General features: G+C 70.2%; 54 protein-coding genes (2 of these 54 only partly in view). 30 read left to right on the plus strand and 24 right to left on the minus strand.

All coding sequences use genetic code 11. The features are described 5' to 3' along the window. The 6 genes from H7965_RS12840 to H7965_RS12865 all read left to right on the plus strand — a co-directional run. A protein-coding gene (locus tag H7965_RS12840) for an acyl--CoA ligase (RefSeq protein ID WP_186770978.1) crosses the window boundary here: on the plus strand, positions 1-79 show its 3' portion. 1,439 nt of this gene lie to the left of the window's left edge; 79 of the gene's 1,518 nt are visible here — the last part of the coding sequence; its start codon lies off the left edge, out of view; its stop codon occupies positions 77-79. Between the two features lie 10 nt (positions 80-89). Next, complete coding sequence (locus tag H7965_RS12845; RefSeq protein ID WP_186770979.1) at positions 90-1,067, plus strand: 2-dehydropantoate 2-reductase; 978 nt, start codon at positions 90-92, stop codon at positions 1,065-1,067. Continuing rightward, positions 1,058-1,594, plus strand: a complete 537-nt coding sequence (locus H7965_RS12850; protein ID WP_186770980.1) for a hypothetical protein — start codon at positions 1,058-1,060, stop codon at positions 1,592-1,594. The genes H7965_RS12845 and H7965_RS12850 overlap by 10 nt, the downstream gene beginning before the upstream one ends. 85 nt (positions 1,595-1,679) lie before the next feature. Further along, a complete protein-coding gene (locus H7965_RS12855) occupies positions 1,680-2,255 on the plus strand; it encodes a hypothetical protein (RefSeq protein ID WP_186770981.1) in 576 nt (191 codons plus the stop codon). Positions 2,256-2,582: 327 nt separating this feature from the next. Then, on the plus strand, positions 2,583-3,149 hold the full coding sequence (locus tag H7965_RS12860; protein WP_186770982.1) for a hypothetical protein: 567 nt from the start codon (positions 2,583-2,585) through the stop codon (positions 3,147-3,149). After that, on the plus strand, positions 3,146-3,778 hold the full coding sequence (locus tag H7965_RS12865) for a hypothetical protein (protein ID WP_186770983.1): 633 nt from the start codon (positions 3,146-3,148) through the stop codon (positions 3,776-3,778). The genes H7965_RS12860 and H7965_RS12865 overlap by 4 nt, the downstream gene beginning before the upstream one ends. Before the next feature lie 10 nt (positions 3,779-3,788). On the opposite strand, the gene H7965_RS12870 is transcribed toward H7965_RS12865, so the two are convergent. Both H7965_RS12870 and H7965_RS12875 read right to left on the minus strand, forming a co-directional pair. Next, positions 3,789-4,775 carry a Bug family tripartite tricarboxylate transporter substrate binding protein gene (locus H7965_RS12870; RefSeq protein WP_186770984.1) on the minus strand — a complete coding sequence of 329 codons (987 nt, stop codon included), beginning with the start codon at positions 4,773-4,775 and terminating at the stop codon, positions 3,789-3,791. A 168-nt stretch (positions 4,776-4,943) separates the two neighbouring features. Beyond that, positions 4,944-5,909, minus strand: coding sequence for a Bug family tripartite tricarboxylate transporter substrate binding protein (locus H7965_RS12875; RefSeq protein ID WP_186770985.1), 966 nt, complete (start codon positions 5,907-5,909; stop codon positions 4,944-4,946). Between the two features lie 207 nt (positions 5,910-6,116). Here H7965_RS12875 and H7965_RS12880 point away from each other — a divergent pair, with 207 nt between their 5' ends. The 10 genes from H7965_RS12880 (at position 6,117) to H7965_RS12925 (ending at position 17,231) form a co-directional block, all read left to right on the plus strand. Then, positions 6,117-6,701, plus strand: coding sequence for a chromate transporter (locus tag H7965_RS12880; RefSeq protein WP_186770986.1), 585 nt, complete (start codon positions 6,117-6,119; stop codon positions 6,699-6,701). Next, positions 6,694-7,233 (plus strand): chromate transporter, encoded by a 540-nt coding sequence (locus H7965_RS12885; RefSeq protein ID WP_186770987.1) that lies wholly within the window; start codon positions 6,694-6,696, stop codon positions 7,231-7,233. Before H7965_RS12880 ends, H7965_RS12885 begins: the two co-directional genes overlap by 8 nt. A 162-nt stretch (positions 7,234-7,395) precedes the next feature. Next, positions 7,396-9,501 (plus strand): 3-hydroxyacyl-CoA dehydrogenase NAD-binding domain-containing protein, encoded by a 2,106-nt coding sequence (locus tag H7965_RS12890; protein ID WP_229682607.1) that lies wholly within the window; start codon positions 7,396-7,398, stop codon positions 9,499-9,501. 22 nt (positions 9,502-9,523) lie between these two features. After that, a complete protein-coding gene (locus tag H7965_RS12895; RefSeq protein ID WP_186770988.1) occupies positions 9,524-10,726 on the plus strand; it encodes an acyl-CoA dehydrogenase family protein in 1,203 nt (400 codons plus the stop codon). 6 nt (positions 10,727-10,732) lie between these two features. Continuing rightward, positions 10,733-11,878: an acyl-CoA dehydrogenase family protein gene (locus H7965_RS12900; protein ID WP_186770989.1), complete on the plus strand. Its 1,146-nt coding sequence runs from the start codon at positions 10,733-10,735 to the stop codon at positions 11,876-11,878. A 94-nt stretch (positions 11,879-11,972) separates the two neighbouring features. Further along, on the plus strand, positions 11,973-12,599 hold the full coding sequence (locus H7965_RS12905; RefSeq protein WP_186770990.1) for a peroxiredoxin: 627 nt from the start codon (positions 11,973-11,975) through the stop codon (positions 12,597-12,599). Between the two features lie 107 nt (positions 12,600-12,706). After that, complete coding sequence (locus tag H7965_RS12910) at positions 12,707-13,918, plus strand: ABC transporter substrate-binding protein (RefSeq protein ID WP_456308159.1); 1,212 nt, start codon at positions 12,707-12,709, stop codon at positions 13,916-13,918. 10 nt (positions 13,919-13,928) lie between these two features. Beyond that, positions 13,929-15,773 (plus strand): ABC transporter permease, encoded by a 1,845-nt coding sequence (locus H7965_RS12915; RefSeq protein ID WP_186770992.1) that lies wholly within the window; start codon positions 13,929-13,931, stop codon positions 15,771-15,773. Beyond that, entirely contained in the window at positions 15,760-16,530 is a 771-nt protein-coding gene (locus H7965_RS12920) for an ABC transporter ATP-binding protein (RefSeq protein ID WP_186770993.1), read from the plus strand. The genes H7965_RS12915 and H7965_RS12920 overlap by 14 nt, the downstream gene beginning before the upstream one ends. Continuing rightward, entirely contained in the window at positions 16,530-17,231 is a 702-nt protein-coding gene (locus tag H7965_RS12925) for an ABC transporter ATP-binding protein (protein WP_186770994.1), read from the plus strand. Before H7965_RS12920 ends, H7965_RS12925 begins: the two co-directional genes overlap by 1 nt. Here the strand turns inward: H7965_RS12925 and H7965_RS12930 are convergent. From H7965_RS12930 to H7965_RS30360, 6 genes are all read right to left on the minus strand, one after another. Continuing rightward, positions 17,206-18,060 carry a UPF0280 family protein gene (locus H7965_RS12930; RefSeq protein WP_186770995.1) on the minus strand — a complete coding sequence of 285 codons (855 nt, stop codon included), beginning with the start codon at positions 18,058-18,060 and terminating at the stop codon, positions 17,206-17,208. The two genes, H7965_RS12925 and H7965_RS12930, sit on opposite strands and share 26 nt — an antisense overlap. Next, a complete protein-coding gene (locus H7965_RS12935; RefSeq protein ID WP_186770996.1) occupies positions 18,045-19,523 on the minus strand; it encodes a 6-hydroxynicotinate reductase in 1,479 nt (492 codons plus the stop codon). Before H7965_RS12935 ends, H7965_RS12930 begins: the two co-directional genes overlap by 16 nt. After that, positions 19,520-22,210 carry a molybdopterin-dependent oxidoreductase gene (locus H7965_RS12940; RefSeq protein ID WP_186770997.1) on the minus strand — a complete coding sequence of 897 codons (2,691 nt, stop codon included), beginning with the start codon at positions 22,208-22,210 and terminating at the stop codon, positions 19,520-19,522. Before H7965_RS12940 ends, H7965_RS12935 begins: the two co-directional genes overlap by 4 nt. Continuing rightward, positions 22,207-23,085 carry an FAD binding domain-containing protein gene (locus H7965_RS12945; RefSeq protein WP_186770998.1) on the minus strand — a complete coding sequence of 293 codons (879 nt, stop codon included), beginning with the start codon at positions 23,083-23,085 and terminating at the stop codon, positions 22,207-22,209. The genes H7965_RS12940 and H7965_RS12945 overlap by 4 nt, the downstream gene beginning before the upstream one ends. Before the next feature lie 64 nt (positions 23,086-23,149). After that, positions 23,150-23,458, minus strand: coding sequence for a MarR family winged helix-turn-helix transcriptional regulator (locus H7965_RS12950; RefSeq protein WP_222440590.1), 309 nt, complete (start codon positions 23,456-23,458; stop codon positions 23,150-23,152). Next, positions 23,437-23,580 carry a hypothetical protein gene (locus H7965_RS30360; protein ID WP_222440591.1) on the minus strand — a complete coding sequence of 48 codons (144 nt, stop codon included), beginning with the start codon at positions 23,578-23,580 and terminating at the stop codon, positions 23,437-23,439. The genes H7965_RS12950 and H7965_RS30360 overlap by 22 nt, the downstream gene beginning before the upstream one ends. Positions 23,581-23,647: 67 nt before the next feature. On the opposite strand from H7965_RS30360, the gene H7965_RS12955 reads away from it, so the two are divergent. The 12 genes from H7965_RS12955 to H7965_RS13010 all read left to right on the plus strand — a co-directional run bounded on the left by H7965_RS12955 (position 23,648) and on the right by H7965_RS13010 (position 36,324). Then, positions 23,648-24,847, plus strand: a complete 1,200-nt coding sequence (locus H7965_RS12955; RefSeq protein WP_186770999.1) for an amidohydrolase family protein — start codon at positions 23,648-23,650, stop codon at positions 24,845-24,847. Between the two features lie 47 nt (positions 24,848-24,894). Further along, complete coding sequence (locus H7965_RS12960; protein ID WP_186771000.1) at positions 24,895-25,872, plus strand: lysylphosphatidylglycerol synthase domain-containing protein; 978 nt, start codon at positions 24,895-24,897, stop codon at positions 25,870-25,872. Next, entirely contained in the window at positions 25,873-26,979 is a 1,107-nt protein-coding gene (locus H7965_RS12965) for a radical SAM protein (protein ID WP_186771001.1), read from the plus strand. A 4-nt stretch (positions 26,980-26,983) separates the two neighbouring features. Next, positions 26,984-27,568: an amino acid synthesis family protein gene (locus H7965_RS12970; protein WP_186771002.1), complete on the plus strand. Its 585-nt coding sequence runs from the start codon at positions 26,984-26,986 to the stop codon at positions 27,566-27,568. A 194-nt stretch (positions 27,569-27,762) separates the two neighbouring features. Next, positions 27,763-28,545 (plus strand): ABC transporter ATP-binding protein, encoded by a 783-nt coding sequence (locus H7965_RS12975; RefSeq protein WP_229682608.1) that lies wholly within the window; start codon positions 27,763-27,765, stop codon positions 28,543-28,545. Between the two features lie 7 nt (positions 28,546-28,552). After that, positions 28,553-29,278, plus strand: coding sequence for an ABC transporter ATP-binding protein (locus H7965_RS12980; protein WP_222440592.1), 726 nt, complete (start codon positions 28,553-28,555; stop codon positions 29,276-29,278). Positions 29,279-29,320: 42 nt separating this feature from the next. Beyond that, positions 29,321-30,559, plus strand: coding sequence for an ABC transporter substrate-binding protein (locus H7965_RS12985; protein WP_186771005.1), 1,239 nt, complete (start codon positions 29,321-29,323; stop codon positions 30,557-30,559). A gap of 81 nt (positions 30,560-30,640) precedes the next feature. Continuing rightward, on the plus strand, positions 30,641-31,864 hold the full coding sequence (locus H7965_RS12990; protein WP_315898692.1) for an ABC transporter substrate-binding protein: 1,224 nt from the start codon (positions 30,641-30,643) through the stop codon (positions 31,862-31,864). Between the two features lie 58 nt (positions 31,865-31,922). After that, complete coding sequence (locus H7965_RS12995) at positions 31,923-33,152, plus strand: ABC transporter substrate-binding protein (RefSeq protein WP_186771007.1); 1,230 nt, start codon at positions 31,923-31,925, stop codon at positions 33,150-33,152. A gap of 26 nt (positions 33,153-33,178) precedes the next feature. Next, positions 33,179-34,402 carry an ABC transporter substrate-binding protein gene (locus H7965_RS13000; protein WP_186771008.1) on the plus strand — a complete coding sequence of 408 codons (1,224 nt, stop codon included), beginning with the start codon at positions 33,179-33,181 and terminating at the stop codon, positions 34,400-34,402. A gap of 36 nt (positions 34,403-34,438) precedes the next feature. Next, positions 34,439-35,323 carry a branched-chain amino acid ABC transporter permease gene (locus tag H7965_RS13005; protein WP_186771009.1) on the plus strand — a complete coding sequence of 295 codons (885 nt, stop codon included), beginning with the start codon at positions 34,439-34,441 and terminating at the stop codon, positions 35,321-35,323. Positions 35,324-35,325: 2 nt separating this feature from the next. Continuing rightward, positions 35,326-36,324, plus strand: coding sequence for a branched-chain amino acid ABC transporter permease (locus tag H7965_RS13010; protein ID WP_186771010.1), 999 nt, complete (start codon positions 35,326-35,328; stop codon positions 36,322-36,324). 142 nt (positions 36,325-36,466) lie between these two features. Here H7965_RS13010 and H7965_RS13015 read toward each other — a convergent pair whose 3' ends face one another. From H7965_RS13015 to gltX, 4 genes are all read right to left on the minus strand, one after another. Continuing rightward, the gene (locus tag H7965_RS13015; protein ID WP_186771011.1) at positions 36,467-38,050 is read right to left on the minus strand and encodes an ABC transporter substrate-binding protein; all 1,584 of its coding nucleotides are present in this window, start codon (positions 38,048-38,050) and stop codon (positions 36,467-36,469) included. 452 nt (positions 38,051-38,502) lie between these two features. Further along, positions 38,503-39,285, minus strand: coding sequence for a class II aldolase/adducin family protein (locus tag H7965_RS13020; RefSeq protein WP_186771012.1), 783 nt, complete (start codon positions 39,283-39,285; stop codon positions 38,503-38,505). 154 nt (positions 39,286-39,439) lie between these two features. Then, entirely contained in the window at positions 39,440-41,095 is a 1,656-nt protein-coding gene (locus tag H7965_RS13025; RefSeq protein ID WP_186771013.1) for a hypothetical protein, read from the minus strand. Positions 41,096-41,311: 216 nt separating this feature from the next. After that, the gene (gene gltX / locus H7965_RS13030; RefSeq protein ID WP_186771014.1) at positions 41,312-42,721 is read right to left on the minus strand and encodes a glutamate--tRNA ligase; all 1,410 of its coding nucleotides are present in this window, start codon (positions 42,719-42,721) and stop codon (positions 41,312-41,314) included. A gap of 875 nt (positions 42,722-43,596) precedes the next feature. On the opposite strand from gltX, the gene H7965_RS13035 reads away from it, so the two are divergent. Then, complete coding sequence (locus H7965_RS13035; RefSeq protein ID WP_186771015.1) at positions 43,597-45,231, plus strand: ComEC/Rec2 family competence protein; 1,635 nt, start codon at positions 43,597-43,599, stop codon at positions 45,229-45,231. A 9-nt stretch (positions 45,232-45,240) separates the two neighbouring features. After that, a complete protein-coding gene (locus H7965_RS13040) occupies positions 45,241-45,987 on the plus strand; it encodes an NUDIX hydrolase (RefSeq protein ID WP_186771016.1) in 747 nt (248 codons plus the stop codon). 16 nt (positions 45,988-46,003) lie between these two features. Here the strand turns inward: H7965_RS13040 and lexA are convergent, their stop codons facing one another. The 12 genes from lexA to H7965_RS13100 all read right to left on the minus strand — a co-directional run. After that, entirely contained in the window at positions 46,004-46,726 is a 723-nt protein-coding gene (lexA, locus tag H7965_RS13045) for a transcriptional repressor LexA (protein WP_186771017.1), read from the minus strand. A gap of 148 nt (positions 46,727-46,874) precedes the next feature. Further along, entirely contained in the window at positions 46,875-48,080 is a 1,206-nt protein-coding gene (locus H7965_RS13050) for a molybdopterin molybdotransferase MoeA (protein WP_186771018.1), read from the minus strand. Between the two features lie 43 nt (positions 48,081-48,123). Further along, entirely contained in the window at positions 48,124-48,618 is a 495-nt protein-coding gene (gene moaC, locus H7965_RS13055) for a cyclic pyranopterin monophosphate synthase MoaC (RefSeq protein ID WP_315898693.1), read from the minus strand. A gap of 7 nt (positions 48,619-48,625) precedes the next feature. After that, positions 48,626-49,456: an indole-3-glycerol phosphate synthase TrpC gene (trpC, locus tag H7965_RS13060; protein WP_186771020.1), complete on the minus strand. Its 831-nt coding sequence runs from the start codon at positions 49,454-49,456 to the stop codon at positions 48,626-48,628. Continuing rightward, positions 49,453-50,463: an anthranilate phosphoribosyltransferase gene (gene trpD / locus H7965_RS13065; RefSeq protein WP_186771021.1), complete on the minus strand. Its 1,011-nt coding sequence runs from the start codon at positions 50,461-50,463 to the stop codon at positions 49,453-49,455. The genes trpC and trpD overlap by 4 nt, the downstream gene beginning before the upstream one ends. Next, positions 50,460-51,059, minus strand: a complete 600-nt coding sequence (locus H7965_RS13070; RefSeq protein WP_186771022.1) for an anthranilate synthase component II — start codon at positions 51,057-51,059, stop codon at positions 50,460-50,462. The genes trpD and H7965_RS13070 overlap by 4 nt, the downstream gene beginning before the upstream one ends. Then, positions 51,056-51,199 carry a hypothetical protein gene (locus H7965_RS13075; RefSeq protein WP_186771023.1) on the minus strand — a complete coding sequence of 48 codons (144 nt, stop codon included), beginning with the start codon at positions 51,197-51,199 and terminating at the stop codon, positions 51,056-51,058. Before H7965_RS13075 ends, H7965_RS13070 begins: the two co-directional genes overlap by 4 nt. A gap of 232 nt (positions 51,200-51,431) precedes the next feature. Further along, a complete protein-coding gene (locus tag H7965_RS13080; RefSeq protein ID WP_186771024.1) occupies positions 51,432-51,917 on the minus strand; it encodes a VOC family protein in 486 nt (161 codons plus the stop codon). Between the two features lie 10 nt (positions 51,918-51,927). Then, positions 51,928-52,359, minus strand: coding sequence for a VOC family protein (locus tag H7965_RS13085; RefSeq protein ID WP_186771025.1), 432 nt, complete (start codon positions 52,357-52,359; stop codon positions 51,928-51,930). A gap of 118 nt (positions 52,360-52,477) precedes the next feature. Beyond that, on the minus strand, positions 52,478-53,275 hold the full coding sequence (locus H7965_RS13090; RefSeq protein ID WP_222440595.1) for an amidohydrolase family protein: 798 nt from the start codon (positions 53,273-53,275) through the stop codon (positions 52,478-52,480). Between the two features lie 372 nt (positions 53,276-53,647). Then, a complete protein-coding gene (trpE, locus tag H7965_RS13095) occupies positions 53,648-55,162 on the minus strand; it encodes an anthranilate synthase component I (protein ID WP_186771027.1) in 1,515 nt (504 codons plus the stop codon). A 158-nt stretch (positions 55,163-55,320) separates the two neighbouring features. Continuing rightward, positions 55,321-56,503 carry the 3' portion of a peptidyl-prolyl cis-trans isomerase gene (locus H7965_RS13100; protein ID WP_186771028.1) on the minus strand. The gene runs 710 nt beyond the window's last position, so only the last 1,183 of its 1,893 coding nucleotides appear in the window; its start codon lies off the right edge, out of view — the gene reads right to left on this strand; the stop codon is at positions 55,321-55,323.

Raw genomic sequence — 56,503 nt, forward strand, 5'->3', positions numbered from 1 at the left:
CCTGCCGGAGATCCCGAAGGGCGCGACCGGCAAGCTGATGCGGATCGGCCTTGCCGAGAAGCTCGGCATCACGGCCTGAGGGCAGTCGCATGAAACTCTGCATCTTCGGCGCCGGCGCCATCGGTGGCCTCATGGCGGCGAAGCTCGCCGCCAAAGGCGATGCCGAGGTCACCGTCATCGCCCGCGGCCCGCACCTCGCCGCCATGCAGGCAAAGGGGCTGAAGCTGATCAGCGAGGGCGCGGAGACTGTCGTTCATCCGCGCTGCGTCGCCTCGGCCGAGGAGGCCGGGCCGCAGGACTATGTGGTGATCACGCTGAAGGCGCCGGCGCTGCCCGGCATCGCGCCGCAACTGGCACCGCTGCTGCATGAGCAGACCACCATCGTCTCCGCCGTCAACGGCATCCCTTGGTGGTACTTCTACAAGCTTCCGGGTCCCCATGAGGACCACCGGGTCGAGAGCGTCGATCCGGGCGGGAAGCTGTGGGACCAGCTCCACCCCTCCCGCGTCCTCGGCTGCATCATCTACCCGGCGGCCGAGGTGACCGAGCCCGGCGTCATCACCCATACCTATGGCGACCGCTTCACCCTGGGCGAGCCCGATGGCAGCCGCAGCGAGCGGGCCAATGCGCTCTCCGCCGCGCTGGTCGCCGCTGGCTTCAAGGCCCCGGTCCGCCCGCGCATCCGCGACGAGATGTGGGTGAAGCTCTGGGGCAACCTTGCTTTCAACCCGCTGAGCGCGCTGACCGGCGCGACGCTCGACGTCATCACCGGGGAGCCGGAGCTGCGCGCCGTCTGCCGGGAGATGATGCTGGAGGCGCAGGCGATCGCCGAGGCGCTCGGCGTCAAATTCGCCATCGACGTCGATAAGCGCATCGCCGGCGGCGCCGAGGTCGGCGCGCACAAGACCTCCATGCTGCAGGATCTGGAACGTGGCCGGCCGATGGAGATCGACGCGCTGCTCGGCGTCATCGTCGAGCTGGCCGATCTGGTCGGGCGCCCGGCGCCGACCTGCCGCACCGTGCTGGCGCTGCTGCGCACCCGTGGGCGGCTGGCTGGGTGCTACTGACGCGGCGGCTGCTGGCCCGGCTGGCTGCGCTTCTGCCGCTCACCGGCTGCGACGATGGCTGGCAGCCGGAGCCGCCGGTGCGCCTGCCGCCCGGCCTGCCCGAAGGCGCCACCGAGCCGCGCCGCTGGGCGCTGGCCGGGGCGGCTGGCCATTTCCTCGACCGCCCCGCCACCCTGCGCGGCCAGCCGGCCGAGGCGGCCTGGGCCGCGGCGTTGGTCGAATACCTGGCCACCGCCTTCCAGGATGGCCGGGAGGTCGATGGCCGCCACCTGACCCGGCTGCTGCGGGAAGGCCGCACCACCCTCCGCGCTGCCCTGCGCATCCCGCCGGAGGCCCCGCCCCAGGCCGTGGCGGAGGCGCTGTTCGCCGCAGCCGCCGCTGGCCGCCGGGACGATGCCGCCGCCGCGCTGGCGCCGTTCGGCGCGACCTTGGCCGGATTCGACCCGGAGAGCGCTGCGTTGGCACCGCTGCGCCGGGCCTTGCGGGCGGCGCGGGATGCGCTGGAGGCGCAGATCTTCCCGCGCTGACAAGGCGAATGACTCGTTCCTCATGCAGCAAACAATTGTGCAGTCAGCAATGAATGCCCATTCTGCCTCTGCAAGGAGGACCGTTATGCGCCGTATTGCCACGCTGGTTGCGCTGCTGCCTCTCGCCGGCTGCGCCGTCGCTCCGGCATCCCATGCCGTGTTGCCGAACGACGCCGTGGTCGGCGCCGGGGACCCGACCCGCGCGGCCATCATCGGCAGCGCCTATGCCTTCGCCTCGCCCGGCACCATGGCCGGCCGGCCGGATGCGGCGGCCCGCGCTGCGGCGCAGGTGGAGTTTCTCGCCACCGAGATCCCCGCCGGCCCACGCTGGACCGGCTACGACCGGCTGGTCGGGCAGGAATTGGTGGCGGCGCGCGACGAATTGCGCCTGGCCCTGGGGGTCGCCCCGGACGCGCCGCCGCAGGTGGTGGTCGATGCGCTCTACAACGCCTCCCGCGCGCTGCGCAGCGGCGACCAGGCGGCTGCGGCACTGGCCCTGCCGGGCCCAGTGTTCCGTGACGGCCCGGCCACCCTGGCGCGGCTCGGCGACCTGCCGCCGCTGCCCCGGACCCGCCTCGCCACCGCCCTGACCAATCAGGAATTCCTGCGCGTCGAGCAGGACGGCCGCATCAATGGCGGCGGCGACGGCGGCAAGGACTAGACCGGATCGCAGTCCGGATGGGACCGCGATCCGGTCCATGGCGGATGTTCCCAGCGCCAACCCGCCGTAGCCGGTCGTTTGTCGGGTGGATACACGTTCCGGAGCGCCCCTCTGCGATCTCCCTGGCTTGTTGCTTCCAGCGCAGCTTCGCGCCTTCAGGCCCCGGCCTTCCGGCTGTTTGTTCTACAGCGGATTGCGTTCATGTCTGAAGGCTGCTCCGCTGTAGCCTGTTGTTTGCAGAGCGGATTCACCCGCCGCGGCTTCACGCCCCGGCGCGATCCGCTCCAGGCGGATGTCACTCTGCGCCTGCCGAACTGGAGTATGCTGATGAACCGACGCTTCCTGCCGACCGCTGCCACGCTGTTGCTGCTCGGCGCTTGCGCGATGCCGCCACCCGCGCCCAATGCTCAGCTGCCATTTGACGCGCTGGTTGGCGCCGGGGACCCGGTACGCAGCGCGGTCGCGAGCACCTCCTTCGCCTTCTCCCATCAGGGCCAGCTCGCCGGCCAGCCAGCCGATGCGGCGCGAGCGCTGGCGCAGATGGAGTATCTGGCGGTCGAGTTGCCGAACAACCCGCGCTTCGTCGGCGGCCCGGCGAATCTGCAGACGCAGATGCTGCAGGCACGGGAGGAATGGCGCGAGGCGCTCGGCATCCCGCCCGGCCTGCCGCCGCAGCCGGTGATCGATTCACTCTACGCCGCGGCGCGGGCGCTCCGCGCCGGTCAGCCGGAAGCGGCGGCGGCAGCGCTGCCCGCGACAATCTTCCCGCAGGGCGGCCAGGTCACGCTCACCCGGCTGGCGGCGCTGCCCGACCTGCCGCGGACCAATACGGCGGCGGTCGGCGCCACCGAGGTCCTGCGGCGGGCGGAAGGCGACCGGCGCGGCAGGCTTTGAAGCCCGGCCGGCTCCTGGCGGGACTGCTGCTGCTCGGCGCCTGCGCCGAGCTGCGGCAGGCGCCGCCCCGGCCACCGCCGGCCGGTCTTGCGACCGCCACGGCGGATCCCACGCGGGCCGCGGTGGGCGCCGCGGCCGCGGCCTTCGCCGATCGTGGTGCAGGGCTCGCCGGCCGGCCTGCCGAGGCGGCCCAGGCGCTGGCACAGCTTGAATTCCTCACGGTCGAGCTGTCCCGCAACCCGCGTTTCGCCCCGCTGCCGGAAAGCCTGCGGCGGGAGTTCCTGCTGGCGCGGACCGAGGCGCGGGACGCGCTGGGGGTGGATGAGCAGGCGTCGCCGGATGCGGTGGTGGCCGCGCTTCTGACGGCGGCGCGGGCGTTGCGCGCCGGTGACCGGGCGGCGGCGGCGCGGGCCTTGCCGGCGCCGACCTTCCGCCCGGGCGGGGCGCGCTCCGTCGTCCGGCTGGGCGAGCTCGGACCGCTGCCGCAGACGGCGCTCGCCACCGGGCTGGCGGTCGAGGGTGTCGCCCGGCTCGACGCCGAGGCCGGCTGGCTCGGCCGCGGCTCCACCGAGGCGGTGACAGGCGGTGTGACCTATGGGCCGGCCGGGGGGCTGACGGCCGGGTACTGAGCCCTGGCGCTCAATCCGCCTTGGCACCGGAGATGCGGATGATCTCGGCGAAACGACGTTCCTCGGCGGCGCGGAAGCTGGCGAATTCCTCCGGCGTGGTGGACCAGGGCACCGCGCCATTCTCCTTGTAGCTGTGCATCAGGGCCGGGTCGGCCAGCGCCTGCGCGGTCAGTGCCATCAGCCGCGCCAGCACCGCGGGCGGCAGCCCGGCCGGCCCGACCACGCCATTCCAGGAGGTGATGTCGAAGCCCGGCAGGGTCTCCGCCAGGGTCGGCACCTCCGGCGCCACCGGGCTGCGCTCCAGCCCGGTCACTGCCAGCGGCCGCGCACTGCCGTCGCGCACCTGGGCGATGGCGCTCGGGATGTTGCCGAACACCATGTGGATGCGCCCGGCGAGCAGGTCGACCATTGCCGCCGCCTCGCCGCGGAAGGGCACATGCACCATCTCGACGCCGGCCTGCTGCTTGAACATCTCACCGGCCAGGTGGACCGTGGTGCCGGAACCGCCGGAGCCGAAGGCGTAGCGTCCCGGTTCGCGCTTCAGCAGGGCGATCAGCTCCGGCACGCTGCGGGCCGGCAGCGCGTTGTTGATGATCAGCAGATTGGGCAGCCGCCACAGCCCGGAGATCATGGTGAAGTCGCGGGCCGGATCATAGCCGAGGACCGGGTAGAGCGAGGGCCCGATCGCCAGGGTGGCGATGCTGCCGAGGCCGATGGTGTAGCCATCCGGCGCCGCCCTGGCGATCGCCGCCTGGCCGACCGTGCCGCCGGCGCCGGTGCGCGCCTCGATGACGAATTGCTGGCCGGTGAGCGCGCTCATCCGATGGCACCAGATGCGCGACAGGATGTCGGTGGAGCCGCCCGGGGCATAGAGGTTGATGTAGCGCACCGGCTGGGTCGGCCATTCGGCGCTGGGCTGTGCGCGGGCCGGCCTCGCGCTGGCCGCCGCCGCGGCCAGCAGGGCCGCGCGGCGCGGCCATCGGGTGGCAGTGGGCATCCGTCTTTCCTCCCTGCAGCGCCCGGTGTTCCGGGTCGCCGCAGGGAGGATAGAGCGAATCCCAGAGGGCGTGAATTCGTTCCGCAAACACCAGGCTACAGCGGAGCAGCGACCAGACCTGAACGCAATCCGCTGCCATGCGATCCTTGGCCGCCGTCGCGCCTTGGATCAATCCGCGCGGATGTTGGCCGCCTGGGCGACGCGCCGCCAGACCTCCGATTCGCTGATCAGCCGGGCGGTGAAATCGGCCGGGGTCGTCCAGGTCGCCTGGGCGCCCTGGCTGGCAAGGCCGTCCCGCACCTCCGGCGTCTGGCTGGCGATCTTCACCGCTTCCGACAGCTTCGCCAGGATCGGCGCCGGCAGCTTGGCCGGGCCGAGCATGCTGTACCAATTATCCGCCAGCACCTGCGGGAAGCCGTGCTCGGCGGTGATCGGCAGATCGGGCAGGGAGGGGCTGCGCTGCCGGCTGGCCAGCACCACCGGCACCAGCGCATTGCTGCGGATATGCGGCAAGATCACCGGCAGGTCGGCGAACAGCAGCTGGATCGAGTTGCCGAGCAGATCCACCACCGCCGGCGCCGCGCCGCGATACGGCACCACGGTGATGTCGATGCCGGTCTGCGCCTTGAACAGCTCCGCCGCCAGCTGGGAGATGCCGGCCGAGCCGGCGGTGCCGATATTGATCCGCCCCGGCTGACGCTTTGCCAGGGCGATCAGCTCGGGCAGGGTCTTCACCCCAAGCGAGGGATGCGCCACCAGGGCCTCCGGCACCAGGGTGACGACGCTGATGGGCGTGAAGTCGTCCGGTATCTTGTAGGGCACGTTCATGACATGCGGGTTGATGACCAGGGAGCCGCTGCTGCTGATGACCAGCGAGTAGCCGTCGGGCGCGGACTTCGCCACCGCATCCACGCCGATGCCGCCACCGGCGCCGCCGCGGTTCTCGATGACGATCGGCTGCTTCAGCACGGCGGTCAGGGCGGGCGCGTAGAGCCGGGCGATGATGTCGTTCGGCCCGCCGGGCGGGAAGGGGACGACGATGCGGATGGGACGGTTCGGCCAGTCGTTCCCCTGAGCGAAGGCCCGGGTGGCGGGCAGTAATGCTGCGGTGGCGAGCAGAGTGCGGCGGCGCATGGTGTTCCCCGACGTTTCCTTGCAGGGATGATGCGCTTCTCCCCACGCGAGAACCAGAGTGGATCACAGTCCGGTTGGGACTGCGGCCCATTCTAGCCTGCTGCTTTCAGAGCAGATTCACGCCTTCGGGCTGCCGTCCTTCCGGCGATCCGCTCGGGGGGGGACCGCCCTTGGCACCGCGTCACCGCTATCGACAGGCCCGCGGCTTTGCCCGAGAAGCCCTGGGGCGCAGCGGGCGAGGGCGGGGTGAAGGCGGAGGCCAGGCTTGGCGAGATCCTGCTGGTCTTCACCAGCCTCGGCATGGCGAGCTTCGGCGGCGGCCTGCCGGGCTGGATGCACCGCGAGGTGGTGGTCCGGCGCGGCTGGATGACGGATGAGGCCTTCCTCGCCGGCGTCGCCCTCGGCCAGGTGCTGCCGGGTCCCAACAGCATCAACCTGGCACTCTACATCGGCCAGCAATTGCGTGGCCTGCCGGGAGCGGGGATGGCCTTCCTCGGCATATTGGGGCCGCCCTTCCTGTTCATCCTCGGGCTGGCCCTGGCCTATCGCTGGGGCGCCGGCCTGACCGGCCTTGCCGTGGTGCTCGGCGGGGTCGCCGCGGCAGGGCTGGCGAACTCCCTCGCCGTCGCCTGGCGCAGCGGCAGCCGGATGCGCGGGCTCTGGCCCTGGATCGTGGTGGTGGCGGTGTTCCTGGCGGTGGGGGTGCTGCGCTGGCCGATGATCCCGGTGGTGCTGGTGGTGGTGCCGATCTCGATCGCCCTCGCGTGGTGGGCAGGCCGCGCCGATGGCTGAACGGCTGCTTGCGCTGCTGCTGGTCTTCGCGCCGCTGTCGCTGGTCTCGCTCGGCGGCGGGCCGTCGATCTTCGCCGAGATGCAGCGCCAGGCGGTCGAGGTGCATGGCTGGATCACCCCGCGGGAGTTCGTCGATCTCTTCGCCATCTCCCGCGCCGCGCCGGGGCCGGGGTCGTTGATCTCGGCGCTGATCGGCTGGCAGGCGGCGGGGTTCTGGGGGGCGGTGGCGGCGGCGATCGGGCTTTATGGGCCGTCCTCCTGCGTGCTGCTGGTGGTCGGTGGCTGGTGGCGGCGACGCGGCGACAGCCCGGTGCGACGGGTGATCGAGCGTGGGCTCGCCCCGGTGGCGGTGGGATTGATCCTGGCCGGGGTGCTGACCCTGCTTCAGGCGGATGGCGCCGGCTGGCTGGAATTCGCTACCCTCGGGCTCTGCACCCTGGCGTTGCTGCGTGGCGCCAGCCCCTATCTGGTCATGCTGGTGGTCGCCCTGGTCTATGCCGCGCTGCAGCATGCGGCGTTGCTGCCGGGGTAGCGCGGTTGACGCGCGCCGGCCTGCGCCTGAGGATGCGCGCGGCTTCGCGTCGCCCCCTCGGCGTCCGGAGCGGGCCGCAACGGTGGCGTGAACCGGTGCGCCACCCGGATGCGGTGGTTCGCAGCCTGTCGGCGTATCGGCGGTCATGAAGAATGAATTGGGATGGAGAAGCCGGCCATGGCCGATGAGGCACGATTTGTCGAACATGCCTTCGATGGCGATGTTCACATCCTCCGCATTGCCAATGCGCCAGTGAACACGCTGCGCACCGAAGTGCGCGCCGGGCTGCTCGACGGGCTGCAGGCGGCGCTGCGGGAAGGCGCCAAGGCCATTGTGCTGATCGGCTCCGGCCGGAATTTCAGCGCCGGCGCGGAGATGACCGAGTTCGGCAAGCCGCGGAAGCCACCCTCGTTGAACGAGGTGTTCGACGCCATCGAGAATTCCCGGGTGCCGGTCGTCGCCGCCATCCATGGCAATGCGCTGGGCGGCGGGCTTGAGCTTGCGCTCGCCTGCCATGCTCGGGTTGCAGCACCCGGCGCCCAGGTCGGGCTGCCCGAGGTGAAGCGCGGCTTCGTCCCCGGCGCCGGCGGCACCCAGCGGCTGCCGCGGCTGATCGGGCTGGAGGCGCTGCGGCTGATCGTCTCCGGTGATCCGGTGAGCGCGGAAGAGGCTGTGAAGCTCGGCTTCATCGATGCGGTGGTCGAGGGCGACCTTGAGAAGGGCGCGGTCGCCTGGGCGCGGGCCAACGCCGGCAAGAGCTTCACCTTGGCGCGCAACCGCACCGACAGGATTGCCGGCTACGATGCCGCGAAATTCGACGAGGCGGCGAAGAAGCTGACGGCGCGCAGCCGCGGTCAGGAAAGCCCGAAGGGCTGCGTCGAGGCGGTGCGCGCCGCCTTCACCATGCCCTTTGACGATGGGCTGAATGTCGAGCGCGAACAGTTCCAGCGTCTCGTCGCGGGCGAACAGAGCCAGGCGTTGCGCCACATCTTCTTCGGCGAGCGCGAGGCGCAGCGAGTCCCCGGCCTTCCGGCCGATGCCAAATCCCTGCCGGTGAACAGGCTGGTGGTGATCGGCGGCGGCACCATGGGTGGCGGCATCGCCATGTCGGCGGCGAACAATGGCCTGCCGGTTACCATCGTCGAGACCAGCGAGGAAGCGCTGGAGCGCGGCCTGAAGCGTTGCGAGGCGAATTGGCAGCGCACCGTCGCCTCAGGCCGCCTTTCCCAGGCGGAGTATGAGAAGCGTCGCGCGCTCCTGACCGGCACCACCAATTTCGACAAGGCGGTGGGCGAGGCCGACCTCGTCATCGAGGCCGTCTTCGAGAACATGGAGGTGAAGAAGGAGGTCTTTGGGCGGCTCGACAAGGCGGCGCGGCCCGGCATCGTGCTGGCCTCCAACACCTCGACCCTGAGCATCGACGAGATCGCCTCGGCGACGAAGCGGCCCGAACTGGTCATCGGCATGCATTTCTTCAGCCCGGCGAATGTCATGCGTCTGCTGGAGAATGTCCGCGGCGCGGCGACCAGCCCGGCCGCCATCGCCACCGCGACCGAGGTGGGCAAGCGGATCGGCAAGCTGCCGGTGCTGGTCGGCAATTGCGACGGCTTCGTCGGTAACCGCATGACCGGCAAGCGCGGCCCACAGGTGGAGAAGCTGCTGCTGGAAGGCTGCTTGCCGCAGGATATCGACCGGGTCATGGAAGGCTACGGCATGGCGATGGGGCCGCTGGCCACCGGTGACCTCGCCGGCCTCGACATCGGCGCGGCGGTGCGCAAGGCGCGCGGCACGGTGGCGCCGGTGGCCGATGCGGTGGTGGCAGCCGGGCGGCTCGGCCAGAAGACCAGCAAGGGCTATTACGACTACGACGAGAACCGCAGGCGCATGCCGTCGAAGGAGGTCGAGCAGATCATCCTCGACGTCGCCGAGAAGATGCAGGTACGCCGTCGCAGGATCGAGGATCAGGAGATCCTCGAACGCCTGCTGCTGCCGATGGTGAACGAGGGCGCCCGCATCCTTGAGGAAGGCATCGCCTCCCGTCCCGTCGATATCGACGTGATCTTCGTCAACGGCTTCGGCTGGCCGGCCTTCCGCGGCGGCCCGATGTTCTGGGCCGACCGCATGGGGCTGCGGACGGTGCGCGACCGGCTTGCCCATTACGCCGAGGTGACCGGCGACAGGAACCTGCAGCCCGCCGCGCTGATCGAGCGCCTGGCTGCCGAGGGCGGCAGCTTCGCCGGGCTCAAATCCCCGGCGAAACCCGCCTGAACCCGCTTCGAGGAGAGACACCATGGACCTCCGGTTTACGGATGCCGAGATCGCCTTCCGCCAGGAAGTCCGCGATTTCATCGCCAAGGAACTGCCGGTCGCGACGCGCGAGCGCATGCTGGCCGGCAAATCCCCCACCAAGCAGATGGTGGTGGACTGGCAGCGCAAGCTGAATGCCCGCGGCTGGGCCGCGCCGGAATGGCCGAAGGAGGCCGGCGGGCCGGGCTGGACCCTGGCGCAGCGCTACATCTTCCGCGAGGAGCTGCAGCAGGCGCCGGCGCCATCGCCGCTCGGCTTCAACATCAACATGTGCGGGCCGGTGATCATCGAATTCGGCACGGAGGAACAGAAGAAGCGCTTCCTGCCGCGCATGCTGAACCTCGACGACTGGTGGTGCCAGGGCTTCTCCGAGCCCGGCGCCGGCTCCGACCTTGCCGGGCTGAAGACCCGGGCGGTGCGGGAGGGCGACCACTATGTCGTCAACGGTCAGAAGACCTGGACCACGCTGGCGCAGCACGCCGACTGGATCTTCCTGCTGGTCCGCACCGACCCCAATGCGAAGAAGCAGGAGGGCATCTCCTTCCTGCTCTGCGATATGAAGACCCCCGGCATCACCGTCCGCCCGATCATCACCATCGAGGGTGGGCATGAGGTGAACGAGGTCTTCTTCGATGATGTGAAGGTGCCGGTCGAGAACCTTGTCGGCCAGGAGAACCGTGGCTGGGACTGTGCCAAATTCCTGCTGGGCAATGAGCGTTTCGGCCAGGCCCGGGTCGGCGCCAGCCGCGAGCGCATCCGCCGCCTGAAGGTGATCGCGCAGGAAAGCCTCGATGGCGGCAGGCCGCTGATGGAAGATCCCGAATTCCGCCGCAAGGTGACCGAGATCGAGGTCGAGCTGAAGGCGCTGGAGATGACCGTCATGCGGGTCATCGCCACCGAGACCAAGCGGAAGGACAAGAAGCCCGACCCGGCGACCAGCGTGCTGAAGATCAAGGGCACCGAGATCCAGCAGCTCTGCTCCGAGCTGCTGATGAAGGCGGCCGGTCCCTATGCCTGGGTCGATGGCGATCCGGATGAGGAGGGTGGCGGCAACGACGTGGATGTGGCGCCCGACTGGGCGCTCGGCCTCGCCGGCGTCTACTTCAACTGGCGCAAGCAGAGTATCTACGGCGGCTCGAACGAGATTCAGCGCAACATCATGGCCAAGGCCTTCCTGGGACTGTAACGCACCATGGATTTCGATCTGAGCGAGGAGCAGCGCCTCCTGCAGGACAGCGTGGCCAAGCTGCTTGCCGACAAATACGGCTTCGAGCAGCGCAAGGCCTATATGAAGGCACCCGAGGGCTGGAGCCGCGAGGTCTGGTCGCAATTCGCCGAGCTCGGCCTGCTCGGCCTGCCCTTCGCCGAGGATGAGGGCGGCTTCGGCGGCGGCGCGGTGGATACGCTGCTGGTCGCCGAACAACTCGGCCGCGCCATCACCCTGGAGCCCTGGCTGAGCACCGTGGTCATCGGCGGCGGCTTCCTGCGCAACGGCGCCAGCGCCGAGCTGCGCAGCGCGATGGTGCCGAAGATCGCCGCCGGCGAGCTGCTGCTGGCCTTCGCCCAGGCGGAGCGGCAGTCCCGCTACGACCTGTTCGACGTGGCGACGACGGCGAAGAAGGACGGCAGCGGCTGGTCCATCACCGGCCGCAAGGGCTATGTCGTGCATGGCGACAGCGCCGACGCGCTGATCGTCACCGCCCGCACCGCCGGCGGCCAGCGCGACCAGCGCGGCATCGGCGTCTTCCTGGTGGATGCGAAGGACCCCGGCGTGCAGCGCCGCGGCTACCGCACGGTGGACGGCCAGCGCGCGGCGGAGGTGGAGTTCGCCAACGCCCGCGCCGAGGCGGTGCTCGGCAACCCCGAGCACGGCCTGCCGCTGGTTGATCAGGTGGTGGACGAGACCATCGCCGCGCTGGCCGGCGAGGCGGTCGGCGCGATGCAGGTCGCGCATGACATGACCGTCGACTACATGAAGACGCGCCAGCAATTCGGCCGGCCTATTGGCAGCTTCCAGGCGCTGCAGCACCGCGCGGCGGATATGCTGGTGGCGCTGGAGCAGGCCCGCAGCATGTCCTACTTCGCAGCCATGTCGGCCGAGGAGCGCGACCCGCTCGAACGCCGCAAGGCGATGGCCACGGTAAAGGTGCAGATCGGCCGTTCCGCGCGCTTCGTTGGCCAGCAGAGCATCCAGCTGCATGGCGGCATCGCGATGACGATGGAGTATGCCTGCGGGCATTACTTCAAGCGGCTGACGGTGAATGACGCCATGTTCGGCGACGCCGACCATTATGTCCGCTACCTCGCGGACATCGGCGGGCTGGTGCAGGCGGCCTGAAGCACGGGCGTTCGGCCTTCGGGCCCGGAGCCCGCAGTTCCGATCGGGGATAAGGCGCGGCCGCCGGCCGCGCCGCGCAAGGCAGGAGGGATCGATGCCACAGCTTGGTCAGGTCGCGCCGGATTTCGAGGCCGACAGCACTCAGGGCCGCATTCGTTTCCACGACTGGCTGGGGAATTCCTGGGGCGTACTGTTCAGCCACCCCAAGGACTTCACCCCGGTCTGCACCACCGAACTCGGCGAGACCGCGCGGCTGAAGCCGGAGTTCGACAGGCGCGGCGTCAAGGTCATCGGCCTCTCGGTCGACCCGGTCGCCAGCCACAATGGCTGGGAGGCGGATATCGCCGAGACCCAGGGCCATGCGGTGAATTTCCCGATGATCGCCGACCCCGACAAGGCGGTGGCCAATCTCTATGAGATGGTGCATCCGGAGGCCGATCCGGCGATCACCGTCCGGACCGTCTTCGTCATCGACCCGCAGAAGAAGATCCGCCTCTACCTGGTCTACCCGCCCAGCACCGGGCGGAACTTCGACGAGATCCTGCGGGTGATCGACAGCCTGCAGCTCACCGACCGGGCCAAGGTGGCGACGCCGGTGAACTGGCGCCCGGGGGAGCGCGGCATCATCCCGCCCTCGATCTCGGACGAACAGGCGAAGACGATGTTCCCGCAGGGCTGGGAGGCCAAGAAGCCTTATCTCCGTTACGTCGAGGTCAAGTAGAATCGGGCTCGGCTGCGTAGCGAAGCGGCCGAATTCGTTTGCGCCCTGAAGGATGTTGCGGTTCCATGGCCGCCTTCGCAGTTGCAGCGTAACCGGGGGGCTGGATGATGGATTCGGGTGTCAGGCGGCGGCGCCTGCTGGCGACCGCCGGCATGACCGTGGTGGCGCCCCTGGTCGCGCGTGCCCAGGGTGAGCCGATCCGCATCGGCGAGATCAACAGCTACACCGCCCAGCCCGCCTTCCTGCAGCCCTATCGCAATGCCTGGATCCTGGCGCAGGAGCAGGTGAATGCCGCCGGTGGCATCCATGGCCGGCCGCTGGAGACCCTGTTCCGCGACGATGCCGGCCGGCCCGAGGATGCGGTCCGTCTGGCCGGCGAGCTGGTGAATGCCGAGAAGGTGGCGCTGCTGTCGGGCGGCTTCCTCTCGAATGTCGGTCTCGCTATCGGCGATTTCGCCAACCAGAACAAGCGGCTGTTCGTGGCGTCGGAGCCGCTGACGGATGCCCTCGTCTGGGCCCGCGGCAACCGCTACACCTTCCGGCTGCGCGCCAGCACCTACATGCAGTCGGCCATGCTGGTCGAGGAAGCGGCGAAGCTGCCGGTGAAGCGCTGGGCCACCGTCGCGCCCAACTATGAATACGGCCAGTCCGCGGTCCGCTGGTTCAAGGAACTGCTGACCCGAGCCAAGCCGGATGTGCAATTCGTCGCCGAGCAGTTCCCCGCCCTCGGCCGCATCGATGCCGGCGCCACGGTGCAGGCCCTGGCCGCGGCCAATCCGGAGGCGATCTTCAACGTCACCTTCGGCGCCGACCTGACCAATTTCGTGCGTCAGGGCAGCACCCGCGGGCTGTTCGAGCGCCGCCGCATCGTCTCCCTGCTGACCGGCGAGCCGGAATACCTGGAGCCGCTGCAGGATGAAGCGCCGGAGGGCTGGATCGTTACCGGCTATCCCTGGGACCAGATCAACACCCCCGAGCACAGCGCCTTCCGCGATGCCTATCGCCGGCGCTGGAACGATCACCCGCGGCTCGGCAGCGTCGTCGGCTACGACACCGTCATGGCCATCGCCACCATGCTGAAGAAGATCCCGGCACCGGAGACCGAGGCGATGGTGGCGGCGATGCGCGGCCTGCCATTCGGCTCGGTGTTCGGACCGGCGGAGTTCCGCGCCATCGACCACCAATCCACCATGGGCGCCTTCGTCGGCCGCACCGCGCTGAAGAACGGCAAGGGCACCATGGTCGACTGGCGCTACGCCGACGGCCGCAATTACCTGCCGCCGGATGAGGTGGTGCGGACCCTCAGGCCGCAGGGCTGACCCCGCCCTGTTGGAGAATCTGGTTCTCCAGGCGCTCAGCGGCCTGGCGAGCGCCTCCTCGCTGTTCCTCGTCGCCTCCGGCCTGACGGTGATCTTCGGCGTCAGCCGGATCGTCAACTTCGCCCACGGCTCGCTCTACATGCTGGGCGCCTATCTGGCCTGGACCCTGGTGACGAATCTGCCGCGCGGCCACCTTGGCTTCTGGGGCGGGGTGCTGGGGGCGGCGCTGCTGGTCGGCCTCATCGGGCTGGTGGTGGAGGTGCTGCTGCTGCGCCGCATCTACCGCGCGCCGGAGTTGTTCCAGCTGCTGGCCACCTTCGGCGTGGTGCTGATCGTGCAGGACCTCGCGCTGCTTGCCTGGGGGCCGCAGGATCTGCTGGGGCCGCGGGCGCCGGGCCTGCGCGGCAGCATCGAGATCCTGGGGCTGCGCTTCCCGCTCTACGAGCTGTTCCTAATTGGTGTCGGGCCGGTGGTGCTCGGGCTGCTGCTGCTGCTGTTCCATCGCACCCGCTGGGGCACGCTGGTGCGCGCGGCGACGCAGGACCGGGAGATGGTCGGCGCGCTCGGTGTCAACCAGCGCATGCTCTTCACCAGCGTCTTCTTCCTCGGCAGCGTTCTCGCCGGTCTCGGCGGCGCGCTGCAACTGCCGCGGGAAAGCGTAAACCTGCACATGGACCTCTCGATCATCGCCGAGGCATTCGTGGTGGTGGTGGTCGGCGGCCTCGGCAGCCTTTCCGGCGCGGCGCTGGCGGCGCTGCTGATCGGCGAGCTGCACGCCTTCGGCATATTGGTCTTCCCGAAGATCACTTTGGTACTGGTCTTCCTGGTGATGGCGGTGGTGCTGGTGGTGCGGCCGCACGGGCTGCTCGGCCGGCCGGCTGCCGCGGCACATGGCGCCGGCGCCGCCGAGCCGCCGATCGGTCCGGCGCCGCGGCCGCTGAAGCTCGCCGGCGGCGCCGCGCTGGCGCTCGCCCTGCTGCTGCCGCCCTTCGCCGGCAATTATGCGCTGACCGTCCTCACCGACATCGCCATATTCGTGCTCTTCGCCGCCAGCCTGCACCTGATCATGGGGCCGGGTGGCATGGCGAGCTTTGGCCATGCCGCCTATTTCGGCCTCGGCGCCTATGGCGCCGCGCTGGCGGCGCAATGGCTGGGCGCGTCGATGCTCGGCGGGCTGGTGCTGGCGCCCTTCGTCGCCGGGCTGTTCGGGCTGCTCTTCGGCTGGTTCTGCGTGCGGCTCTCCGGCGTCTATTCCGCCATGCTGACCCTGGCCTTCGCGCAGATCGCCTGGTCGGTCGCCTTCCAATGGGTCGAGCTGACTGGCGGCGATAATGGCATTCTGGGCGTTTGGCCCGATGCCTGGGCGGCCGGGAAACTGACCTACTATTATCTGGCCCTGGCGCTCTGCCTGGGCAGCACGCTGCTGCTGCGACGGATCATCCATGCGCCCTTCGGCTACGCGCTGCGCGCCCAGCGCGACAGCGTGCTGCGGGCCGAGGCCATTGGCATCGATGCCTTCCGCATCCGCTGGTTGGGCTTCACCCTGGCCGCCGCCGCCGCGGGCATCGCCGGCGGGCTCTTCGCCTATGGCAAGGGCAGCGTCTTCCCCACCACCATGGCCATCTCGCGCAGCGTCGATGCGCTGCTGATGGTGCTGCTGGGCGGCGTGCAGACCCTGAGCGGGCCGATCATCGGCGCCCTGGCCTTCACCGGCCTGCAGGAACAGCTGGTCCGGATTACCGACCTCTGGCGGCTGGTGCTGGGCAGCGTCATCGTCGTCCTGGTGCTGTTCTTCCCGCAGGGCCTTGCCGGCGCCGCCCGTACCGCCTGGGAGCGCCGCCATGGCGACACTTGAGGTGGAGGCGCTGGAGAAGCGGTTCGGCGGAGTGCAGGCGGTGCGCGGCGTCTCCTTCGCCATCCGGCCCGGCGAGATGCTGGCGTTGATCGGTCCGAACGGCGCCGGCAAATCCACCTGCTTCAACATGCTGAACGGCCAGCTCCGCCCGGATGCCGGGCGGGTGCGGCTGAAGGGCCGCGACATCACCGGCATGGCGCCGCGCCGGGTCTGGCGGCTCGGCGTCGGCCGCACCTTCCAGATCACCGCCACCTTCGGCTCCATGACCGTGCGGGAGAATGTGCAGATGGCACTGCTCTCCCACCACCGGCGGCTGATGCGGCTCTGGCGGCCGGTGGCGCGGATGGATGCGAGCGCGGCCGATGCGCTGCTGGCCCGGCTCGGCATGGCGGAGCAGGCCGGGCGGCCCTGCGGCATCCTCGCCTATGGCGACCTCAAGCGGGTGGAACTGGCGATCGCTCTGGCCAATGATCCGGCGCTGCTGCTGATGGACGAGCCCACCGCCGGCATGGCGCCGCAGGAACGCGTCGGGCTGATGGCACTGACCGCCGATATCGCCCGCGAGCGCGGCATCGCCGTGCTCTTCACCGAGCACGACATGGACGTCGTCTTCAGCCATGCCGACCGCATCCTGGTGCTCGACCGCGGCACGCTGATCGCCGAGGGCGCGCCAGCCGCGGTGCGGGCCGACCCCAGGGTGCGGGAGGTCTACCTCGGCAGCGGCAACATGATGTCCCCTGGGCAGGGCGGGCATTGATGCTGCGGGTCACCGGCCTTTCGGCGCACTACGGCCGCGCGCATATCCTGGACGAGGTGGCGCTGGAGGTGGCGGCGGGCGAGGTGGTCGTGCTGCTCGGCCGCAATGGCGCCGGCAAGAGCACCACCATGAAGGCGATCATGGGGCTGGTGCCACCGAGCGCCGGCCAGGTGGTCTTCGACGGCATCCCCATCACCGGCCGCGCGCCCTTCGAGATTGCCCGGCTCGGTCTCGGCTACGTGCCGGAGGAGCGGCGGATCTTCACCGAGCTGACGGTGCTGGAGAATCTTGAGGTCGGCCGCCGCCCGGCGCCGCCCGGCATGCCGCCCTGGACCCCGGCACGGCTCTTCGCGCTCTTCCCGAGCCTCGGCGCCATGCAGGACCGGCCGGGCGGGCGGATGAGCGGCGGCGAGCAGCAGATGCTGACCATCGCCCGCACCCTCATGGGCAATCCTCGGCTGATCCTGCTGGATGAGCCGAGCGAGGGGCTGGCCCCGGTGGTGGTGGAGCGCATGGCGGAGGCGATCGGCGCGTTGAAGGCCAGCGGCCTCGGCATCCTGCTGTCGGAGCAGAACCTGCATTTCGCCCGCGGCGTCAGCGACCGGGCGACCATCATCGAGAAGGGCCGCATCCGCTGGAGCGGCAGCATCCCGGAGCTGCTCGCAGCCGATGCGGTCAGGGAGCAGTATCTGTCAGTCTAGGCGGACCGACGGCGCGCGTCGCATCCCCCACGGCCAGCAGCGCCGCCACCACCAGCCCCCGTTGCACCAGCCGCTCCGCCACCGCCTCCCCGGCATCGAGCGCATCCTCGACCACCGCCGCCGGCAAGGGGCCGACGCCGATGGTCACCGGCAACTCGCCCAGGTCGCTGTCGGGATCGAGGCTGCTGGCTGGCACCCGCCGTACCGCCGGATGCACCGCATCCACCGCATTGGCGATGACCGTTGCCGCCGCATCCGCCTCGGCCGCCGTTGCCGCCAGCACCGTCACCGCATCGGCGATGCCGCGGGAGAAGCTGCGGCCCTGCCAGCCGCTGGTGGCGATGCCGCGCACCGGGTCGGCGGCGGCGATGCGCACCAGCCCCTCCGGCACCGCGGCTTCCAGGCTGCGCACCAGACCGATGCGCAGCGCCTCGCCCGGCGCCAGATGCAGGGCGATGTCGCCGCCGTTGTTGACATGAGCGGTGCCGAGGCCGGGCACGCCGGCGATCGCCGCCAGCACCTCCTCCGCCACCGCCCCGGCGACCGCGGCCATCGGGGTGATGAAGCCGGTGCGGTAGGGCCAGACCGCCGCGACCATGCGACGCGCGACCGGCCCCCGCACCGCGGGAGGGTCGGCGCCGAGCGGGGCGCGCAGCAGTGGCAGTTCGGCCACCAGCCCGGCCAGCAACCCCTCGAAGGCAGCGGTGGCGCGAGCGCGCGCCTCGGCGACGGCGGGGCGGGTGCCCTCCAGCCCGATGACCAGGTCGATCGGGCCCTCATGCAGATGCAGCCGGCCGTCCGGCAGCAGGGCGCTTACGCTGCCGGCCATGGGTTTTCCGGCCGCCAGGGCTCCTGTCGCGCCGTCGCGCCGTATTCCGCCAGCAGCCGCTCCAGCGGCACGGCGTGGTCCACATGCCCACCCAGCCGGGCATAGAGCTCGGCGCGCAGGGTGAATTCGATGGGCGCGACCAGCGCCGGGGTCGGCACGTAGCCGAAGGCGCCCTCCGGCACCCGCAGCACATCCGCCATGATGGTGATGCCGCCACCGGGCCATAGCACGCAGGGCGCGCCGCCGATGGTGACGCGGACCAGGGCCTTCTGCACCTCCCGCGTCAGCAGCACCGGGTTCTCGGTGACGCCGGCGCGCAGCGATCCACCGGCGCCGGCCATGAACAGGATGGAGGTCAGCGCCGGCTCGCAATTCTCGCCGATGCGCTCGACGGTCCGCAGCACCGCTTCCGGCACCGGCGCGGGCACCGGCCGCAGCATCTCATCCAGTTCGACGTAAAGGTGGTCCTCGCCCGTGGTGCTGGTCAGCAGGAGGCGGAGGCCAGGCCAGGCCAGGTTCGGGTCGATCCGCTCGATTACCGCGAGTGGGTCGATGATGTCGGTGCCGCCCCAGCCGGGGCCGGGCTGCGCCACCTGGAAATAGCGGCCGGGGGTGGAGCGCCGGCCGCGCACCCTTATGCCGCTCGGCCGCATGCCGAGGCATTTGCCGGCCTGGTGTTCGGAGAGAACGCCGGTGATGTGGTCGTCGACCACGATCACCTCATCCACATGGCCATGCCATTGCTGGGCGAAGATGCCGATGGCGGCGCTGCCGCAGCCGACCCGCATCCGCGCCTCCGCCACGCCGTTGACAATGGGCGGGGCGCCGGCCTGCAGCACGAGTTTGGCGCCGCCATCGATCGTCACCTCCACCGGCTGCTTGCCGCAGAGCGCCAGCATCGCGGCGCAGGTGACATTGCCCTCGCGCTTGCTGCCGCCGGTCAGGTGGCGCACCCCGCCGAGGCTCAGCATCTGGCTGCCGTATTCGGCGGTGGTGACATGGCCGATCTGCTCGCCATCCACCCGCACCGCCGCTGCCTCCGGGCCGAGGTGGCGGTCAGTGTCGATCTTCACCTTCAGGCCGCAGTAGCTGAAGATGCCCTCCGTCACCACGGTGACGGTATCGACGCCTTCATGCGTCGAGGCGACGATGAAGGGCGCCGGCTTGTAGTCGGGGTAGGTGGTGCCGGCGCCGATGGCGCTGACGAAGGTCTGCGGCGCGATGGTGCCGTGCCAATCCTCGGCATTCTCCAGGAAAGGCACCGTCTCGCCGCCGGTCTCGAGGGTGCGGGTCATCAGCACCAGCGGGTCGGTGCGGATCAGCGCGCCGTCGCGGTTGGCGTAACGGCTGCAGGCCCCGGCGCGGCCGGGACGGATGCGGCAGAGCACGGGGCAGGCGTCGCAGCGGACGATGCCTTCATTGCCTTCCCGGGCGCCGAAGACGGCAGTTCTATCGGTGCTCATCGGCTTGCCTCGGCGATGGCCGCTAGCACCCGATGCGGCAGGGCAGGGGCCTGGGTGATGGTGACCCCGGTCGCGTCGCGAATGGCGGAAAAGATCGCCGGCGCAGTCGGCACCAGCGCCGGCTCGCCGATCCCCTTGGCGCCATAGGGGCCGAGCGCCTCGGGATCCTCGACCAGGATGCATTCGATCTCCGGCACGTCGCCGGTGGTCGGGATCAGGTAGTCGTGCAGGTTCTCTGTGCGGCCAGGCAGGTATTCCTCCATCAGCGCCAGGCCGATACCCTGGGCGATGCCGCCATGGATCTGCCCCTCCACCAGCGTCGGATTGATCGCCCGGCCGACGTCATGCGCGGCGACGATCCTCTCCAGCCGCACCGTGCCGAGCTCGGTATCGACCGAGAGCGCCGCGACCTGCGCGGCGAAGCCGTAGGTGGCATAGGGGATGCCCTGGCCATCGGCATCGAGCGGCACGGTCGGCGGGTCGAAGCGGCCGATGCCTTCCAATACGCCATCCAGCGCCAATTCGCGGCCATCGACGAAGAGCCGGCTGCCCTCCAGCCGCAGGTGTGCATCTTCGCCGGCATTGGCGCGCAGCAGGATCGCCTGCCGCAGCGCCGCTCCGGCCTCCTGCGCGGCGCGGCCACTCACGAAGGTCTGGCGACTGGCGCTGGTCTTGCCGGCATCGGCGGTCAGGTCGGTATCGCCCAGCACCAGGGTGAAATCTTCGGTCCGCAGGCCAAGCGCCTCGGCGACGATCTGCAGCAGCACGGTGGTGCTGCCCTGGCCGATGTCGACCGCGCCGTTGTGGAACACCAGCCCTTCCGGCCCCAGCGTCACCCGCATGGTGGAGGGATTGGACATGCCGGTATTACCGATGCCGTACCACATGCAGGCGATGCCGACGCCATGGCGCCGCGGCCCGCCCCTGGTGTTCCGCGCCGCCGCCTCCGCCCGCAGCGCCTGCCAGCGCGGCCGCAGCGCATCCAGGCAGGCGACCAGCCCGACCGATTGGGTCAGCACCTGCCCGGTCGCGGTGGTGTCACCGGCGCGCAACGCGTTCAGCGCGCGGAACTCCAGCCGGTCGAGGCCCACGGCATCGGCCAGCTGATCCCACAGCGCCTCCTGCGCGATTGCCGCCTGCGGCACGCCGAAGCCGCGGAAGGCGCCGGAGGGCGGCTGATGGGTGAAGACGGCGCGGGCGCGGGTGGCGACCGAAGGCACGCGGTAGGGACCCATCGCATGCACCGGCACGCGCCCGGCGACGGTTGGGCCCCAGCTGGCATAGGCGCCGGTGTCGAAGATGCCCTCGAAGGCGAAGCCGGTCAGTCGCCCCGCGGCATCGCAGCCGGCGCGCGCGGTGATGCGGGAGGGATGGCGCTTGGTGCTGCTCGCCATGCTCTCGGCGCGCGACCATGCCGCCCGCACCGGCCGCCGCAGCAGCCAGGCGGCGATGGCCAGCATCGGCTGCACCGAGACATCCAGCTTGCCGCCGAAGCCGCCGCCGCAGGCCGAGGGGATGATCCGCACCGCGTCATGCGGAATGCCCAGCACGCCGGCGACTTCCTCAAGGTCCATGTAGGGCGCCTGGGTGGTGGCGAAGACCTCGATCCGCGTCCCCACTCGCTGCGCCCAGCCGGCCTCAGGCTCGATATAGGCGTGCTCGACGAAGCCGGTTTGCCATGCACCCTCGGCGAGATGCGCGCTGCCGGCCAGCGCCGCCGTGGCATCGCCCGAGACGACGCGGCCGGTGGTCAGCACGTTATCCGGCCAGCGCGGGTGCAGCGGCGCCGCGGCCAGCGCCGCCTCCGGATCACTGAGCGGCGGCAGCACCTCCCATTCCAGCGGCAGCTCCTCGGCGCGCACCGCCTCCACCGCGGCGCGCTCGCCGACCAGGGCGGCGACGCAATCGCCGCGATAGCGGACCACCCCATCGCAGAACACCGGCTGGTCCTTGATGTCGGGATAGATGCCGAAGCCGTTGCGACCGGGGACATCGGCGGCGGTCAGCACGCGGTGCAGCCCGGGGTGGCGGGCCAGCAGCGGCGCGCAATCGCCGAGGCGGAAGCGGGCATGCGCATGCGGGCTGCGGATCGGCCGCAGCCAGAGCGCATCGGCGGGCGCCGCATCGGCGCCGTAGAGCGCGGCGCCGGTCAGCTTCGCCGGGCCGTCGATGCGCGGCAGCCGCGCCCCCACCGCGCCTGACGCCGGCACCGGCGGGGTGCCGAGGAAGCGATGGGCATCGCACACCGCCTCCAGGATCTTGCGATAGCCGGTGCAGCGGCAGAGCACGCCGCCGAGCGCCTCCATCGCCGCCGCCTCGTCCGGGCGCGGCGTGGCCTCGAGCAGCGCCATGGCCGCCAGCAGCATCCCCGGCGTGCAGATGCCGCATTGCGCCGCGCCATGGTGCAGGAAGGCGGCCTGCAGCGCGGCGCCGAGCGGCATCGCCGCCAGCCCTTCCACAGTCAACACCGCGCCGCCGGCGGCCTGGGCGAGCGGTACCAGACAGGCGCAGACCGGCGCGCCCCGCAGCAGCACGGTGCAGGCGCCGCAATCCCCGGCGTCGCAGCCGGTCTTGGTGCCGGTGAGTCCGAGCCCGTCGCGCAGCACGGCGGAGAGCCGCGTCTCCGGTGGCGCCACCACCGCCCGGGGCGTGCCGTTCACCGTCAGGGTGAGGGGCGGGGCGCTCACGCCGCCAGCGCCTCGGGCGCGGCAAGGCCGGCCAGCAGCCGGCGCAGCAGCACCAGCGTGGCGTGGCGGCGGTATTCGGCCGTCGCACGCATATCGTCGATTGGCGAAAGGGTGGCGAGATGTGCCGTCTCCACCATCGCGGCGGCGTCAGCCAGGGGCAGTCCGGCAAGCGCAGCCTCCAGCGTCGGCAGGCGCTGCGCCACCGCTGAGCAGGCGCCGACCGCCAGCCGCGCCCGGATGATGCGCCCGGCCGCTGCCTCCACCACTCCGGCGACCATCACGATGGAGATCACCAGATAGGCGCGGGCGCCGAGCTTCAGGAAGCCGCTGCGCGCGCTGCCCTCGGGCTTCGGCACCAGCACCGCTGTCGCGATCTCATCCGGCGCCAGGGCGGTGCGCCGGTAGCCGAGCAGGAAATCCCCCAGCGGCAGCCGCCGCGTGCCGCGCAGGCTGGCCAATTCCACCTCGGCGTCCAGCGCCAGCAGCGGCGGCACGCCATCGGCGGCGGGGGAGGCGTTGCAGAGGTTGCCGAGCAGCGTCCCGCGCGCCTGCACCTGCATCCCACCGACCTGCCGCGCCGCGTCCCGCAGCGCCGTGAACCAGGGCGGCAGGGGCTGGTCGCGCAGCATCGCCCAGGTGACGCCGGCGCCGATCCGGTGATGACCGCCGGTATCCTCGATCGCACCCATGCCGGCGATGCCGGAAAGGTCCAGCACCGGTCGTGGTGCATCCCGCAGCCAAGCCGCGGCCGCAGCGCGGGCGGGGTAGATGTCGGTGCCGCCGGCCAGCAGCAGGGGCGCGCCCTGCTCGGTCGGCGCCGCAGCCAGCAGCGCCAGCGCTTCCGCCAGGGTTCCGGGTCTGCGATAGGCCGCCATCTGCCCCGCCGATTGTTTGCAGGGTAACGAGTCTACGCAGCACCTGTTCCGCCCACAACCGGAATCAACCGAGCCGCCGCAGCAGCACGGTCAGCCGGGCCGCATCCGGCGCGGAGAGCGGCGCCAGGGTCGCCGCGGTGATCGCTTGCGCCTTCTCCACCCAGCCGGGCAGCGCCGCCAGCGCCGCCGGGGTCAGCGCCACCCGCAGCAAGCGCGCGTCAGCGGCGTCCTTCTCCCGCACCACCAGCCCGCGTGCCATCAGCCGCGTCACCACGCCCTTCACCGTCGGCGGGTCCATCGCCAGCAGCCGGCCCAGCAGGTTCTGCGACAGTGGTCCCTGCCGCCAGAGCGTCACCAGCGTGGCGAATTGCACCGAGGTCGGCCCATCCTCCCCATGATGCCCTGGAAAAGCGCCAGATGCCGCTGATAGGCGCGGCGCAACAGATGGCCGACCTGCGCCTCCAGCACGTAATCCGTGTCATCCGCATCGCCCATGTGCCATTTCTAGGCTTACGATCCCGGCTGGGCTAGGCTGGCCCGGAAGGATGGGCGGAGGGTCGCGATGGCAGTGGAGCAGGCGGCGGGGCCAGCACGGGGCCGGACCCTGGTGCGCAACATCGGCCTGCTGCTCTCGGGCGACCTCGGCGCGCCGGTGCTGGAGGCCGATGCGCTGCTGATCGAGGACGGCCGGATCGCCGCCATCGGTCGCTCCGCCGAGCTCGCCGGCCACGGCCCCGCCCACAGCGTGATCGACGCGCATGGAAGCGCCGTCTCGCCCGGGCTGGTCGACAGCCATGTGCATCCGGTGATCGGCGACTGGACCCCGCGGCAGAACCAGATCGGCTGGATCGAGAGCTGCCTCAACGGCGGGGTGACGACAATGATCTCGGCCGGCGAGGTGCATCTGCCCGGACGCCCGAAGGACATCATCGGCCTCAAGGCGCTGGCCATCACCGCGCAACGCGCCTTCCTCAACGCCCGCCCCGCCGGGGTGAAGGTGCTGGCCGGGGCACCGGTACTGGAACAGGGCATGGTCGAGAGCGATTTCGCCGAGCTTGCCGCCGCCGGCGTCACCTTGCTGGGCGAGGTCGGGCTCGGCAGCGTCAAGACCGGCTATGAGGCGCAGCGGATGGTCGCCTGGGCCCGCAGGCATGGCATCCAGAGCACCATCCACACCGGCGGCCCCAGCATTCCCGGCAGTGGGCTGATCGACAAGGATACGGTGCTGGAAGCCGACGCCGACGTCATCGGCCACATCAACGGCGGCCACACCGCGCTGTCCGAGGCCCATGTCTGCGAACTCTGCGAGCGCAGCAGCCGTGCCATCGAGATCGTCCACAACGGCAACGAGCGTGTCGCCATCGCCGCGGCGCAGGCGGCGCGCGACCTCGGCCAGCTGCATCGCGTCATCCTCGGCACCGACAGCCCGGCCGGCTCCGGCGTGCAGCCGCTTGGCATCCTTCGGCTGATCTCGCTGCTCGCTTCGCTCGGCCGCATCCCGGCGGCGCAGGCGATCGCGCTGGCGACCGGCAACACCGCCCGAATCCGCGGGCTGGATGCCGGGCTGATCGAGGTGGGGCGCGCGGCGGATCTGGTGTTCCTCGACCGTGCCCAGCACACGGCGGGGCGCGACCTGCTGCACAGCATCGAGCTCGGCGACATCCCCGGCATTGGCGGGGTGATGATCGATGGCGCGATGCGTTGCGGCCGCAGCCGCAACACGCCACCGGCGGAGCGGGTGCCGGAAGTGCTCGGCCACTGAGCCCGGAGCCTGTCACCCCAGGCTGGGGCCGCGGCATCCGCAACGGGTTGCTGCTCGGCGCCTGCGTGCTGCTGGCCGCGGTGGCGCTGAACCACGACGACCTGGCCGCGCTGCGCCGTATGCTGGCCGAGGCGCCCTTCGCGGTGGCGATCTCCATCGCCGTGCACCTGCCGCAGATCCTGCTGACCGCGCTCGCCTGGCGTGCCCTGCTGCCGCCGGCGGAACGGCCGTCGCTCGGCGCCATGGCGCTGCTGCGCTGGTACCGGGAATCGGCCAATGCGCTGCTGCCGGCCGGCGCGCTGGTCGGCCAGGCCGCCGCGGCAAGGCTGCTGGCGCGGCGTGGCGTCGCCGGCGACAGGGCAGGGGCCACGGCAACGGTCGATCTGACCCTGGAGGGCATCTCGCAGCTGTTCTTCACCCTGGCCGGGGTGGCGCTACTGCTGGCAGGGGGGGATGGCGCCGGGCTGCTCGGCTTCGCCGCGGCCGGATTCGGCATCGCCCTCGGCGGCGCGGCGGCGATGGTGCTGGTGCAGCGCCGGCTGCCGCTGAAGCTGCTGGAGCGTGGCCTTGCCCGGCTGGCACGGCGCTGGCCGGCGCTGCGGCCGGGCTGGATCGGCGAATTGCAGGTGGCGATCCTCGCCCTGCACGCGGACTGGCCGCGGCTGGTCCTTGCCTGCCTTTGGCACAGCGCCGCATGGGTGCTGGGCGCGGTGGAGATTGCCGGGGTGCTCTGGCTGCTTGGCCATGACGTGACCCTGGCCGAGGCGCTGGTGATCGAGAGCCTGGCGCAGGCCCTGCGCAATGCCGGCTTCATGCTGCCAGGGGCGCTGGCGGTGCAGGAAGGCGCCATCATCGGCGCCGCCGCGCTGGTCGGCGTGCCGCCCGGCCTGGCGCTGGCGGTGGCGCTCGTCCGCCGGGCGCGGGAGGTGGTGATCAGCCTGCCTGGCCTTATCGCTTGGCAGCGGGCCGAACTCCGGCCTATGCGGTCGGTGGCAGGGGGCGGCACCGCCCCGGGGGACGGGTGAATGGCGAGTGTCGGTGGGGTGATGGATCTGCTGCGGCTGGTGCCGAGTGGCGGCCCGGCGATCTGCAACGTATCCGTGACGAATCTGTGCAACGCCACCTGCGACTTCTGCAATTTCGCCCACGACAAGGGCTTCGTCACCGACCGCCGCACCCTGGATGCCAGCCGCTTCGCCGAGGGGCTGACGCTGCTGAAGGCGCAGGCCGGCGTCCGCTTCGTCACCTTCATGGGTGGCGAGCCGCTGCTGCACCCGAAGATCGTCGAGATGGTGCGCACCGCGACCGGGATGGGCGTGCAGCCGACCATGGTGACCAATGGCTGGCTGCTGCCGCCGAAGGTGGATGCGCTGGCCGACGCCGGCATCACCACGCTGTTCATCTCGATCGATGCGCCGGAGGCCGCGACGCATGAGAAGAACCGCGGGCTGCGTGGCGTCTGCGCCCGCATCGCCGAGGCCAATGCGAAACTGGTGGCGCGTGAGGTGACGCCGATCGCCTCGGTCGCGATGACCCGGCTGGTCACCGACTACCGGGCGCTGGCACGCTTCGTGAAGGCGCTGGGCTTCGCCGCCATCACCTTCAGCTACCCGCGCAAGGCGCCGCTCGGCTCCTCCTCCCTGGTGTGGTCGGAGGACAGCGAGCTGGTCGACATGTCGCCGCGGGAGCTGCTGGCGGCCTTCGATGCGGCGGAGACGGCGCGGGAGATCATCCCGGTGCACAACCCCCGCGAGGGCATCGCCGACATGCGACGCCGCCTGACCGGAGAGGGCGAGCGCTTCGTCTGCCATGCCGGCTACAAGTATTTCTACCTGGACTGGAACTACGATCTCTGGCGTTGCGAGGATTGGGCCTCGCCACTCTCCTCGCTGTGGGATTTCACCCGGGAGAAGATGATGCGCGACGGTTGCCAGGCCTGCACCACGGATTGCTATCGCGACGCCAGCATCATGCTGCAGTTTTCGGTTGCCATCGGCGATGCCTTCGCCCGGCTGAAGGAAGGCCGGCCCGTTGCCGCCTTCCGGGCAATTGCCGACCGCCGCAACGCTGGCTCGATCGGCGCCGTCATCGGCCATGGCCGCCGGCTGACACGCCTGGCCGGAGCGGGCTGAGCCGATGCCCGCGATGATCCGCAAGCTGGTGACGGTCCTTGACGAGACCCGGCAGGAGATGGGCCGCCCGGTGACGCCTGCGATCCGCCGCGCCGCTGTCTGCGCGGTCATCGCCAATCCCTTCGCGGGGCACTACGCCGAAGATCTGTCGGAGCTGGTGGCGCAGGGCGAGGAGCTGGGTGCGTTGCTGGCTGCCCAGGCGCTGGCCGCACTCGGCATTCCCGGCGAGGCGGTGCACAGCTTCGGCAAGGCGGCGGTGGTGGGCGAGGCCGGGGAGCTGGAGCATGCCGCGGCGCTACTGCATCCGAAGATGGGCGCACCCGTACGGGCAGCGCTGGGGAAGGGGCCGGCGCTGATCCCCTCGGCCAAGAAATCCGGCGGACCGGGCACCGCCATCGACGTGCCGCTCGGCCACAAGGACGCCGCCTTCGTGCGCAGCCATTTCGACGCGATGGAAGTACGGGTACCGGACGCGCCGCGCGCCGGCGAGATCCTGGTCTGCCTCGCGCTCACCAGCGGCGGCAGGCCGCTGCCGCGCATCGGCGGGCTGACGGTGGACGGGATCGAGGGGCGCGACGGGCTGCGCTGACCGCAGTGCTGCCGACGGTTCGGCTTCATTCGGTGTCTCTGTCACACACGGGTAACAGCGCCGCCCCGGGAGGCTATCCACCGCGGAGAATGCGTGGAATTCACCTGGGACGGCCTTGCATCCGTCGCAAGGTCCGGCCATACCTTGCTGAAATAATGGCTGTTTACCGCCACCAACAGGGGAGAGCGATCCGGGTGTCCGACACCATCCTGGAAACCGAAGGGCTGACCAAGGAATTCCGGGGTTTCGTCGCGGTCAGCGACGTCACCCTGAAGATCCGCCGCGGCAGCATCCATGGGCTGATCGGCCCGAACGGCGCCGGCAAGACCACCTGCTTCAACCTCCTCACCAAATTCCTGCCGCCCACCCGCGGCAGCATCCGCTACGACGGCCGCGACATCACCGGCATGAAGCCGGCCGAGGTCGCGCGTCTCGGCTTGGTGCGCAGCTTCCAGATCTCGGCGGTGTTCCCGCACCTTTCGGTGCTGGAGAATGTGCGGGTGGCGCTGCAGCGGCAGCGTGGCGGCAGCTTCGATTTCTGGCGCTCCGATTCGCTGCTCCGGCAATATGACGACCGGGCGATGGCGCTACTGGATGATGTCGGCCTCACTGGCTATTCGGCGCTGACCGCGGGCGAACTGCCCTATGGCCGCAAGCGGGCGCTGGAGATCGCCACCACGTTGGCGCTGGATCCCACCATGCTGCTGCTGGACGAACCCACCGCCGGCATGGCGCATGAGGATGTCGACCGCATCGTCGCGCTGGTGAAGCGCGTCTCGGCCGGCCGCACTGTGCTGCTGGTGGAGCACAACCTGAAGGTGGTCTCCGGCCTCTGCGACACCATTACCGTGCTGGCGCGCGGCAGCGTGCTCGCGGAAGGCGACTACAACAGCGTGGCGCGCAACCCGGATGTCATCGCTGCCTATCTTGGCACCGAGGCCCATACCGTGTCCGAGGGAGTGCCGGTGCATGGCTGAGACCCTGATGGCTGAACGTCCCGTGGCAGCGACTGACGCGCTGCTGGCGGTGCAGGGCCTCGAAGCTTGGTACGGCGAGAGCCACATCCTGCACGGCGTGACGCTCGACGTCCGCCGCGGCGAGGTGGTGACACTGCTGGGGCGCAATGGCGCCGGCAAGACCACGACCCTCCGCGCCATCATGGGCCTGGTCGGCCGCCGCTCCGGCTCCATCCGCTTCGACGGGCGGGAGACGATCAACGATCGCTCCGACCGGATCGCCCGTGCCGGCATCGGCTATTGCCCGGAAGAACGCGGGATCTTCGCCACCCTCAGCGTGACCGAGAACCTGATGCTGCCGCCGGTGGTGCAGCCGGGCGGGCTCGATCTGGCGACCATCTACACCCTGTTTCCCAACCTCAAGGAGCGGGCGAACAGCCAGGGCACCAAGCTCTCGGGCGGCGAGCAGCAGATGCTGGCGATCGCCCGCATCCTTCGCACCGGCGCCAAGCTGCTGCTGCTGGACGAGCCTTCTGAGGGCCTTGCCCCGGTCATCGTGCAGCAGATCGGCCGTACCATCCGTGAGTTGAAGGCGCGCGGCTTCACCGTACTGCTGGTGGAGCAGAATTTCCGCTTCGCCCAGACGGTGGCGGACCGCCACTACGTGATGGAACACGGCCGGGTCGTCGACATGGTGCCGAACGACCAGCTCACCGCCTCTCTCGACCGGCTGCACGCATATCTCGGCGTCTAACCGCGCGCAGACGCGGGGCGCCAACAGGGAGGAAAGCTACCGATGACGACTACGACCCGTAGGGCCGCACTGAAGGCTGCCGCGGCGCTGCCTGCCCTGGGCGGGTTGCCCTGGCGGAGCGCGAAGGCGCAGGCGGCGAATACCGTCAAGCTCGCGCTGCTGTGCGACTTCTCCGGCACCTACCGGGACGTGACCGGGCCGACCGAGCTGGCCTGCATCCGCCAGGCGGCGGCCGAGTTCGCCAACCGCGGCTTCAACGTCGAGGTGGTCTACGCCGACAACCAGAACAAGCCCGATGTCGGCTCCAACATCACCCGTACCTGGATCGACCGCGACGGCGTGGATGTGGTGATCGACGGCGGCGCCTCCTCGGTGGCGCTGGCGGTGAACGACATCGTGCGGGAGAAGAACAAGGTCTTCCTCAACACCTCCTCGGCGACCTCGGACCTTACCGGCTCCAAATGCTCGCCGAACACGGTGCACTGGACTTACGACACCTGGATGCTGGCGCGCAGCACCGGCGGCGCCACGGTTAAGGCGGGCGGCGACAGCTGGTACTTCATCACCGCAGATTATGCCTTCGGCCATGCGCTGGAACGCGACACCGGCACCTTCGTCAAGGCGCAGGGCGGCAAGGTCCTGGGCGCGGCGCGCACGCCCTTCCCGGGCACCACCGACTTCAGCAGCTTCCTGCTGCAGGCTGCGGCGGCGCGGCCGAAGGTGATCGGCCTGGCCAACGCCGGCTCGGATACGGTGAACTGCATCAAGCAGGCCGCCGAATTCGGCCTGAACCGGCGCGGCATCCGCCTCGCCTCGCTGCTGATGTTCCTGCCGGACGTGCATGCCATCGGGCTGGAGACGGCGCAGGGGCTGGTCTGCACCGAGACCTTCTACTGGGATCTCAACGACCGCACCCGCGCCTTCTCCGCCCGGGTCCGGCCGGAGATCGGCAACAACGCGCTCTGCATGAACCATGCGGGCGGCTATGCCGCAGCGGTGCATTACCTGAAGGTCGTGGCCGACATGGGCGCCACCGCCGCCAAGGCCTCGGGTGCCGAGACTGTCGCGCGGATGAAGGCGATGCCTTGCGACGACGACTGCTTCGGCCCCGGCCGCATCCGCGAGGACGGTCGCAAGCTGCACCCGGCCTACCTGTTCGAGGTGAAGAAGCCCGAGGAAAGCCGCGGTCCCTTCGACTACTACAAGCTGCTGCAGACCACGGCTGCGGAGGAAGCCTTCCGCCCGCTGGCCGAGGGCGGCTGCCAATTCGTCCGCAGCTAGCGGACGCACAAGGACGAACGTGGGCCGGGCGGCAGCGCCACGCCGGCCCCGAACGCTGAAGCCGGAGATTCAGGGATGGTAATGAACAGGAGAGCTCTGCTTGGGACTGGTGCCGCGGCGGCGGCTGTCACCACGCTGCCACGGCTGAGCCGGGCGCAGGCGGCGAATACCTACCGCATCGGGGTGCTTACCGACATGTCGGGCACCTACCGTGACAACACTGGGCCGACCTCGGTCATCTGCGTTCGCCAGGCGGTCGCCGAGTTCGCCAACCGTGGCATCAACATCGAGGTGATCGAAGCGGATCACCAGAACCGTCCGGATCTCGGCGTCAGCCTCGCGCGGCAGTGGTACGACCAGGGCATCGATATGCTGCTCGACGTGCCGACCTCCTCGGTCGGGCTCGCGGTGCAGCAGGTGACGCGGGAGAAGAACAAGGCGGTGCTGCAGGTGGGCTCCGCCACCGCCGACCTCACCGGTCAGGCCTGCAGCCCGAACGCCGTCCATTGGGCCTATGACACCTACATGCTGGCGAAATCGACCGGCGCGGCGATGGTGAAGGCAGGCGGCGACAGCTGGTACTTCATCACCGCCGACTACGCCTTCGGCCATGCGCTGGAACGCGACACCACGGCGCAGGTGAAGGCGAGCGGCGGGAAGGTGCTCGGCGCGGTGCGCACGCCCTTCCCGGGCACCACCGACTTTTCCTCCTTCCTGGTGCAGGCGATGGCGACGCGGCCGAAGATCATCGGCCTCGCCAATGCCGGGCTCGACACCATCAATTGCGTGAAGCAGGCGGCGGAGTTCGGGGTGACGCGGCGCGGCACACGGCTCGCCTGCATGCTGATGTTCATCACCGACGTGCATTCCATCGGCCTGGAGCAGGGCGGTGGGCTGGTGCTGACCGAAAGCTTCTACTGGGACATGAACGACCGGACCCGGGCCTTCCTCAACCGGGTGAAGCCGCGGTTGGCGAATGTCTACCCGAACTGCATCCATGCCGGGAATTATTCGGCGACGCTGCATGCGTTGAAGGCGGTCGCCGATATGGGCGTGCCCGCCGCGAAGGCCTCGGGCGCCGATCTCATCAGCCGCATGAAGGCGATGCCGACGGATGACGACGCCTTCGGCCCGGGCTCGATCCGCGCCGACGGGCGGAAGATCCACCCTTCCTTCCTCTTCGAGGTGAAGACGAAGGCGGAGAGCCGCGGCGCCTGGGACTACCTGAAGCTGCTGCAGACCACCTCGGCGGAGGAGGCCTTCCGGCCGCTCGCCGAGGGCAATTGCCCGCTGGTCCGGAGCTGAGGCTGGAGGTCGCGGCGGGCGACGGGCGCCCGCCGCCGTTGCTGGAGGTAAGCCTTCGATGAGTGCCACTCGCCGTAGCCTGCTTGCCGCATCGGTCGGCGCCACCCTGATGCCGGGGTTGCCGCGGCTGTCCCGAGCCCAGGCGGCGAACACCATCCGGATCGGCGTGCTGAACGACCAGTCCGGCCCCTATCGCGACATCAGCGGGCCCTACGGCATCGAATGCACCCGCCAGGCGGTGGCCGAATTCGGCGACAAGGGCTTCGCGGTGGAGGTGATCACCGCCGACCACCAGAACAAGCCCGATGTCGGCGTGAACATCGCCCGGCAGTGGTATGACCAGGGTGTCGATCTCATCCTGGACGTGCCGACCAGCTCGGTCGGGCTCGCGGTGAACAATGTCGCGCGGGAGAAGAACAAGGCCTACATCAACACCGGCTCGGCGACCTCTGACCTCACCGGCGCGCAGTGCAGTCCGAACACGGTGCACTGGATGTACGACACCTACATGCTGGCGAAGTCGACCGGCGGCGCCATGGTGAAGGCGGGTGGCGACAGCTGGTTCTTCATCACCGCCGACTACGCCTTCGGCCATGCGCTGGAACGCGACACCGGCACCTTCGTCAAGGCGGCGGGCGGCCGGGTGCTGGGAGCGGTGCGCTATCCCTTCCCGGCGACCTCCGACTTCTCCTCCTTCCTGGTGCAGGCGCAGGCGTCGCGCGCCAAGGTGATCGGCCTGGCCAATGCTGGCGCCGACACCATCAACTCCATCAAGCAGGCGGCCGAGTTTGGCATCACCCGGCGCGGCACCAAGCTGGCGGCGTTGCTGATGTTCCTGCCGGATGTCCACGCCCTTGGCCTGCAGACCGCGCAGGGGCTGGTGCTGACGGAAAGCTTCTACTGGGACCTGAACGACCGCACCCGTGCGGTCACCCAGCGGCTGCAGCCGCGGCTAAAGGATATGAAGCCGAACATGGCTTCCATCGCCAATTATTCGGCCGCGCTGCACTACCTGAAGGCGGTGGCCGACATGGGCATTGCGGCTTCCAAGGCCTCGGGGGTCGAGGTCGTCAACCGGATGAAGGCGCTGCCCTGCGATGACGATGCCTTCGGCCCGGGCCGGATCCGCGAGGACGGCCGCAAGCTTTGCCCCTCCTACCTGTTCGAGGTGAAGACGCCGGCCGAGAGCAAGGCGCCATGGGACTACTACAAGCTGATTCAGACGACCCCCGCCGAGGAAGCCTTCCGCCCGCTGAACGAAGGCGGCTGCTCCCTCGTGCGGAGCTAGCACCGTAATCAGGGAGGGAGAATCACATGGCCATCCAGCGACGTGACCTGATAGCTGCCGGTGCCGGTGCTACGGCTCTGGGTGGCCTGCCGTGGCGCGCGAGGGCGCAGACGCCGACCATCCGGGTCGGCGTCATCAATGACATGTCGGGCCCGTACCGGGACAGCGGCGGACCCGCCAGCGTGGTGATGACCCAGCAGGCGGTGCAGGATTTCGGCAATCGCGGCTTCAACGTCGAGGTGTTGCAGGCCGATCACCAGAACAAGCCGGATGTCGGCGCCAATATCGCCCGGCAATGGTTCGACCAGGGGGTCGACGCCGTCGTCGACCTGCCGACCTCCTCGGTCGCGCTGGCGGTCAACCAGATCGCGCGGGAGAAGAACAAGGTCCATCTGAACTCGGGCGCCGGGACCTCCGACCTCACCGGGTCGCAGTGCAGCCCGAACACGGTGCACTGGACCTACGACACCTACATGCTGGCGAAGTCGACCGGTGCGGCGGTGGTCAAGACCGGCGGCGATAATTGGTTCTTCATCACCGCCGACTACGCCTTCGGCCATGCGCTGGAACGCGACACCAGCAATTTCGTCAAGGCGGCGGGCGGCAAGGTGGCCGGCGCGGTGCGCTATCCCTTCCCGGCGACGACGGATTTCTCCGCCTTTCTGCTGCAGGCCCAGGCCAGCCGCGCCAACGTGATCGGCTTGGCCAATGCCTCGACCGATACGGTGAATTGCATCAAGGGCGCGCGCGAATTCGGCCTGCAGCGGACGATGAAGATCGCTGCCCTGCTGATGAGCAATATCGATGTGAAGGCGCTCGGCCTTGAATCCGCTCAGGGGTTGCTGCTGTCCGAAAGCTTCTACTGGGACATGAACGACCGCACCCGGGCGCTGACCGAGCGGGTTCGCGCCAAGAACCAGGACCGCCCGCCGGCGATGACCCCGGCCGGCTGCTACGGCGCGGTGCTGCACTACCTGAAGGCAGTCGCCGACATGGGCGTCGCCGCGGCCAAGGCCAGCGGCGTCGAGGCGGTGAACCGGATGAAGGCGATGCCGACCGACGACGACGCCTTCGGCCCCGGCATGATTCGCCCCGACGGTCGCAAGATCCACCCGGCCTATCTGTTCGAGGTGAAGGCGCCGGGTGAATCCCGCAATCCCTGGGACCTCTACAAGCTTGCTGCCACCACCCCTGGCGAGGAGGCCTTCCGCCCCCTCGCCGAAGGGGGCTGCGCCTTCCTGCGCAGCTGATGCCTGATCCAACCGCTTAGAACCGGGACGACCCGCATGGATGATATCTTCGGCATACCCGCGCCGCTACTGTTCGGGCAATTACTGCTCGGCCTGATCAACGGCGCTTTCTACGCCATGCTCTCGCTCGGCCTCGCGGTCATCTTCGGGCTGCTGAACATCGTGAACCTGGCCCATGGCGCGCAATTCATGATGGGCGCCTTCGCCGCCTGGATGCTGCTGGCCTGGGGCGGCATCGGCTATTGGTGGGCACTGCTGCTGGCGCCCATCATTGTCGCCGTGACCGGGGTGATCCTCGAGAAACTCTTCATCAGTCGATTGTACAAGCTGGACCACCTCTACGGCCTGCTGCTGACCTTCGGCCTGGCGCTGATCATCGAGGGCATCTTCCGCAACGAGTTCGGCTCCTCGGGCCTGCCCTACCGCATCCCGCCGGAGCTCTCGGGCGCCTGGGACCTCGGCTTCATGTTCCTGCCGATCTACCGCGGCTGGGTGGTGATCGCGGCGCTGGTGCTGTGCCTGGCGACCTGGCTGATCATCGAGAAAACCCGGCTCGGCGCCTATCTGCGCGCTGCGACCGAGAATGCCGCGCTGGTCCAGGCCTTCGGCGTCAACGTGCCGCGGATGGTGACCTTGACCTACGGCTTCGGCGTGGCGCTGGCGGCCGCCGCCGGCGTGCTGGCAGCACCGATCTATTCGGTAAATCCGCAGATGGGCTCCAACCTCATCATCGTGGTCTTCGCGGTCGTCGTCATCGGCGGCATGGGTTCGATCCTCGGCTCGATCCTCACCGGCTTCACCCTCGGCGTGGTGGAAGGGCTGACCAAGGTGTTCTGGCCGGAAGCCTCCGCCACCGTCATCTTCGTAATCATGGCGATCGTGCTGGTGGCGCGTCCCGCTGGCCTGTTCGGGAGGGCCTGACCATGGCTGACACCACCGCTTCCATCACCGCCGGCACGCTGTCGGCGGCGGAGAAGGACGCCGCAGGCATCTGGGGGTTCTCCCGGGCGCAGCTCATCGCACTTGGGATCATGGTCACCTTCCTGGTGGTCTCGCCCTTCGTGCTCTACCCCGTCTTCCTGATGAAGCTGCTCTGTTTTGCCCTCTTCGCCTGCGCCTTCAACCTGCTGATCGGCTATGTCGGGCTGCTGAGCTTCGGCCATGCCGCCTATTTCGGCATGGGCGGCTATCTCGCCGGCCATGCGGCGAAGGTCTGGGGGCTGACGCCGGAACTGGCGATCATCGTCGGTGGCGCGACCGCAGCCGGGCTCGGTGCCGTCGCGGGCTGGATCGCCATCCGTCGCCAGGGCATCTACTTTGCCATGATCACCCTGGCGCTGGCGCAGATGGTCTATTTCTTCTGCGTCCAGGCGCCCTTTACCGGCGGCGAGGACGGCATCCAGGCCATCCCGCGCGGCAACCTGTTCGGCCTAATCCCGCTCGACCGCGACATCACCATGTACTGGATGGTTGCGGCGGTATTCCTCGGCGGCTTCTTGCTGATCCACCGCATCATCCATTCGCCCTATGGCCAGGTGCTGAAGTCCATCCGCGAGAACCAGCCGCGCGCCGTCTCGCTCGGCTACCGGACCGATGACTACAAGCTGCTGGCCTTCATCCTCTCGGCAACCCTGGCGGGGGTGGCGGGCGCGACGAAATCCCTGGTGTTTGGCATTGCCACCCTGACCGACGTGCATTGGTCGATGTCGGGCGAGGTGGTGCTGATGACCCTGGTGGGCGGTCTCGGCACGGTGTTCGGGCCGGTTATCGGCGCGGGCATCATCGTGGCGATGCAGAACTACCTGGCCGAGATGGGCGCCTGGGTGACGGTGATCCAGGGCATCATCTTCGTCATCTGCGTCATGGCTTTCCGCCGTGGCGTGGTCGGCGAGGTCGCCGCCCTGCTGAAGGTCAAGCTCTAGAGCGCGAAGTCGCTCTACGAACAACAGGCTGCAGCGGATTGCCGTTCAGACATGAACGCGATCCGCTGCAGCCCAGCGTTAACCGTCGTCGAATCACCATGGGCTCGCTCACCGAATGGGTTGAGGCGCGCCTCCGCCAGGCTCAGGCGCGCCTGATCCCGTAGAACAGCGCCACGCCCTTCAGCATGCCCTCAAGGTCGCCACGGAGCGCGGTGGGCGAGAAGAACTGGCCGAGTGGCACATAGGGCACCTGGTCGAAGGCGATCCGCTGCATCTCCCGGCCGATCCGCGCCTGCGTCGCCTCGTCGGCCGCCTCGAACCAGGAGTTGCGCAGCGTCTCCAATGCCGGGATCTCTGGCCAGCCGAACAGGGCGGCGCGGCCATGGCCGCGGATCAGGTTGTTCGCCGCCGGGTTGACCTGGGCGCTGCCCGCAGTCCAGCTCACCACCGCATTCCAGCCGCCCTGCGCCGGCGGATCCTGCTTCAGGATACGCTGCACCACCGTGCCCCAGTCGGTCGCCACGTAGTCGAGGTTGATGCCGATCTTCCGCAGCAGGTCGCCCTGCACCTCGCACATGGCGTTGATCACCGGGAAGTCGGTGGCGGCGAGGAAGGTCACCCGCTCGCCCTTGTAGCCGGCTGCCTCCAGCTCGCGCTTCGCGGTGGCGTGGTCGACCGGGTTGCGCAGGATCTCCATGCCCTCGTCGCTCGCCATGACCGAGGGCGGGGCGAAGAAGCCGTAAGGCACCCTCCAGAAGCTCTGGTCCTCGCTGGCCGCGGCGATCATGAAGTCGCGCTGCTGCGTCGCGCGCAATACCACCCGGCGGATCGCCGGGTTGTCGAAGGGCGGGTGCAGGCAATTCGGCCGGAAGAAGCCGATCGAGCCATTCGGATCGAGGATATCGATCTTCACGCCCCGGCTGCGCCGGAGCTGCGGCACGAGGTCGATGGAGGGCAGCTCCCACCAATCCACCTCGCCCCTTTGCAGCGCGGCGCTGGCGGTCGCGGCGTCCGGGATGGTCAGCCACTCCACCCGGTCAAAATGCACCTGCTTGCCACCCGACATATAGGCGGCCGGTTCGCTGCGCGGCACATAGGCCTCGTTCCGCGCATAGATGTTGCGGCTGCCTGGCACCCGCTCCCCCGTCAGGTAGCGGTAGGGTCCGCTGCCGATGATCTCCGGCACTGCCTGGGAGGAGGGCAGGGTGGCGTGGCGTTCCGGCATGATGGCGCAGAGATGCGTGCCGACCTTGGCCAGCGCATCCGGCAGCAACGGGAAGGGCTTCTTCAGCCGGAAGCGGATGCTGCGGTCATCCGGCGCCGAGACCTCGTCGGTCACCGCCCAGAGCGCTTGGCCAAAGGCGTCTCGGCTGGCCCAGCGCCTGACCGAGGCGGCAGCGTCGCGGCCGCGCACCGGCTCGCCATCGTGGAACCTCAGCCCCTCGCGGAGCCGGATGGTCACTGTCCTGCCGTTGTCCTCGACGCTGTGGCCCTCGGCCATCTGCGGCCGGGCGCGGAGGTCGGCGTCCCAGCCGTAGAGGGTGTCGTAGACCATCAGCGCATGGTTGCGGGTGACGAAGGCGACGGAGTGGATCGGGTCCAGCAAGGCAAGGTCGGCCTGGGGCACGAAACGCAGCACGCGGCGGCCGGGTGCTCCCTGGGCGGCGGCGAGGCGCGGTGCGGCGAAGGCCGCGGCGCCGGTGGCGAGAAGGGATCGACGGCGCATCCTCGGGCCTCCGTTCACGCTGATGGAGGATGCTGCGTTGCGGCATGGAACCAGTCAAGAAACATTACATCCGTCGGCGGGCCGGTCTATGCACCCAAAGGTGGTTCATCCACGCGAACTCACATCCAGTGAGGGAAATCATGGCGCGGCAATCACGCCACACGGCTGTGTGATGCGGATGATGCCAAAACGTCACTTATCGCCGTCCCCGAACAGCTTTGGGACGGCCAGTTCTTTTCCACAGCTCTGGGGATAAGCCTGGGGGGCGTTCCTGGGAAAGCCTGTGCAACCCCTTGTGGATCGCGCGACTGTGAGGTCATTCCGCTCCCGACCAGGACGCCGTGGCCGCCAGCGGATGTCCCGCGAACCGAGACATGCGCAACGACCCGCAGGCCTGGCCACGTCGGTACGGCAACGGGGCCACGGCGCCGCCGGGCCCCCTGCCTCGCGGCTCAGTCCTTGTAGTCAGGCTCCTTGCGATCGAGGATCCGCTTCAGCGCGGCGAAATGCCATTCGGCATTCGACTTGTTGCCGTATTTCGGCGCCTTGCCGGCAAACTGCGTCACCGTATCCTGCACCACCGCCTCCGGCAGGAAGGCCAGCGGCTTCTGGGTCCACATGGCATAGAGCTGAACCTGCGCCACCCGCTCCACGTAGTAGAGCCGGTCATAGGCCTCGGCGACGGTGCGGCCGACGGTGGCGACGCCGTGGTTGGCCATCATCAGCACGGTCTTGTCGCCGATGATCCCAGCCAGCCGCTCGCCCTCGGCCGGGTCGAAGGCCGGGCCCTGGTAGTGCATGTCATAGGCGGTGTGGATCATGGTGCCGATCTCGGTCTGGCCGATCGGCAGGATCCGCGGGTCCTCCAGCCGCGACAGCGCGCTGGCGAAGGGCATGTGGGTGTGGAACACCGCGGCGGCCCGCTCGTTCAGCCGGTGGATCGGCGCATGGATGGCGTAGCAGGATTGCTCGATCTCGCCCTCGCCGGCCAGCAGCCTGCCATCATAGCCGACTTCCATGAAGGTCGAGGCACGGACCTCGGACCAATGGGTGCCGAAAGGGATCTGGTAGTAGCGGTCGTCGGTCCCTGGCACGCGCAGCGTCAGGTGGTTGAAGATGCCTTCGTGAAAGCCGTGCATCACCGCCAGGCGGTGGGCGGCGGCGAGATCGACGCGGGCCTGCCAACGGGCATCCGCCAAGCTCAGGTCGGTGGCCTCATGGGTCTCGAGCGGCATGGCATGTCTCCTGCTTGCGCTTGTCCTGCTTGTGGTAGCGCTGCCATGTTAGAGTGGATCGCGTTCGGGTCTGAACGCAATCCACTCCAGTCAAGCGACACCTGCGGCCAGCACGATTTCGATCCACCCACTGCCGGCCGCGCCGCCCGTGCCCTCAGACATTCTGGATACCGGGCCGCGGCCGGACGCGGCGGTACGGCAGCGACCGCAGCAGCATCACCAGCAGGCCGGCGGCGGTGGCTCCGCTGATCGCCCAGCCGGCGCGCTCCCAGCTTGTGGTGCGGATGCGCACCACCAGATCGCGTACTGGCCGATCGGCCGCGACCTCGAGCAGCCCCTCGCTGTTGGCACGCAGCGCGACGGGACCCTGCGCGTCATGCGCCGCCCAGGCGGGGAAGTAGAACTGCGGCAGGCTGAACGGTCCTTCGGCCGCCGGCACGTGATAGCCGTCACTCAGCCGCAAGGTGCCCGGCGGCGGCACCGGCCGCGGATACGGGTCGGCCGCGCCGGCGGTGATACCGGTCCAGCCCGCCGCCGCCGCGGCGGCGGGAACATGCTCCCAGGAATAGGCGCCGGAATACCCCCGGGCGAAGTCCATTCGCTGCTCGGCCGGCAGGAACAGCGGCCAGTGCGGGTGGCCAAAGCCGCCGAGCGCCGCCAGCAGCGCGACCGGCAGCAGCGCGAGCGGCACCCCGAGGCCAAACAGCAACCCCCTTGGCAACCCCCGTAGCATGAGCGCTGCGAAGCCGCTCACGGCCGGGGTCAGGAAGGCGTAGCTGCGCCAGGGGTGTTCCACCGCAGTCAGCTGCGGCATCGCCAGCCACAGCGGCAGGGTCAGCACGCACCCCAGCGCGAAGCTGCCGAGCAGCAGCGCCGGCAGCGCCCGCATTAGCCCCGGCTGGCGCCAGCCACTGGTCCGGGCTGCCCGGCGCCACAGCCAGAGACCGCAGCCGAAGGCGATCAGCCCACCGCCCCAGATCGGCAACAGCCGTGCTTCCGGTGCCGTGTAGCCCAGCAAATTCTCGCGCCAGGAGGGGTTGAACATCTCCGCCGAATTGCTCTGGCGCAGCAGGCCGATGGCGGGGAGCAGGAAGGCCGCCGCCAGTGCCGCGCCGAGGGCGCCGCCGAGCAGGCTGTGCAGGGCGGCCCGTCGCCCGCCATAGGCCCAGGCGTAGATCGGCCCGAGATGCGCCGCGAAGGTGCAAAGCGGCAGGTTGGTCAGCGCCAGCGCCGCATAAGCCAGGGCGACGAGCGGAATGCCGGCACCAGTCCGCGACCCAGGGCCGCCCTTTCGGGCCGCGTCCCCGTCGGCGAGATCCTCCAGCGCCATCAGCAGCAGCGGCAGCAGCGCAATGGCGGCGGTTTCGGAATAGGCGAAGCGCACCCAGGGATCGACCAGTGCGCCATAGGGCAGCAGAGCGCCGAACGCCGCGCCGGCCCAGGCCGCCCGGGCCGGCACATGGCGACGGAGCCACAGCGCGGCAGTGACGACTGACAGCAGCCGCCAGCCCGCCATGGCGAGGCCGAGGCTTTCCGGCGTCCCAGCCCCGGTCGTGGCGGCGACCCCGGCCGCTGCCCAGAAGGCCAGGGGCGGGTAGCTGTAGAAGGTGGTGCCGCCCAGGCCGAAATTGCTGTCCATCAGCCAGCGCGGCCAATAGGTGCCCTCCGCCCAGGCGGCCGAGAGCATCTGCAGCGTCAGGAGGGCGAAGTCGGCATCGCGGCCGAGCATCTTGCCGACCACCGGAACGGCAAGCGCCGACCCGAGCGCGAGCAGGCCGACCAGCACCAGCAGCCCAATCGTCTCGCGCATCGGCGTCCCCGTATCCGGCATACCGGGCGTCGATGCCCGATGCGGGGAAGCCCGCTCCGGCACCATTCCCAGCCGGAGGCGAAAGGTTAAAGACACAAAACGGCGAGGCCGGATCTATCCGCCGCTCGGTCAATAACGGACTGCACTCATGTCTGAGCGCCGGACCCACTGAAGCCATTCATTTGCAGCGCGGAGTCACACCCCCACGCCTGCAGTCTACTCCTCGGCGGCCGCCAGGATGCGGTCCACGGCCTCGGTCCGGCCCAGTGCCGCCAGCACCGCGTCGATCGGCGGGCTCTGGGTGCTGCCGGTCAGCGCCACCCGCAGCGGCTGGGCGACCGCCCCGAGCTTCAGCCCCTTCACCTCGGCGTAGTCGCGCAGCCAGCGCTCCAGCTCCAGCCGCTCCCAGGGGGCATCGGTCAGGAATTGCGCCAAGTCGGCGAGCCGTGCCTTGGCCTCCGGCGTCAGCAGCGCGGCGGATTTGGCGTCCATCGGCGGTGGGCCCTCGATGGCGGCGAAGGCGGCGGTGCCGGCCAGTTCCTCCAGGGTCTTGGCCCGCGCCTTCAGCTCCGGCATCAATGCCCGCACCCGGTCGCCGCCGATCGTGCCGAAGTCAATCCCGTGCTTCGCCAGCCGCTCCAGCACCTCCTCGGCCAGCCGGTCGTCGTCGGCCTGGCGCAGGTAGACGCCGTTCAGATGCGTCAGCTTGGCATAGTCCATGCGGGAGGCGGCGCGGCCGACGTCCTTCAGGTCGAACAGCGCAATGGCGCGGTCCCGCGGTACGATCTCCTCATCGCCATGACCCCAGCCAAGGCGGAGCAGGTAGTTGCAGACGGCCTCGGGCAGGAAGCCCTGCTCGCGGAACTCCAGCGCGCCGACAGCGCCATGGCGCTTCGACAGCTTGGCGCCATCGGCGCCGTGGATCAGCGGGATATGGGCGAAGTGCGGCCGGTGCCAGCCCATGGCGTCGTAGATCATGCACTGGCGGAAGGTGTTGGTCAGGTGGTCGTCGCCGCGGATGACATGGGTGATCGCCATGTCATGGTCGTCCACCACCACCGCATGCAGGTAGGTCGGCGTGCCGTCCGAGCGCAGGATAATGAGATCGTCCAGTTCCGCATGGGCGACGCGGACCTCGCCCTGGACCAGATCCTTCACCACGATCTCGCCACGGCCATCCTCCGGGCGCGGCGCCTTCAGCCGAATGGCGGGCGTGCGGCCTGGCGGCGCCTCCGCCGGGTCGCGGTCGCGCCAGCGGCCATCGTAGCGCGGCGGGCGGCCTTCCTTCATCGCCTGCTCGCGCATCGCCGCCAGTTCCTCCGGCGTGTCGAAGGCGAGATAGGCACGGCCGCGCGCCAGCAACTCGCGCGCGACCTCGGCGTGGCGGGCCTCCCGCGCGCTCTGGAAGACCGGCGGCTCATCCGGGCCGAGGCCCAGCCAGTCGAGGCTCTCGAGGATCTGCCGCACCGCTTCGGGGGTGCTGCGCTGCTTGTCGGTGTCCTCGATGCGCAGCAGGTACTGGCCATTGTGGTGGCGGGCGAAGAGGTAATTGAACAGCGCGGTGCGCGCCCCGCCGATGTGCAGATAGCCGGTGGGCGAGGGCGCGAAGCGGGTGCGGACGGACATGGTGCGGAGGCCCTTGGACTGCGGCCGTGGAGGCGGTTCGATACAGCCAACCCCGGTCGGAGGGAATCACCGGGGCGCGATCCTCCGGCGGGACCGCCAGGCCATGGTGAGCGGCCGAGGCTCTACACCGGATCCGTCCGGGCCGGAACCGCCGGGCGCATCGGCGTGTGGACCGGTTGGGATACTCGCCATATGCGCGAATTTAATGCACTCGGGCAGTTCCGGCGGGGTGTCGCTGTTTCAGCAGCTTGTCGGTCTTCGCTGAAATCCCGTGGGAATTCCGGACCGCAGGGCAGGCTTGGCTTGACTCCTTAGTCGTTGATTTACCCGAGTCGTCATTTCATTCTCGACTCGGATGTCAACAACCCTTGCTCGTCCAGCTCCCGGATGGCCCGGCAGGCCTGTTCCTCTGGTTGGCCGGTGGAGCACCGATCGGTGGCGCGCGCACTGGGCGGGCGAGCAGCCCCGGCTCGCGCCATGGCTTGCCGTGGCCCTCGGCGCAGGCGTGCTGGCCTATTTCGCCCTGCCGGAAGAGCCGCCGGCCGCGACGATATGGCTTGCCCCCCCGCTGCTGGCCCTGGCCATCCTCGCCGGGATGCGCCGGCCCCTCCTCGGTTGGATGCTGGGGCTGGTGGCCGCCGCGGTGCTCGGCTTCGCCATCGCCGTCTGGCACACCGGCCGGCAGCCGCCGCCACTGGAACTGCCGCGCGGCGCCACCATCCTCACCGGCCGCGTCGCGGCGGTGGAGTTGCTGCCGGGGGGGCAGGCGCATCACCCTGCAGGCGCCGCGCTTCAATGGCGGTGCGCCGCAGCCGCGTCACATCCGCATCCGCCTGCGCGCCGAGGATCCCGCCCGCCCGGCGCCGGGCGAGCTGTTGCGCCTCCGCGCCCTGGTCCGCGCGCCCGGCGCGCCGGCGCATCCCGGCGGCTGGGACTTCCAGCGCGCCGCCTATTTCGCCGGTCTTGGCGGCAGCGGCTTCGCCCTCGGCCGGGCCGAGGTGACATTGGACGAGACAGCGGCACCCGGCTTCGCCGGACTTCGCGCCGGGATCGAGGCGCGGGTCACTGCGGCCATCCCCGGCGCCGCCGGAGCGGTTGCCGCGGCATTGCTGACCGGCGGGCAGAGTGCCATCCCCGCCACAGACCTGGCGGCGATGCGGGATTCCGGGCTGGCGCATCTGCTCTCGGTTTCCGGCCTGCACATCGCCATCGTCATGGGGCTTGGGTTCTGGGCGATCCGCTTCATCCTCGCCCTGGTGCCGGCGCTGGCCCTGCGGCTGCCGGTAAAGCCGCTGGCGGCGCTCGGCGCATTGGCGCTGGGCGGCGGCTACATGCTGCTGACCGGGGCGCAGGTGCCGATGCAGCGCAGTTTCGCCATGGCGGCGCTGGTGACCCTGGCGCTGCTCGCCGGGCGACGGGCGCTGAGCCTGCGATCCTGGGCGCTGGCCGCGGCGGCGGTGCTGCTGGCGCAGCCGGCGGCGGTGCTCGGCGCGAGCTTCCAGATGAGCTTCGCCGCAGTACTCGCGCTGATCGCCGGGTGGGAGTGGCTGCGGCCGCGTATGCCGCGGGCAGGCGGGGAGGGCGCCTGGCGCCGGCGGCTTCTGCTGGCGGGCTTCGGCATCATCGCCACCTCGGTGCTGGCCGGCGCCGCCACCACCCCCTTCGGCCTGCATCACTTTGGCCGGCTGCAGCTCTATGGCGTCGCCGCCAACGCGCTGGCGGTACCGCTGACCTCGGCGCTGGTGATGCCGGCAGGCATGGCGGCGGCGGCGCTGATGCCCCTTGGCCTGGAGCGCCTCGCCCTGGTGCCGATGGGTTGGGGCGTGGAGGCGATCCTCGCCGTCGCCCGCTGGGTCGCTGCCTGGCCCGGCGCGGCGGTCGCGGCGCAGCCGATCCCGACCTGGGGCCTGGCGGTGACCGCCTTCGGCATGCTGTGGCTCTGCCTGTGGCGCACCGGCTGGCGCGGCTTCGGCCTGCCGCTGATCCTGCTCGGCCTGGCCAGTGGGCAATGGCACCGTCCGCCGGACATCCTGGTCTCCGGGGATGGCAGGCTGATCGCCTTCCGGGCGGATGAGACGATGTTTCTCCAGCGCCTCTCCGGCGCTTCGAACTTCACCCGGGACAGCTGGCTGCGGCTGTTCGGTATCCCGGAGGCGCAGGCGCTGCCGCGCGAGGGGGCCGCCGGCAGCATCACCTGCACCCCTGGTGCCTGCAGCCTGCGGGCTGCGCCCGAAGCACCTGCGGCGGTGCTGCTGCGCGGCGCCGCGCCGCGCGAGGCCTGCGCCGGCGCCGCGCTGGTGATCTCGGCCGAGCCGGTACGCGGCGCCTGCGCGGCGCAGGTGGTCGACCGCTTCGCGGTGTGGCGCAACGGGCCGCATGCCATCTGGCTGGACAGGAATGGGGTGCGCGTGGTGAGTGACCGGGCGACGCGCGGCGACCGGCCCTGGGTGCCGCCGCCGCCAGTGCCGCGCGGCACTGCCTCGGCCGAGCCGCCGGCCGCCATCGAATAGGAGTCCTGTTTGACCGAAATCGCCGGCCACTCCCTGGTGCCGGTGGACCCGGCGTTGCGTATCACGCTGCTGCCCGGCGAGGTGACGGTGCCGGCGCCGCTGGAACCCGCCATCGCCGCTGCCTGGACGGCGGCACAGCGCCGCGCCGGGGGGCGGCTGTTCAATGGCCGGGTGTTCTCGGTCGAGCAGGTCACGCCCTCCCGCATCACCGGCCGGCTGGTCGAATACCGGCTGGCGGTCGCCGGCTTCAGCGACCCGGTCCTGGCGGCGGCGCTGGCGGTGCGACCGCTGTCGGTCTGCGGCGTACTGCGTACGCCCGATGGCATCGTCTTCGGCCGCCGCACCACCCAGGCGACCTATGAGGCCGGGCTGTGGCAGATGCCGCCGGCCGGCAGCGTCGATGCCGGCGCCGTGCGAGGCGACGTGGTGGATGCAATCGCCGCGTTGCGCGGCGAGCTGGCCGAGGAACTGGGCCTGCCTTGGTCGAGCATCACGCTGTGCCGGCCATTCGCGCTGGTGGTGCATGCCGCCTCCGGCGTGCACGACCTCGGCTGCCTGTTGGAGAGCCCGGCAGGCTTCGCCGAGATCGCCACCGCCGCAGCCGCCACCGGCGGCAGCCGGGAGTACCAGGAGCTGCGGGCGGTGCCAGCGGTGGAGCTGGCCGGCTTCGTCGCCGCCAACCGCGCCGCCATGGTGCCGGCGGCGCCGCTGTTCCTGGCCGCGCTGGAGCAGATCGCAGCCCACTCGGGCCCATGATCCGCTCCAGACCCGCTCAGTACTTCCTGAGCAGCCCGACCAGCCGTCCCTGCACCCGCACCCGGTCCGGGCCGAAGATGCGGGTCTCGTAGCGCGGGTTGGCGGCTTCAAGGGCGATGGAATTCCCGCGCCGGCGCAGCCGCTTCAAGGTCACCTCGTTCTCATCGACCAGCGCCACGACGATGGCGCCGTTGTCGGCGGTCTCGCCGCGGCGGATGATGACGGTGTCGCCGTCCAGGATGCCGGCTTCCACCATCGAATCGCCGGCGACCTCCAGCGCGTAATGCTCGCCGGCGGCCAGCAGACCGGCGGGAACCTCGACGCTGCTGCCGGCATCGCGCAACGCCTCGATCGGCAAGCCGGCGGCGATCCTGCCATACAGCGGCAGCTGCACCGCGGCGGCGTCGTTCGCGGTCTTCTGCACTCCGGCGAGGTTGGGCGCGAAGCGGCCGGTGATGACATTCGGCGCGAAGGCCGGCGCGCCCGGGGCTGGCGCCGCCTCGGCACCGCGGCGCGGCGCCATATTCTCCGGCAGCCGGATCACTTCCAGCGCCCGCGCCCGGTGGGCCCGACGCTTCAGGAAGCCGCGCTCCTCCAGCGCGGTGATCAGCCGATGGATGCCGGATTTGGACTTGAGCTTCAGCGCCTCCTTCATCTCCTCGAAGGAGGGGGAGAAGCCGGTCGTGCGCAGGTGCTTGTCGATGAAGATCAGCAGCTCATGCTGCTTACGGGTCAGCACTTCGTCCCCTCCGTGCGTAGTCGGACTGCCGGTTCCACGCGAGGCGCGGGAACAAAGCGGCAACCGGTTCACGTGTTCTAGGAAGGTTCTAGGCGCCTGGTCAATGGCTATTCAACGGGACCGGTGAGATCAGTGCAGAAACGTCCGACTAGATCCCAAGCTCGCCGAGTGGGATGACCTCCACCGCGGCCCCGGCTTCCAGCGCCGGCGCGTGCGGAACCCGCAGGATCAGTCCGTCCGCCCGTGCCAGGGTCTTCAGCATGGAGCTATCCTGCAGCGGGAAGGGGGTGGCGACCAGCGCCCCATCCGAGGCCGTCTCCAGTCGGGCGCGGAGATGGTCGAATCGACGATCGTTGGCGGCAAGCGCCACGCCGGCGCGGGCCGGGACCGCGCGCGGCGGGCCGGCCGGGCCACCGGAGAGCCGGGCCAGCGCCGGGACCAGGAATTGCACCGCGCACACCAACGCGGAGACCGGGTTACCGGGCAGGCCGAGCACCGGGGTTGGCCCCAGCCGACCCCAGATCAGCGGCTTCCCCGGCCGCATCGCAATCTGCCAGAAATCGAGGGTGAAGCCTTCAGGCCCCAGCGCCGATTGCACCAGGTCATGGTCGCCGACGCTGGCGCCGCCGGTGGTCACCAGCATGTCGCAGGCGCGGGCGGCGGCCGCGGCGGCGGCGATGGCATCCGAGTCGTCGGGGGCGATCGGCAGCACCAGCGGATCACCGCCGCCGGCCCGGACCAGCGCCGCCAGAGCATGGGCGTTGGAAGAAACGATGCCTCCGGACGGAATCGGCTCGCCTGGCAAGGCAATCTCGTCGCCAGTGGCGAGTATGCCGATCCGCGGCGCCCGGTGCACCGTCAGCCAGGGGTGGTTGGCGGCGGCGGCGAGGCCGATGTCGCGAGCGGTCAGCCGGCGACCGGCCGGCAGCAGCATCTCGCCGGCGGCGAAGTCGAGACCCTGGCGACGAATCCAGCGGCCGGGCTTCACTGTCTCATTCACCCGTACCCGGCCCTCGGCGGCGGCGGCATCCTCCTGCAGCAGGATGGCGTCGGCGCCGGGCGGGACAAAGCCGCCGGTGAAGATGCGCACCGCCTCGCCGGGGCCGATCTGGCCGAGGTAGGGGTGGCCGGCCGGTGCGATGCCGGTGACGGCGAGGCTCGCGCCCTCCACCGCATCGACAGCACGGACGGCGTAGCCATCCATGGCTGAGACATCGGCCGGCGGCTGGGTGACCCGGGAGAGCACTGGCCGCGCCAGCACCCGGCCCCAGGCGGCGGGCAGCGGCAGGGTCTCGGCCGGGGTCGGCGTCAAGGCGTCGAGGATGCGGGTGCGGGCTTCCCCAAGTGAAATCACAGGATCGCTCCGCAAGCCATTGAATGATGCTCGGGCGCCATGGTCACTCCGCCTCGTAAGTACCGGATTTTCCGCCAGATTTATGCACGAGCCGCACGGCCTCGATCCGCATGCCACGGTCGATCGCCTTGCACATGTCGTAGATCGTCAACGCCGCCACCGTCACCGCGGTCAGCGCTTCCATCTCGACTCCGGTTCGCCCGGTAAGCTTCACCAAAGCCTCGATCTCCACCGCATCAGGGGGCGCGGCGGTGAGGTCGATGGTGACCTTGGAGAGCATGAGCGGATGGCAGAGCGGGATCAGGTCGCTGGTCCGCTTGGCCGCCATGATGCCGGCGAGGCGGGCGACGCCCAGCACATCACCCTTGGCCGTCGTACCGGCCTGGATGCGCTCCAGGGTCGCTGGCGCCATCACCACCCGGCCCCGGGCGACGGCGGCTCGCTCGGTCTCCGCCTTGGCCGAGACATCGACCATGGTGGCGCGGCCTTGCGCATCAAAGTGGGTGAGTTCGGTCAAAGGCTTCCCACCCTTTTCCATGATTTCGCTAGAGCGCGTGGACCAACGTGGCGGCAGCGGAGGCGACATCCGGCTGGCGCATCAGGTGCTCGCCGACCAGCAGGCAACGGGCGCCGGCCTGGGCCATGCGGCGGACATCCGCCTGGGTGCGGATACCGCTCTCCGCCACCGGGATGCGGTCGGCCGGCACCAGCGGCGCCAGCTTCTCCGTGATGGCAATATCGGTCTGCAAGGTCTTGAGGTTGCGGTTGTTGATGCCGATCAGCCGACTGTTCAGCCCGAGCGCTCGCTCCAGCTCCCGCTGGTCGTGCACCTCGATCAGCACCGCCATGTCGAGGCTGTGGGCGAGGGCTTCCAGCTCCTCCGCCTGGGCATCGGCCAGGGCCGCCATGATCAACAGCACGCAATCGGCGCCCATCGCCCGGGATTCGAAGATCTGCCAGGGATGGACCATGAAGTCCTTGCGCAGCACCGGCAGCGGGCAGGCGGCGCGGGCGGCCTGCAGATCGGCGATGCTGCCCTGGAAATAGGGCGCGTCGGTCAGCACCGAGAGGCAGGTGGCACCGCCCTCGCAATAGGCCTCGGCCAGTGCCGCCGGGTCGAAGGGATCACGGATCAGCCCGCCGGAGGGCGAGGCGCGCTTGATCTCGGCAATCAGCCCGACCCGGCCATCCGCGACCGCGCCGCAAAGGGCGCTGATGAAGGGGCGCGGCGACGGCTCGGACCGCGCCAGGCGCTCCAGCTCCGACTGCGGGGTGGCGGCGGCGCGGGTCCGGACCTCCTCGTATTTGTCAGCGAGGATCCGGGCCAGGGTGTCCGGTACTTCTTGGTCGGCGAGGATGAGATGAGGAGCATTCATGCGGCGGTCGCGTCCTTCAGGCGGCCCAGTACGGCGGAAGCGGCCCCGCTGTCGATGGCCCGGGCCGCCAGCGCCGCCCCGGCCCGCAGATCGGTGGCCCGGCCGGCGACCACCAGGGCGGCCGCCGCATTCAACAGGACGATGTCCCGGTAGGCGCCGGCCTCGCCGGACAGCAACGCGACCAGGGCCGCGGCGTTCGCCGCCGGCTCGCCGCCGCGGATCGCCTCGGGCGGGGCGCGTTCCAGCCCGGCATCCTCCGGGGTGATGGTGAACTCACGGATTGCGCCATCCTCCAGCGCCGCGACCCGCGTCTCGCCCGAGAGGGCGATCTCGTCGAGGCCCTGGCCATGCACTACCCATGCCCGTTCCATGCCGAGCCGGCCCAGGGTCTCCGCCATCGGCCGCAGCCATGCGGCGGAATAGGCGCCGGTGAGCTGGCGCTTCACCCGCGCCGGGTTGGCCAGCGGGCCAAGCAGGTTGAAGATGGTCCGCGTGCCGAGTTCCACCCGCGGTCCGGCGGCGTGGCGCATGCTGGCATGGTGGCGCGGCGCCATCAGGAAGACCATGCCGGCCTCGGCCAGCACCGTCTCCAGCCGATCCAGCGGCACGTCGAGGTTCACCCCAAGGGCCGCCAGCGCATCCGCCGCGCCGGATTTCGAGGAGAGGGCGCGGTTGCCGTGCTTCGCCACCGGCACGCCGCAGCCGGCCACCACCAGCCCAGTCGCGGTCGAGATGTTGAGGCTGCCGGAGCCGTCGCCGCCAGTGCCCACGATGTCGATGGTGCCCGGCGGCGCCTCGATCGCGGTCATCCGGGCCCGCATGGCGCGGACCGCGCCGGTGAGTTCGGCCACCGTCTCGCCGCGCACCCGCATCGCCATGAGCAGGCCGGCGATCTGCGCCGGGGTGGCCTCGCCCGCCATGATGATGCCGAAGGCCGCCTCGGCCTCGCTCTCCGCCAGATGCTCTCCGGCAGCAAGCCGCGCCAGGACCGGCTTCAGGCTGTTCACGCCGGCACTGCCTGGGGCAGCCGCACCTTGGCGAGCGCCAGGAAATTCCGCAGCAGGTCGTGGCCGTGCTGGCTGGCGATGCTCTCCGGGTGGAATTGCACGCCCCAGATCGGCTTGCCGCGGTGCGCGATGCCCATGACCAGCCCGTCGTCCGTCCAGGCGGTGGCTTCCAGCTCCGCCGGCAGATCATCCCGCCGCACCACCAGCGAGTGGTAGCGGGTGGCACGGAAGGGGGAGGGCAGGCCGGCGAAGATGTCGGTGTTGCGGTGATGCACGTCCCAGACCTTGCCGTGCACCGGCTCCGGCGCGCGGATCACCGCGCCGCCGAAGGCCTGGCCGATCGCCTGATGGCCGAGGCAGACGCCGAGCAGCGGCACACCCGCGGCGGCCGCGGCGCCGATCAGCGGCAGGCAGATGCCGGCCTCGGTCGGGGTGCAGGGGCCGGGTGAGAGGACGATCGCCTCCGGCCGCAGCGCCAGCGCATCCTGGCTGGTCAGGGAATCATTGCGCCTGACCTCGATCTCCACTCCAAGGTCACCCAGGAAGTGATAGAGATTGAAGGTAAAGCTGTCGTAGTTGTCGATCAGCAGGATCATCGTTGCGGACTTTCGGTCCGGTCGGTCGCCCGGTCAAGCGGTTGCGCGGGCGGCTCGGCCTCGGGCGGTGGCGCGGGGATGATGAGGGGCGGCGACGAGGGGCCGCTGATGACGTCGAAGTCGAAATCGCTGCGCTGCATGCTGGGCTCCGGTGGAAGGGCCGACGACGCTGGCAGCGGGGCAGAAACACGAAAGCCGCCAGCGAGTGGCGGCTTTGGGGTTGCTCTCGATCTGCGCGAGGTCCTCAGGCCGCCGGTGTGAACCAGCGGTACCAAAATCGGGCGGCGGGGAGGGTGGCCGGGCGCATGGGTGGGAGATTACTGCCGCGGCCGGAGGCGCACAAGGGCGAAGCAATGGCGCCCGGTGCGCCGTTCACCCGGGCGGCACCCCCGCATGCGCGGCCTCGAGGCCGGCGATGTCGAGCTTCACCATGCCCATGACCGCCTGCATCACCCGCTGCGCCCGGGCCGGATCAGGGTCGCCCAACAGCTTCGGCAGCACCGCCGGGACGATCTGCCACGGAATGCCGTAGCGGTCTTTCAGCCAGCCGCACTGCTCGGCCCTGCCGCCCCGCGACAGCGCCTCCCACAGCCGGTCGATCTCCGCCTGATCAGAGCAGTCGATCCTGAAGGAGACGGCATGGGTGTACTCGAAGCGGGTACCGCCATTCAGCGCCATGAAGCCCTGGCCGGCCAGGGTGAACTCGACCACGAGCACCGAGCCGGCATTGCCGGAGGGGCCGTCCATGACGTTGCGCTGCACCCGGTTGATGCGCGAATCGGGCAGGAGGGAGACGTAGAAGCGGGCCGCTTCTTCGGCCTCGCCGTCGAACCACAGGCAGGGCGCGATCCGGGACATCGACGCCACCTCAGGCCGCGGCCGGGCCAGGCTGGACCTCGGCCGCTGCGGCCATATCCATCCACATCACCTCCCAGATGTGGCCGTCCGGATCCTCGAAGCTGCGGCCGTACATGAAGCCGTGGTCCTGCTTCGGACCAGGATCGGCCCGGCCGCCGGCGGCATCGGCGCTGGCCACCATGGTATCGACCTCGTCGCGGCTTTCGGCGGAGAGGCAGATCAGCACCGCGCTGCTGCTGCGTGCATCGGCAATGGGCTTGGGCGTGAAGAGGCGGAATTTCTCGTGCGTCAGCAGCATGGCGTGGATGGTCTCGGAGAAGACCATGCAGGAGGCTGTGTCGTCGCAGAATTGCAGGTTCCTTCGCGCACCGATGGCCTCGTAGAAGGCTGTCGCGCGGGCCAGGTCGGTGACCGGCAGGTTGACGAAGATCAGCTTGGCCATGGCGGGACCCCTCCGTTGGAACTGGCCAGAGGACGCATGGCCGTGGCCCGCTCCGACAGCAGGGCTGAAAAAAACCGGGCCGCGCACCCGTCGCCAGGCGGAGGCGCGGCCCAAGGGGTCAGCGGGCGGGTGGCCCGAAGCCGTAGAGCCGCGCCGGGTTGTCGACCAGGATCGCCTGCCGTTGCGCCTCGGCCGGTGCCCACTCGCCGAGGCAATCCAGCAGCACGCCATCATCCGGTACATCCTCGTCCCGCAGCAGCGAGGGATGCGGCCAGTCGGTGCCCCAGACGCAGCGTTCGGGCGCTGCGGCGATCATCGCCCGCGCCATGCCGGCGACATCGGCATAGGGTGCGCCGGTGGAAGACCGGTAGCCGCAGAGCTTGGCCCAGGCGCCACGCTCCAGCAGCCGCAGCAGTGCCTTGAAGCCGGGGTTCTCGACGCCGCCCTCGGTGCTCTGCACCCCGCCCATGTGGTCGACCACCAGCGGGCAGGGCAGCCGTGCCAGTACGCTCTCCAGCGCCACCATCTCGGCGCTGTGGGCATAGAGCTGCAAATGCCAGCCGAGGGTCGCCAGCTTCTCCCCCAGCGCCTCCAGCTGCTCCAGCGGGGTGCCATTGCCGGAGACGGCGTTGAACCGCACGCCGCAGGCGCCGCGCGGCGCCATGGCCTTCAGGGCCGCCAGGCCGAAGCTCTCATCGACCACCACCACGGCGCGGGCGCGGTCGAGGCCCATGGCCTCCACCGCATCCAGGGTCACCGCATTGTCGGTGCCGTAGATGCTCGGCTGCACCACCACCGTGCGCGACAGGCCGATTGTGGACAGCATGTCGAGGTACATGCCGATCGAGGCCTCGGGCGGGGTATAGCCGCGGCCGGGCGAAAGCGGGTAGCGATGGTAGGGACCGAATATGTGCATGTGGCAGTCGGTACTGCCAGGCGGCGGGGTCCAGCTGGGCTTGGACGTCGCGGCGCGGGGGCCGGGGCAGGGGCGGGTCATGCTGTGTCCTCCGATGGAGGCAGTTTCGCCCGGATCAGGCGGCGCGGCCATCCTCCGCATGGTCGAAAGCCGCGCGCCGGGCAGTCAGCGCCGACAGGACAGCCCCCGCTCCATCCAGTCGAGCTGGCGTAGCGTCACCCGGCGGCGCCGCAGCCGTGCCGGTTGGCCGGCAAGGCCTCGGGCGGCTGCCCCAGCGCAGCGCCTGCGCCAGCCGCGCCTTCTCCGCCGGCAGCGGCGGATCGGTGGCGCCCGCGGACCGGGTTCAGAGGTGAACGCAACCCGCCTTCGCGGTCACGCCGCGCCCTGCTTCCGCCCCGCGGCGAAGCGCACCGCCTCCTCCGCCGCGCGGAACAGCGCGCGCGCCTTCTGCCTGGTTTCCTCGTACTCCGCCTGCGGGTTGCTGTCGGCCACCACCCCGGCGCCGGCCTGCACATGCATCACCCCATCCTTCACCAGCGCCATGCGCAGGCCGATGCAGGTGTCCATGCCGCCGTCAGCGCCGAAATAGCCGAAGCCGCCGGCGTAGATGCCGCGGCGGGAGGGCTCCAGCTCCTCGATGATCTGCATCGCCCGTACCTTGGGCGCGCCGGTCAGCGTGCCTGCGGGGAAGCCGCCGGCCAGCGCCTCCAGCGCTGAGAGGCCGGGGCGCAGCCTGCCTTTCACCTCGGAGCCGATGTGCATCACCTGCGAATAGCGCTCGATCTGGAACTGTGAGGTGACCTTGACGCTGCCGATGGCCGAGACCCGGCCGACGTCGTTGCGGCCGAGATCGAGCAGCATCAGATGCTCCGCCCGCTCCTTGGGGTCGGCGAGCAGCTCGATCTCAAGCGCCTTGTCCTCCTCCGGCGTCGTGCCGCGGCGGCGGGTGCCGGCGAGTGGGCGGATGGTCACCTCGCCATCGCGTAGCCGCACCAGGATCTCCGGGCTGGCGCCGACCGCGGCGAAGCTGGCGAAGTCGAAGAAGAACAGGAAGGGCGCCGGGTTGATCCGCCGCAGCGCGCGATACAGCGCGAAGGGCGGCAGGGCGAAGGGCGCCGAGAAGCGCTGACTTGGCACGATCTGGAAGCAGTCGCCGGCGCGGATGTATTCCTTGGCGCGCTCCACCGCGGCGATGAAGCCCGCCTCGGTGAAATTGCTGCTGGGCTCCGGCGGGCGCGGCAGGCTGACCGGCGCGGCGGGGCGGGGCAGGGGACGGTCGAGCGCCGCCTCCGCCTCATCCAGCCTAGCCTGCGCCGCATCCCAGGCGGCCTGCATGTCGAGACCGGGTTGCGGCCATACCGTGGTGAACAGCGACAGCGCATCGCGCACATGGTCGAACACCGCGACCAGGGTCGGGCGCACCAGGACCGCATCGGGAATACCGAGCACATCGGCGTTCTTCGCCGGCAGCCGCTCCATCAGCCGGACCATGTCGTAGCCAAGGTAGCCGAACAGCCCGGTGGCGATCGGCGGCAGCCCCGCCGGCAGCGGCAGAAGATTGGCGGCGAGCAGCGCCCGAAGGCTGTCCAGTGCCGGCTCGCCCGCCGGTTCGAAGGCATGCGGCGCGGCGAGGGCGTGGCGGTTGATCTCCGCCGCGCCGTCGCGGCAGCGCCAGATCAGGTCGGGCTCCATGCCGATGGCGGAGTAGCGGCCGCGGGCGGAGCCGCCCTCGACGCTTTCCAGCAGGAAGGCGTTGGGCTTGCCGGCCGCCAGCTTGAGGAAGGCGCCGACCGGCGTGTCCAGATCCGCCACCCGCTCCCGCCACAGCACCTGGCCCTGCCCGGCGGCAAGACCTGCGCTGAAGCTGGCGAAATCGGGGAACGGCATCGGTGGGGACTCCTGTCCTTGGGCAGGCCGCGTAGGGGCGGGATCGCCCGGCGGGGACCTGCTCGATCGAGCATAGGCTGGGATGGCTTCAGCGCGCGAGCGCCAGAGGCCGCCGGGGCAGGTTCAGGCTGACCGTGCAGGGCCAGCATGAACCTGAATTAGGGCTGCGCGAGCTGGTCCACCAGCCGCGGGTTGATCCGCACATTCGAGCGGGCCCGCAGCGCCGTCATGAACTGCATCTCGAGGTCATTCGCCATCGCCTGCGCCGTCTCGCCGCGGATGCGGGCCATCGCCGCCGCATCAGCGTCCGGGTCGGCCGGGGTCACCTCGGTGAGCTGGGCAACGGTGAAGCCAGTGCGGGTCGGCACCATGGTCGTCTCGTTCAGCTTCAACTCGAACAACGGCGCCAGCAGCTCCGGCGGCACCGGCGCGTCCTGGCGCTGGTCGCGCCGCAGCGCGCCCACCTCCCGGAAGCCGAGCCCGGCCTCGCGCGCTGCCTCGGCCAGCGGCTTGCCTCCGCGGGTCGCGGCCAGCAGCGCCGCGGCGCGCTCCTCCTGCACCCGGCGCTTCGCCTCCGCGATGAAGGCCTCGCGCACCGCCGGCTCCACCGCCTCGAAGGGCTTCAGGGCCGGTGGCACCACCTCGTTGATGGTGACCGCGACGAAGCCGGCCTCGGTCTCGGCGAGGCGGGGGGCGGCACCGCGCTCGGCGGTGAAGATGGCACGCAGCAGCGGCTGGCGGGACGCTTCGATCACCGGCAAGGCCACCTCCTGGCCCTCGGCGTCATGCCCGGTGGCATCGGTGCGGATGGCGGCGAAGCCGAGGTTGAAGCGCTGCGCCGCCTCGGCCAGCGTGGCGCCGCCGGCCAGCGCATCCTCCACCTTGTTCGCGCGATCGAAGGCCAGGTCGGCGGCCTTCTCCTGCGCCAGCTCGTGGCGCAGCGTGTCACGCACCTCGGCCAGGGTTCGGGCATGGCCAGGCTCGATCTTCTCCACCTTCAGCACATGCCAGCCGAAGGGGCTCTGCACTGGGTCGGTGACACCGCCCTCGGCCACGCCGAAGGCAGCCTCGGCGAGTTCGGGCAGCGGCAGGCCCGCGCGGTCGAGGCTGCCGAGGTCCACCGCCTGGCCGCCGGCCTCGTCCGCCTGGGCGGTGATGGCGGCGAAATCGGCGCCGCCCTTCCAGGCCTCCGCGATCGCCCGCGCCTTGGCCTCGTCGGGCACCAGCACCTGGTGGATGCTGCGGTGCTCCGCCGTCTCGAACTGGCCGCGGCGCGCCTCATAGGCGGCGGCGATCTCCTGGTCGGTGACCTCCACCTCGCGCGACAGCAGCTCGGCGGTC

The organism is Siccirubricoccus deserti, from assembly GCF_014283215.1.
Classification (GTDB): Bacteria; Pseudomonadota; Alphaproteobacteria; order Acetobacterales; family Acetobacteraceae; genus Siccirubricoccus; species Siccirubricoccus deserti.

What these genes read in the sequence shown, in the direction of transcription:
- H7965_RS12845 (WP_186770979.1), top strand. Translation starts at nt 90, where the DNA reads ATGAAACTCTGCATCTTCGGCGCCGGCGCCATCGGTGGCCTCATGGCG.
- H7965_RS12855 (WP_186770981.1), top strand. Translation starts at nt 1,680, where the DNA reads ATGCGCCGTATTGCCACGCTGGTTGCGCTGCTGCCTCTCGCCGGCTGC.
- H7965_RS12860 (WP_186770982.1), top strand. Translation starts at nt 2,583, where the DNA reads ATGAACCGACGCTTCCTGCCGACCGCTGCCACGCTGTTGCTGCTCGGC.
- H7965_RS12870 (WP_186770984.1), bottom strand. Translation starts at nt 4,775, where the DNA reads ATGCCCACTGCCACCCGATGGCCGCGCCGCGCGGCCCTGCTGGCCGCG.
- H7965_RS12875 (WP_186770985.1), bottom strand. Translation starts at nt 5,909, where the DNA reads ATGCGCCGCCGCACTCTGCTCGCCACCGCAGCATTACTGCCCGCCACC.
- H7965_RS12885 (WP_186770987.1), top strand. Translation starts at nt 6,694, where the DNA reads ATGGCTGAACGGCTGCTTGCGCTGCTGCTGGTCTTCGCGCCGCTGTCG.
- H7965_RS12890 (WP_229682607.1), top strand. Translation starts at nt 7,396, where the DNA reads ATGGAGAAGCCGGCCATGGCCGATGAGGCACGATTTGTCGAACATGCC.
- H7965_RS12895 (WP_186770988.1), top strand. Translation starts at nt 9,524, where the DNA reads ATGGACCTCCGGTTTACGGATGCCGAGATCGCCTTCCGCCAGGAAGTC.
- H7965_RS12900 (WP_186770989.1), top strand. Translation starts at nt 10,733, where the DNA reads ATGGATTTCGATCTGAGCGAGGAGCAGCGCCTCCTGCAGGACAGCGTG.
- H7965_RS12905 (WP_186770990.1), top strand. Translation starts at nt 11,973, where the DNA reads ATGCCACAGCTTGGTCAGGTCGCGCCGGATTTCGAGGCCGACAGCACT.
- H7965_RS12910 (WP_456308159.1), top strand. Translation starts at nt 12,707, where the DNA reads ATGGATTCGGGTGTCAGGCGGCGGCGCCTGCTGGCGACCGCCGGCATG.
- H7965_RS12920 (WP_186770993.1), top strand. Translation starts at nt 15,760, where the DNA reads ATGGCGACACTTGAGGTGGAGGCGCTGGAGAAGCGGTTCGGCGGAGTG.
- H7965_RS12925 (WP_186770994.1), top strand. Translation starts at nt 16,530, where the DNA reads ATGCTGCGGGTCACCGGCCTTTCGGCGCACTACGGCCGCGCGCATATC.
- H7965_RS12930 (WP_186770995.1), bottom strand. Translation starts at nt 18,060, where the DNA reads ATGGCCGGCAGCGTAAGCGCCCTGCTGCCGGACGGCCGGCTGCATCTG.
- H7965_RS12935 (WP_186770996.1), bottom strand. Translation starts at nt 19,523, where the DNA reads ATGAGCACCGATAGAACTGCCGTCTTCGGCGCCCGGGAAGGCAATGAA.
- H7965_RS12945 (WP_186770998.1), bottom strand. Translation starts at nt 23,085, where the DNA reads ATGGCGGCCTATCGCAGACCCGGAACCCTGGCGGAAGCGCTGGCGCTG.
- H7965_RS30360 (WP_222440591.1), bottom strand. Translation starts at nt 23,580, where the DNA reads ATGGGCGATGCGGATGACACGGATTACGTGCTGGAGGCGCAGGTCGGC.
- H7965_RS12955 (WP_186770999.1), top strand. Translation starts at nt 23,648, where the DNA reads ATGGCAGTGGAGCAGGCGGCGGGGCCAGCACGGGGCCGGACCCTGGTG.
- H7965_RS12965 (WP_186771001.1), top strand. Translation starts at nt 25,873, where the DNA reads ATGGCGAGTGTCGGTGGGGTGATGGATCTGCTGCGGCTGGTGCCGAGT.
- H7965_RS12970 (WP_186771002.1), top strand. Translation starts at nt 26,984, where the DNA reads ATGCCCGCGATGATCCGCAAGCTGGTGACGGTCCTTGACGAGACCCGG.
- H7965_RS12980 (WP_222440592.1), top strand. Translation starts at nt 28,553, where the DNA reads ATGGCTGAACGTCCCGTGGCAGCGACTGACGCGCTGCTGGCGGTGCAG.
- H7965_RS12985 (WP_186771005.1), top strand. Translation starts at nt 29,321, where the DNA reads ATGACGACTACGACCCGTAGGGCCGCACTGAAGGCTGCCGCGGCGCTG.
- H7965_RS12990 (WP_315898692.1), top strand. Translation starts at nt 30,641, where the DNA reads ATGAACAGGAGAGCTCTGCTTGGGACTGGTGCCGCGGCGGCGGCTGTC.
- H7965_RS12995 (WP_186771007.1), top strand. Translation starts at nt 31,923, where the DNA reads ATGAGTGCCACTCGCCGTAGCCTGCTTGCCGCATCGGTCGGCGCCACC.
- H7965_RS13000 (WP_186771008.1), top strand. Translation starts at nt 33,179, where the DNA reads ATGGCCATCCAGCGACGTGACCTGATAGCTGCCGGTGCCGGTGCTACG.
- H7965_RS13005 (WP_186771009.1), top strand. Translation starts at nt 34,439, where the DNA reads ATGGATGATATCTTCGGCATACCCGCGCCGCTACTGTTCGGGCAATTA.
- H7965_RS13010 (WP_186771010.1), top strand. Translation starts at nt 35,326, where the DNA reads ATGGCTGACACCACCGCTTCCATCACCGCCGGCACGCTGTCGGCGGCG.
- H7965_RS13015 (WP_186771011.1), bottom strand. Translation starts at nt 38,050, where the DNA reads ATGCGCCGTCGATCCCTTCTCGCCACCGGCGCCGCGGCCTTCGCCGCA.
- H7965_RS13020 (WP_186771012.1), bottom strand. Translation starts at nt 39,285, where the DNA reads ATGCCGCTCGAGACCCATGAGGCCACCGACCTGAGCTTGGCGGATGCC.
- H7965_RS13025 (WP_186771013.1), bottom strand. Translation starts at nt 41,095, where the DNA reads ATGCGCGAGACGATTGGGCTGCTGGTGCTGGTCGGCCTGCTCGCGCTC.
- gltX (WP_186771014.1), bottom strand. Translation starts at nt 42,721, where the DNA reads ATGTCCGTCCGCACCCGCTTCGCGCCCTCGCCCACCGGCTATCTGCAC.
- moaC (WP_315898693.1), bottom strand. Translation starts at nt 48,618, where the DNA reads ATGGAAAAGGGTGGGAAGCCTTTGACCGAACTCACCCACTTTGATGCG.
- trpC (WP_186771020.1), bottom strand. Translation starts at nt 49,456, where the DNA reads ATGAATGCTCCTCATCTCATCCTCGCCGACCAAGAAGTACCGGACACC.
- H7965_RS13070 (WP_186771022.1), bottom strand. Translation starts at nt 51,059, where the DNA reads ATGATCCTGCTGATCGACAACTACGACAGCTTTACCTTCAATCTCTAT.
- H7965_RS13075 (WP_186771023.1), bottom strand. Translation starts at nt 51,199, where the DNA reads ATGCAGCGCAGCGATTTCGACTTCGACGTCATCAGCGGCCCCTCGTCG.
- H7965_RS13080 (WP_186771024.1), bottom strand. Translation starts at nt 51,917, where the DNA reads ATGTCCCGGATCGCGCCCTGCCTGTGGTTCGACGGCGAGGCCGAAGAA.
- H7965_RS13085 (WP_186771025.1), bottom strand. Translation starts at nt 52,359, where the DNA reads ATGGCCAAGCTGATCTTCGTCAACCTGCCGGTCACCGACCTGGCCCGC.
- H7965_RS13090 (WP_222440595.1), bottom strand. Translation starts at nt 53,275, where the DNA reads ATGCACATATTCGGTCCCTACCATCGCTACCCGCTTTCGCCCGGCCGC.
- trpE (WP_186771027.1), bottom strand. Translation starts at nt 55,162, where the DNA reads ATGCCGTTCCCCGATTTCGCCAGCTTCAGCGCAGGTCTTGCCGCCGGG.